Genomic DNA, 56463 nt, shown 5'->3' with positions numbered 1-56463 from the left:
CAGGTCCCCTGCACCGCGCACCCCCTCCGCGGAGCGGAACAGGGAGAGGGTCTGACGCCCGGGCTGTAATGACCCGGGCCGGTCGAAGGAGGGGTTCCCGGGCGGGTGCCCCTCCTTCGACAAAACACCCCGGGACCTCCTCCGTCTGCGACTCTTGGCCGCACACCCCGTTACGCGCGTTGTGCTAACGCAACACTGGCGTCTATGGTTGCACAATAAGCATGCTTATTATTCTGCGAAAGGAAACGGGCATGAGCGCAGGACAGTACACGCCAGGACCGGACCGCACGCCGGAACGCGAGGCCACCACGCCGTCAGCAAACCCGGCCCAGCCGTCCGGGGACCGGGCCGCATCCCTCGGCGGCGCCCCGTCCTACCCAACCCGGGAGCCCGGAACGCCCGCCACGGGAACCTCGGCCACGACCGCCCCGGGCGGCGCCACCCCGGAGCGCAAGGTCACCCGCGCCGGAGTCATCTGGGCAGCGGTAGTGGCTGCCTTGGCGCTCCTGATCCTGCTGATCGTTTTCATCCTGCAGAACCAGGAACAGGCCTTGGTGAAATTCCTGGGCTTCGAGGGCTCAGTCCCGCTTGGCATGGCTCTGTTCATCGCGGCCGTGACGGGCGGCGTGCTGGTGGCCGTTGCGGGCGGCGTGCGTATCCTCCAGCTCCGCTCCAACGCCCACAGGGCACGGGTCCGGCAACGAAAGTAGCGGCCGGTCGCCGAGCCGCCCGGTCGCCGAGCCGCCCGCGTGGCTGCCGCCGTCGAGGTGGGTACCGACGTCCCAGCTTTACGCCGGCTCCCCTAACGGGCGCCCAGCGTCGCGAACTTTCCAGCGCGGGCAGCCACCAGTTCCGGCACGGGAACTCCCGCCACAGTCGCCAGCTCATACTCAATCGCCTGTGCCATCCGGACGCAGAATTCGCGCGGCTCCAGGGAAGCATCACCGCGCTCGTCAACGATGTGGTCCACCAGCCCGTTCGCGTACAGCGCCGCGACGTTCACACCCTGCGCCTGGGCCATGGCGGGCGCGAATTCGGTGGTCCGGTGGACGATGGCGCTGGCACCCTCCGGCGGCAGCGGCGACAGCCAGCTGTGCTGCGCGGCGATGGTCCTGTCCGCAGGCAGCAGCGCCAGCGCCCCTCCCCCGGCCCCCTGGCCAAGCAGCACGGAAACCGACGGTGACTCGAGTCCGATCAGTTCATGCAGCGAGCGCGCAATCTCGCCGGCAAGCCCGCCCTCCTCCGCTTCCTGCGAAAGGGCGGCACCGGCGGTATCGATGACAGTCAGCAGGGGAAGCCGCAGTTCCTCCGCCAGCTTCATCCCCCGCCGTGCTTCCCGCAATGACCCGGGACCCATGCCGGCGGCGTCTTTCCGCAGCGGGCGTGCGTGCCCCAGCACGATGCAGGACTGGGTGCCGAAGCGTGCAAGAGCCAGCAACAACCCGGGGTCCTTCTCGCCCTGCCCGGTTCCGTTCAAGGGAAGGGCATCGCCGGCGCCGAATTTCAGCAACTGGCGCAGGTCGGGCCGCCGCGGCCGCCGGGAGAGCCCGATGGACGTCCAGGCGTCCACGGACGATGGCCGGACGTTCAGGGTGTCGGGAGCCGCGGGGCGCGGCGGCAGCGGGGCCGCGGGAGCGAGGATGTCCAGCGCCCGGCCCACCAGATCGGCGAGGTCGCGGGGTTCCACCACGCCGTCGATCAACCCCTTGTTGAAGAGGTTTTCCGCCACCTGGACGTTCTCCGGGAACGCTTCGCCATACAGCGCCTGGTAGACGCGTGGGCCAAGGAATCCCAGCAGGGCCCCGGGTTCGGCCACGTTGATGTGCCCCAGGGATCCCCAGGACGCCATCACGCCGCCGGTGGTGGGGTGGCGCAGGTAGACCAGGTAGGGAAGCCCGGCCTGTCGGTGCGCGCGGACTGCGCCGGTGATCTTCACCATGGACAGGAACGCGAGCGTCCCTTCCTGCATCCGCGTGCCGCCTGACGCCGGACCGGCCAGCAGCGGGAGCCCTTCGGCAGTGGCGCGTTCGACGGCGGCAACAATCCTTTGCGCTGCCGCGTGGCCGATCGACCCGGCAAGGAACGAAAATTCGCTGACGATGAGTGCGACCCTCCGGCCGCGGATCAGCCCGGCGCCGGTGATCACTGATTCGTCGGCGCCGCTGCGCTCCCGCGCCTTGGCCAGGTCCCGGGCGTACTCTTCGGACAGCCCGGGCTGCTCCGGTTCCGCGTCCCAGGAAACGAACGAACCGGGGTCCACCACGGCTTCGAGCAACTCGGTGGCGTTCATGTGCCGCACCTTCTCTGCCGTCGCCACGCTACTTGGCCGCCGGAGCCGCGGGGGCCATGCCCAGCCATTCCCGGATGGCGGCGCCGTCCTCATTCAGCAGCGGCGGTGCGTCGTGCCCGGTCGGGGTGGTTTCCGCGGCGTCGCCGGGTGCGAAGAACCGCAGCGGCGGCCCCGGCAGGCTCACCTTTCCCAGCAGCGGATGGTCCACCTCCACCACCAGGCCCTGGGACGCCACCTGCTCCCAGGCGTACACCTCATCCAGTGAGCGGACCTTGCCGGCCGGGATCCCGGCGTCGTTCAGCTTCTGCAGCAGTTCCACCGCCCCGTACCCCGAGAAGGCGCGTTCGACGGCGGCAATCACCTCGCCGCGGTTCCGCACCCTTTCGGCGTTGCTGGCGAAACCGGGGGCGGCAGCGTCCAGGCCGAAGGCTGCCGCGAAGGACTGCCACAGTTTCTCACTGCCGACGCTGATCTGGACGCTGCCGTCCTTGCAGTTGAACAGGCCGTAGGGTGCGATGGACGGGTGGTGGTTTCCCTGGGCCTGCGGAACTTCGCCGGCAACAGTGGTCCGGGTTCCCTGGAAGGCGTGGACTCCAATCAGGGAAGCGAGCAGCGACGTGCGCACCACCTGGCCCCGGCCGGTCCGGTTCCGCTCCACCAGTGCCGCCAGGACGCCGAACGCCCCGTTCATGCCGGAGAGCAGGTCGGCGATGGGAACGCCCACGCGCTGCGGATCATCCGGTCCGGAGCCGGTGAGTGACATGAGTCCGGCTTCGCCCTGCAGGATCTGGTCGTAGCCGCTGCGCTGGGATTCGGGGCCGTCGTGGCCAAAGCCGGTGATGGACAGGATCACCAGGCGCGGGTTGAGCTCATGCATCGCAGCCGTTGAGAAGCCCAGCCGGTCCATGACGCCGGGCCGGAAGTTCTCGATCACCACATCGGCCCGCTCCAGCAGTCCGCGCAGCACCGCCTGCCCGTCTTCGCTCTTCAGGTCCAAACTGATGGATTCCTTGTTGCGGTTGCAGGACATGAAGTAGGTGGACTGCAGGTCATCCTCCGGGCCGACGAAGGGCGGGCCCCAGCCCCGGGTGTCGTCCCCCGTGCCGGGGTTCTCCACCTTGATGACGCGGGCACCGAGGTCCGCCAGCATCATGCCGGCGTGCGGTCCGGCAAGTGCCCGGCTGAGGTCGACGACGGTGTGCCCGGCCAGGGGGCCTTGGCGGTTCTCAGTGCTCATGTTCTGGTTTCCTTTCTAAAAACAGGCTGGACGGGGGCGGTGGCAGTTAGAGCCAGCCGGGGACCACCAGTGCCAGCCATGCCAGGACGGGTCCGGCCACGATGACGATTCCGCTGTAGCCGAGGATCCGCTTGTAGAACTGGTCCTTGTCCACGCCCTCCGGGGCGTTGGCCAGCACCAGTGCGCCGTTGGTGGAAAACGGCGAGACGTCAACGATCGTGGCGGAGACCGCCAGGGCGCAGATGACGCCCACGGCCCCGATTTCACCCGTCGACAGGAACGGGACGGCGAGCGGGATGAGCGCTGCCAGGATCGCGGTGGAGGAGGCGAAGGCGGACACCACGGCGCCGATGAAGCAGATGATGAGGGCTGCCAGCAGCGGCATTCCCATTCCGGCGACGCCGCTGGAGACGAATTTGATGGTGCCGGCCTCCTCAAGCACGCCGACGAAGGTCAGCATGCCGCAAATGAGCAGCACGGTGGACCAGCTGATCTTGTTGATGGCGCCCTTCTGCGCGGCCGGCGAGACCAGGGCCAGCACGATGGCGATGGTGATGGAGACGAAGCCGACATCCATCTTGAAGCCGAGGGCCACCACGGCCAGCACGATCAGTCCGGCAATGGTGACAAGCTGGGGGATCCGTTCGGAACGTTCCTTGGTGGCGGCAATGCCGTCGCCTGCTGGGTCGCGGTCGCCGTACATGCCCGAGCCGAAGCCCTTGAAAGGAACGTCGCCCCCGGGCGCCTTGGCGCCGACGCTGACTGCCATGCGCGCCTCGACCGCCTGCTCCACGAAGTGTCCCACCTTGGAGGACAGGAGGTTCTTGCCGCCCAGGACCACGAAGAGGACCAGCGCGATGACCAGGTTGAAGATGAAGCTGGACAGGAACAGGGCGGTGGGGCTGAACGCGAGGTCGGTCTTGGCCAGGATGCCGTTGACGGTGACGCCGTAGACGGCGATGGGCGAGAAGCCGCCGGCCTGTGCGCCGTGGATCACCATCATGCCCATCAGGAGCGGGCTGATCTTGTACTTGCCGGCAAAGCTCAGGGCGATGGGGGCAATGATGGCGACGGCGGCGGGAGACAGGGCGCCCACGGCCGTGATCACCGCGGTGATGGCGAACATGACCCAGGGGATGAGGGCAACGCGGCTGCCCACGAGCTTGACGGCTCCCCGGACCAGGAGGTCGATGGTGCCGTTGTTCTGCGCGATGGCGAAGAGGTAGGTGACGCCCACTATGGTGAGGAAGAGGCCGCCGGGGAAGTTGGCCAGGATCTCATTGGTGGACATGCCCAGCACCACGGCGCCGAGCAGGAAGGCGCCGACGAAGGCGAGCGCACCCATGTTGAGGGGCAGGACGGTGGCGAGCAGGAACATCGCCGCGAGGATGATGATGGATAGGACAGGAGCGGACATCGTTGGTCCTCCATTGAGGGGAAGAATGTGACGTGAGTTACTGGCTCACTGGACTAGCCTCTTAGACAGTGAGTCTATCTGTCAATAGATGAAGGCGGTATTCTGGACCGGTAGACCCAAGGGAGGGCTTTGTGGAGAAGACGGCACGGCTGGGGCTGGAACGCGTTGCGCGGCCACGGCTGTACGAGCAGCTGGTGGAACAGATCCTTGCCTACATCGAGTCCGCCCAGCTGAAGCCCGGCGACCTGCTGCCGGCCGAGCGCGACCTCGCCGAGCGGCTGGGCGTCTCCCGCGCCACTCTCGCCCAGGCACTGGTGGCCCTTGAGGTTCTGGGCGTCATTGACGTGCAGCACGGCACCGGAGCCGTGCTGGCCCGGAGGCCCAGCGTCGCCTCGGTGGTCAAGGGCCTGCGTGAGCACCAGAGCCGGCTGCCGGAAATCGTGGAAGCCCGCAGCACCCTGGAGGTGAAGCTTGCCGCCCTTGCCGCGGAACGCCGGACGGACCAGGACCTCGCCGCGATCGACAACGCCCTGGACGTCATGGCACAGGAAATCAGCGACGGCGACCGCGGCACCCACGGTGACGAACTCTTCCACCAGGCCATCACCGGCGCGGCGCACTCCTCGGTCCTGGCACAGCTGATGGCCTTCATCGCGGAGATGATCCTGGAAACAAGGATGGAGTCGCTGGGCCAGCCCGGCCGGCCGGAACAGTCACTGGCTTCGCACCGGAAAATCGCGGATGCCGTGCGTGCGCAGGACGCTGCGGCAGCGGCCGACGCCATGCTGGCGCACATCGAGCTCGTCTCCGACGTGGAGCTGCTCCGCTAGCAGCCGCACGCACCGGGCAGTACCGCCGTAGAGGCACGATCCATCGACATGATTCCGCCGTGCGAGCGCCACGGCCACCCGAGAGGCCAGTTCACGCTGTGGTTCGGCGCCAACGCGCAGATCACCGCCATCGTGGACGGCGCCCTGGCCGTGGTGTTCGGGGCGGATGCTTTCTGGGCCATCGTGGGCCTGTTGGTGGGGAATGTGCTGGGCGGCGCCGTCATGGCCCTCCACTCTGCCCAGGGCCCCAAGCTGGGGCTGCCCCAGATGATTTCCAGCCGGGCGCAGTTCGGCGTGTACGGGGCCGTGATCCCGCTGGCACTGGTCATCCTGATGTACGTCGGATTCGCCTCCACCGGCACCGTCCTTTCGGGGCAGGCCATCAACCTCATGCTGGGAGTGGAGACGCCCGCCGTCGGAATCCTCATCTTCGGTGCGGCCACCGCCCTGCTGGCCATCCTGGGCTATAAGTACATCCACGCGCTGGGCCGCATCGCCACCGTGCTGGGCCTCGCCGGCTTCCTCTACCTGACGGTCGCCGTCGTCACCAGGTTCGACGTCACCCAGGTGCTGATGGTCAAGGGCTTCGAGTGGCCCACGTTCCTCACCGCCGTCGCCCTCGGCGCAGGCTGGCAGCTGACGTTCGGCCCGTACGTCGCCGACTACTCCCGCTACCTCCCGGCCCACACCTCCGAGCGCAAGACGTTCTGGTACACCTTCGCCGGCTCGGTGGGCGGCGCCCAGTGGGCCATGACCCTGGGCGCCCTGGCCGGAGGGCTGTCGGCCGCCAAGCTGGGCGGGGATTTCCTGAAGAACCAGGTGGGGTACATGGGCGACCTCGCCGGCGGCGGCCTGATCGCCGTCTTCATCTACCTGATGATCGTCACCGGCAAGCTGACAGTGAACTGCCTGAACGCCTACGGGGCCTTCATGTGCGGCGTGACCATCAGCACCGCGGTCAACCGCCGGGACACTGTCTCCAAAACCGTCCGGATCGCTTTCGTCGCGGCGGTCATCGGTGCCAGCGTCCTCATCGCGCTGTTCGCCAGCAAGGACTTCCTGAACGTGTTCAAGAACTTCGTGCTCCTGCTGCTGATGGTGTTCACGCCATGGTCCGTGATCAACCTCGTGGACTACTACAAGATCTCCCGCGACCGGCTGGACATCCCGGCCCTGTACAACCCGGACGGCCGCTACGGCCGCTGGAACGCCGCGGCCCTGGTCTCCTATGGAATCGGCGTCGTCATCCAAATCCCGTTCCTGGCGCAGGCCCTGTATACCGGCCCGGTCACCAAGCTGCTGGGCGGGGCGGACATCTCCTGGCTCGTGGGGATCGTGGCCACCCTCGCCATCTACTACCCGTGGGCCAAGGCCACGAACCGGGCCCCGGCGGAATCGATCTACCCGGCGGGCAGGGTTGGGGAGCCGGCGGTCGTGGCAATGGAGGGGTAGGCAGGCAGCTGGGGACTTTACGACGGCGGCCCGGGCATTAGGTGCCAGGGCCGCCGTTGGCGCCGGGCCGGGGCTGCCGGCACCCGCCGGTTAGAACGTGCCGGTGTTTGACCCGGCAGTGCCGGCGACGGCCACGCCAATAATGAACAAAAGCCAGAGCGCTCCGTAGCCCAGCAGGCAAAGGTAACCCAGCACCAGGCCGGTGATGGACATCCCCTTGCCCGAGGGTTCACGGCGCAGGGCCAAATGGCCGGTGATGATGGCGGCGAACTGGGGCAGCAACAGCCAGCCCATGATCACCGAGGCGATGCCGCAGACCATGCTGGCGATGCTCAGCGTCTTGGGTTCCACCTGCTGGCCGTAGTAGGACGCCTGGCCGAAGTACTGCGGCTGGCTGTACTGCGGCTGGTTGTACTGGGCCTGGTTGTAGGGTCCTTGGCCGTACTGCGGCTGGTTGTACTGGGCCTGGCCATACTGGGACTGGCCATGACCGGCTCCCTGCCCATACTGGCCCGGTGGCTGGTACCCGGACCACGGCGGGCCGCCGGGCTGGTTTTCGGGTCGCTGGTAATCGGGCCCCTGGGATGGCTGGTTGCTCATGGTTTCTCCCCTGCGAATCTGGTTACAGCCTACTTCAGTGCAGGACCAGCCGGACGGCCAGGACCACCATCAGGACGCCGATGGCGGCGTCGATCCACCGCCAGGTCCGGGGGCTGGCGAGCACCCGGGCCAGTGCCCGCGCCCCGTAGCCGAGGGCCGTGAACCACAGGACGCTTCCGGCCACGGCGCCGGCGGCAAAGGTCCAGCGTAGCCCGGGGCCCTGCTGGTTGGCGAGGCTGCCCAGCAGCACCACGGTGTCCAGGTAGACATGTGGGTTGAGGAAGGTCAGGGCGGCCGTGGTGGCGATGACCGAGTTCCTGGACCTGGGCGACTGCTCCGTCAGCGCGGAAGGCCTCGCCGCTGCCAGGAAGGACCGCACCGCGAACCACAGCAAATAGGCGGCTCCGGCCCAGCGCAGGACTTCCAGCACCCCGGGGAATTGGGTGACCAGCGCTCCGATCCCCGCTGTTCCGCCCACGATCAGCAGCGCGTCACCGGCCATGCAGACGAGCACCACAGCGCCAATGTGCTCCCGGCGGATGCCTTGGCGCAGCACAAAGGCGTTCTGGGCGCCGATCGCCACGATCAGCGCCAGCCCGGTCAGCATTCCAGTTATTCCCGCGGTCCACATTCCATGACCATAGGATCGCAACCCACTGTAGACAAATAACAGATTCGTGGTTGTCCTTAGAATATCTTCATGAACCTTGAACACCTGAAGGCCCTTGTCGCGGTTGTCGACGAAGGAACGTTTGAGGCCGCGGCAGACCTGCTCCGCGTCACTCCGTCAGCCGTGAGCCAGCGCATCAAGGCGCTGGAAACCTCCGTGGGGCAGGTCCTGGTACGCCGCCGGGTTCCCTGTACCGCCACGGACGCGGGTGCGCTGCTGCTGCGGATGGCCCGCCAGGTGCAGTTACTCGAGGCCGAGACCGCGGCAGCACTGGGAACGGGTTCGAGCTTGCGGGCCCCTCTGCCAGTGGCCGTGAACGCCGATTCGCTGGCCACGTGGTTCCTTCCGGTCCTGCACCAGGCCGCAGGCTGGGAGGACTCTGCACTGGACCTTCATGTTGAGGACCAGGGCTACAGCAGCCAACTGCTCCGCGACGGCGCAGTGATGGCCGCGGTGACCTCCGACCCAGTCCCGGTGAGCGGATGCCGCGTGGAGTTGCTGGGATCCATGCGCTATATCCCGGTGGCCGCTCCAGGGCTGCGCCGGCGCTTTTCCAGCCCAGGCGGGATGGACTGGGCGGCAATGCCGGTTATGAAATTCAATGCGAAGGACACCCTGCAGCAGCAGCTGCTGGCCGCGAAGAGCGTGCAGCAGGCTCCGCCCACGCATACCGTGCCCTCATCCCAGGGGTTCCTTGCAGCGGTCAGGGCCGGCCTGGGCTGGGGAATGATTCCGGAGCTCCAGCTCTCGGGCGAACTGGCAGACGGCGCCCTGGTCCGGTTGGAGGAGGCCGCCCACCAGGACGTTGCCCTCTACTGGCAGGCCTGGTCCCTCGATTCAAACCGCCTCGCCCGAATCGGCGCGGCGGTCCGCGAGGCCGCCATTGACCAACTGCGGCCCGGGACCCGGCAGGAGCCTAGCGGGCCAAGTAGGGCAGGAAATAGACGGCAAAAATAACGAACGCCGCCAGCAGCGCCAGCTTGCCTGCGCTGGTCCCACCGTGGTGCTGCGCCCTGGTGCTCCGGCCGTGGCGCCAATGCCCGGCCGGCGCGGCCGCATGCTGCCCTGCCTGGACGTCGCGTGGCGGCAGGGCACGGCCTGCGGGGTGGCCGGATGCGCTGCGGGCCCTGGCTGCGTCCTTGGCTCCGGTTTTGCCTCCCGGGCTTGCGGCGGGACCGGCCGGGGGCAGGGCTCCCGCCGGGCGCACCACGGTTCCCGGACGCACGTTGCGCAGGGCAGTGATGCCGGGCTCCTGTTCGTGCGTGAGCTGCCGGCCCAGGTCCTCGTACAGGCCCACCACGGCCTGCTGGTCCAGTACCGCGGGCAGCGACTCGATGGCCGGGACCACCCGCTGCGAACCGGCCACGGCCACGTCCGAGTCGGTGATACCAAAAAGGTCGGGCTGGGCAGCCATGCAGATAAGTGGACGGACCAGCCTGCGGTGCGGCGGAGCCAGCACCGAGGCAACGGCAGCGCATTGGGCCAGGGCACCTTCAACGGCCTGGGTGCGCGCATAGCGGCCCTGCCAGAGCACGCCGGATGCCACCTGCACCTCGCCGGTCCAGTTCTTGGAATCCACCACCACCACGCCGCCCGGTCCCACCAGGACGTGGTCCAGGGTGGCCTTGGGCCTGCCCGGCCAATGGACATCGTGGAGCACGTACCAGCCGCGGGGAACCAGCTCGCTGAGCTTGTCGGCCACTGTCCGCTCCCCCACCGCGCCGGCATCCCATGCCTTGGTGGATTGATCGGCCTCATCCAGCCTGCGCTTCAGCCGCGCCACGCGCTCGGCAGCAAGCCTGGACTGCTCCGCTGCCCCGTCTCCTGCCCCCATTGGACGTCCCCGTTTCCTTGCCGGAACCGACCAAGGCGGCGGCTCGCCGTCGTCCGTTCCTTTCGGTGGAATTTCCTTGAAAGTAGCAGTGGGCGGAAGGGGCGGTATATAGGTACTTTCGCGGCTGTGTACTCAGTTGGACTACTTGGTTGGCGTACGTCACGGCAGGTCACAGCGTCCGGATTTTGGGCGGGTCGTTTTGACTCCTGCCAGCTTCTGGCATGCTGGAGCCATGGCTAGCCGCGCGGGTACAGTTGCCCAACCCCAGGACCTTGTTGACATCACTGCGCTCCTCGACGCGTATTACGACATCGCGCCGGACCTGGGTGATCCCGGCCAGCGCGTGGTGTTCGGAACGTCCGGGCACCGAGGGTCCAGCTTGAAGGCCTCCTTCAACGAGCAGCACATCGTGGCCATCACCCAGGCAATCGTGGAGTACCGGGCGGCCCAGGGCGTCACCGGTCCGCTGTTCCTGGCCAAGGACACCCACGCGCTGAGCGAGCCGGCACAGAACTCTGCCCTCGAGGTCCTCGCCGCCAACGGCGTCCAGGTCCTGGTGGATGCCCGGCACGGCTACACCCCCACCCCGGCCCTGAGCCACGCCATCCTCACCTACAACCGGAAGGCGGCGCCCGGCGCCCCGCAGGCTGACGGCATCGTGGTAACGCCCAGCCACAACCCGCCCGGCGACGGCGGCTTCAAGTACAACCCCCCGCACGGCGGTCCGGCCGACTCAGACGCCACAGGCTGGATCGCCAACCGCGCCAACGAGCTCCTGGAAAACGGCCTGCGGGGCGTGAAGCGGATTCCGCTGGCCGACGCACAATCGGCCGACACTACCGGCAAGTTCGACTTCCTCTCCAGCTACGTGGACGACCTTCCGTCCGTCCTGAACCTGGATGCCATCCGCGAGGCCGGCGTCCGGATCGGTGCCGACCCCATGGGCGGCGCCTCCGTTGACTACTGGGGCGAGATCGCCGAGCGCCACCACCTGGACCTCACCGTGGTGAACCCCACCGTCGACCCGCAGTGGGCGTTCATGACGCTGGACTGGGACGAAAAAATCCGCATGGACTGCTCCTCGCCGTCCGCCATGGCCTCGCTGATCCAGCGGATGTCGGCAGGCGGATCCTCCTTCGATATCGCCACCGGCAACGACGCCGACGCAGACCGCCACGGCATCGTCACCCCTGACGGCGGCCTGATGAATCCCAACCACTACCTCGCAGTGGCCATCGACTACCTGTACCGCAACCGCAGCGGCTGGAACCCGGCCTCGGTAGTGGGCAAGACCCTGGTGTCATCCTCCATCATCGACCGCGTGGCGCAGAGCCTGGGCCGCAAGCTCGTGGAGGTACCGGTGGGCTTCAAATGGTTCGTGCCCGGCCTGCTCTCGGGTGAAGGCGCGTTTGGCGGGGAGGAATCCGCCGGCGCTTCATTCAACAAGCTGGACGGCAGCGTGTGGACCACGGACAAGGACGGTATCCTGCTGGCCCTGCTGGCATCCGAGATCACCGCGGTCACGGGCAAGTCCCCGTCGCAGCTGTACAAGGGCCTGACCGACCAGTTCGGTGCCCCTGTCTACGCCCGGATCGACGCCGCCGCGACGCGTGAGCAGAAGGCAAAGCTGGGCAAGCTGTCCGCCGCTGACGTGACTGCCACGTCGCTGGCGGGCGAGGAGATCACCGCCAAACTCACCGAGGCACCCGGCAACGGCGCACCCATCGGCGGCCTGAAGGTGGTCACCGAGAACGCCTGGTTCGCGGCCCGGCCGTCCGGCACCGAGGACGTCTACAAGATCTACGCCGAGTCCTTCAAGGGCGAGGAGCACCTGAAGCAGGTCCAGGCAGAGGCCAAGGCGCTGGTGGACAGCGTCATCGCCTAGTTTCCACCCTCGCGGCACCACAGCCGGAGGACGCGCCTGGTGGTGTGGTCGCCGTCGGGAGCCATGTCCACCAGGGCGACGCGGTCAAGCACGACGGCGTCGCCGGGGTGGAGGCGCTTGCCACCATGGTGTGAGACGTGGGGGCGGTATCCGGCGAGGGTGTGGGCCGGCGTCAGGATCCTGCCTTCCACGCCCACGACGACGTCAACCAGCTGCCCGTGCAGGGCCTGCAGGTCAGGCTGGGGCTGGATGAGGTTGACGGGAACGGATCCGTTGCGGCCGAAGGCGGCGTCCTCCCCCACGGTGAGCGCGGCGCCCAGCGCTGCGGCTGCCGGTGCGTCAGCGAGCCCGGCGATGCGTTCGGCGACGTCCGCGCTGCCTGTTGCGGCGGCGTCGAACCCCACGTCAAACCGCACCAGCGTGATGTGCAGCGGCCAGTCGGTGCGTGGGAAGACCTGGCCGTCGGCCACGGGCTCCACGAAGGCCACAAAGATCAGGTTCCGCGTCGGCATGGCCCCAGTCTCCCACCACGGCCGCGTCCAGACGCACCATCACCTCCCGCCCTTAAAACCCAAACGCCCCATCACCAGGTGATGGGGCGTTTGGAGAAAACACGCAGGAAGTGATGGGGCGTCAGACGGTGCGGACGGCCTCACCGTAGGAGTACTTGGGCTTTGCGTCGCCCCAGGCTTCCTCACCGGGCTGGCCGATGTTGACCACCATGAAGCTCTTCTGGTCGCCGGCCGGGAAGAAGGCGGCGTCAATCGCGGCGAAGTCGGCGCCGGTCATGGGACCTGCGGCGAAGCCGAGCGAGCGGACGGCCAGGATGAAGTAGCCGGCCTGCAGGTGGGCGTTGTTGTTGCCCGTGGCGGCCGCGAGTGCGGGGTCGGCGTCGTACATGGCCTTGGGGGCGTTGTAGCCGGGGAGGAAGTTGTCCCACTTGCCGGCCCAGTCGGTGTCGTAGCTGAGGATGGCCACGAGCGGTGCGGAGGCGGTCTTGGCCTGGTTGCCGCGGGACAGGGCGTCAACCAGGGTGGCGCGGGCCTCGGCCGAGCGGACGTAGGTGACGCGCAGCGGCTGGGAGTTGAAGGCGGTGGGGCCGAACTTGGTGAGTTCATAGATGGCCTGGGCCTGCTCTTCGGTCACCTCGCCGGTGAAGGAGTTGGCGGTGCGTGCCTGGGCGAAAATGGCGTCCACGGCTGCCGAATCGATAACCGCTTCTTCATGGGCAATGGTCATTGGCGTACCTTTCGCTGCGGGTCACCCGCCTTGCCGCGGTGGCCCCTGGTTGCTCTCCATAGTTGCAACTTCAACTGACCGTTGGCTCTTCCCGCATCAGGGGTGACCTTGGCCACAGCGGGTGCGCGCGGAAACTTGGCGGTATTCTGGACCGAGTTGATCTTCGCCCCCTCGCGGCACCCCCTGAAAGGCATTCCTTCCCATGAGCATGCTCGGAATCAAATGGAAGCTGCACGGCACCGGCAAAACCATCAAGCCCGGCCAGGTGGTGGCCCCCGATGAGCGCCTGGCGTGGCCCCTGACCATAGGGGTGGGCATGCAGCACGTGGTGGCCATGTTCGGCGCCACCTTCCTGGTTCCCATCATCACCGGGATGCCGCCCGCCACCACGCTGTTCTTCTCGGGCATCGGCACGCTGCTGTTCCTGGTGGTCACCAAGGGCCGGGTGCCCAGCTACCTGGGTTCGAGCTTTGCGTTCATCGCGCCCATCACGGCCTCGCAGGCGCAGTTCGGGATTCCCGGCGCGCTGGGCGGCGTCGTGCTGGCGGGAACCACACTGGCCATGGTGGGTGCCGTGGTGCAGAAGTTCGGCGCCGGCTGGATCAACCGGCTGATGCCGCCGATCGTCACCGGCGCCATCGTTGCGTTGATCGGCCTGAACCTTGCCCCCGCAGCTAAGCAGAACTTCGACGCCGCCCCCATCACCGCGCTGGTCACGCTTGTCACCATCATCCTGGTCAGCGTCCTGTTCCGCGGGATCCTGGGCAGGCTCAGCATCCTGGTGGGCGTGGTGGTCGGTTACCTGGTGGCCATGCTCCGAGGCGAGGTGAAGTACGACAAGATGGACGCCGCAGCCTGGGTCGGCCTGCCGCACTTCCAGACTCCCGAGTTCCACCTCGGCGTTTTGGGGCTGTTCGTCCCGGTGGTCCTGGTGCTGGTGGCGGAGAACATTGGCCATGTGAAGTCCGTGGCCGCCATGACGGGGCAGAACCTCGACGGCGTCTCCGGACGGGCGCTGATGGCCGACGGTGCCGCTACCGTCCTGGCCGGCTTTGGCGGCGGTTCGGGCACCACCACCTACGCGGAAAACATCGGCGTCATGGCGGCCACCAAGGTGTATTCGACGGCGGCCTATTGGGTGGCGGGGATGTTCGCCATCCTGCTCAGCTTTTCGCCGAAGTTCGGCGAACTGATCGCCACGGTCCCGGCAGGCGTGCTGGGCGGCGCAGCCACCATGCTGTACGGCATGATCGGCATCCTCGGCGTGAAGATCTGGGTCCAGAACAAGGTCAACTTTTCGAACCCCATCAACCTGACCACCGCCGCCGTCGCCCTGATCATCGGCATCGCTGACTACACCTGGACCATTGGGGACCTGAAGTTCACCGGCATCGCCCTCGGTTCCGCTGCCGCGCTGGTGATCTACCACGGCATGAAGGCCATCGCGAAGGCGCGCGGAACAGTGGCCGAGCCCGAAACGGAGCAAGGCGTCCTGCCTCCCGCCGTGAAGTCGGCGCTGAACGCAGCCTCGAAGCGCGGCCCCAAGAAGCGCTAACCCCCTGTTCAGATTGCCCCTCCCGGCATCCCGTGTAGGTTGAAAAGACGTCAAGCACTACGTCTGGGGGATCAATGCTTGAGAGTTTCATGCGCCTGCCGAAATCGCCGCCGCCTGGAAACCACCGCCACGTCCAGCAGGCCGACCTGCCAGCAGGGCAGATCTACACCCTGGGTCCGGTACCTCGGAGCCGCGTGGCAGGATGCGTCCTCGCGGTCCTGCTCAGCGCCTGGATGCTGGCCGTGCCAATTGCCCTGATTGACCGGCTCAAGGATGCTCCCGGCCCGGGCGCCGGCTTCCTGACCGGGAGCATTATTACCTTCGCCGCGGTCACCGCGGGCCTCGGCGGTTTCCGCTTCTTCAACGCCAGAGACGTCCGAAGGCGTTTGTCCGGCGCCCTCATCGCGGCCCTGGTTGCAGCCGTCACCGCAGCGGCAGCTTCTGCGCTGCTCCCCGAATACGGCCTGTTGCTGGCCGTTCCGGGCCTGTTGGCTGGAGTGCCTGCGCTCGTCGCCCTGGGGGGGGACCACCGCAGGCACCGCGCTGCCGGTACCAGGAACTAGGCGGCCTGCCCCTGAGGCGCCGGTCCACCCGCCATACCGGGGTTCAGGCCGGCCGCGGGGTGGCCCGGCGGGAATGGCCCCGGACGGCCTTGGCCGAAGACCGGGCCGGGCTGCGGCCGCTTCGCCGCCAGCGCGTCGGCCTGATGCGGCCGCAGCTGCTTGAGCACCCACGGCATGAAGTACCGCCGCGCCCACACCAGGTCCTCGGCCCGGGCCTGCGTCCACCCGTGCGCCGGCAGCGGCCTGGGCTGCAACGGCTTGAGCGCATGCTCCACGCCCAGCGCATTGAGGGTTGCCACGGCCACGGCGTGGTGGCCCAGCGGCGAAAGATGCAGCCGGTCCGGGTCCCACATTGACGCGTGCTGAAGCTCCGGCAGGCACCACAGGTCAACCATGATGGCGTGGTGCCGGGCCCCGATGGTGTGCAGGTGCTCGTTGTAGATGGCCACGCGGCCGCGGATTTTGCCGAATACCGGCGTGTTGCCCCAGTCCGGGCCCGCAAACAGGAGCACGGTGGCACCGGTGGCTGCGAGCGTGCCGATGGCCTGGTCCAGCTTCCCGGCAAGCTTGTCGGGATCGCCGTGCCTGAAGATGATGTCGTTGCCACCGGCGGCAATGGCGACAAGGTCCGGCTTCAGGGACAGCGCCGCGGCCAGTTGCCCGTCGAGGATCTGCCGCAGCAGCAGTCCCCGGATGGCCAGGTTGGCGTACGCAAAGTCGGCACGGCCGGACGCCAGCTCCTCGGCCACGCGGTCCGCCCAACCCCGGAGCCCGCCCAGGCTGAGCGGTTCCGGGTCGCCGATTCCTTCGGTGTAGGAGTCTCCCAGGGCAACGAACCGGCGCCAGGGGTGGCTGTCCGGCCCGTCCGCGATGAAACGCAGCTCCTGCTTCTGGATGGTCATGCTGTCCTCCCTTCTGCGGGAGGCGGGGTTTCCGTCTTCGCCGCAGCGTTCCTGCGGGGTTGCTTTCCGGTTGGAAAGCCCCGCCCCGCCGCCGACGGACGCGGAAGCTCCGCGACGCCGTCGTACGCTTCCTGCCGCAACGCGGACGGCGGTGCGCCGTTCCGGTCCCGGCCGGCCCCCGGGGCCACGACATTCAGGGCCGCGTCCCGGAGGTCAAGCTCATGGTGCAGTGCCTGCGTCTGCAGGAAAAGCAGCGCGGCCTCCCTGCTGAGTCCGTATTCGCTGGTGAGGCTGCGCACGGCCAGGTCCACCAGGACCAGGGAGCTTTGGACGACGGCGAGGCCGGCTGTCGCTTCCGCCCTCTCGGCCATGCGGAACACGAGGCGAAGGGCCCTAGCCATCTGGCGCGCATAGCCCCGAACCCTGACCAGGTCGTCGCTGGTAAACGCGTGCGGCACGCCCGCGTAAAAGGTGACGGCGGCGCTCGTCCCGCCTTCGGCCATGATGGGCACGGAAAGCATCGACTTCACCCCGTGGCCCGACGCCGCACTCGCGTAACCGGGCCACCGCCGGTCACGGCTCAGATCCGATACCAGGACGAATGCCTCGGTGCGCATGGCCTCCATGACGGGCCCGTCGGCGAACGAGCACTGTTCCCGGTCCGCCTCCCGCGCCCGCTCCGCGCTGGCCGCAAGCGTGTGTCCCTGGCCCAGGCGGAAGAGCGTGGCGGCCCAGCCAATACCGCGGCGTTCACCCTTGATATCGCTCATGAAGTCATGGGTGACTTCCCGGAGGAAGGTTTCGACATCCTTGCTGTCGAAGACCGGCTCCGGGGTAACTGGAAGCAGCCCCCAGCCAACCTGCCCCGAAGGTTCAGCCGCCATGTTCCAGCCCTGTTCGAAGCGCTTCGGCCTACTACAAAACCTGGTTCCAAGAATACGTCCGAACCGGGGCCTGGCGGGAGTGGCGGCAGAAATAAGCCTAAAGAGGGGGAAATGGTTCGCTGATATGGTCCCCCTGTACGGCAACAGCTGCACCGCAGCACAGGCCCGGCCGGAGAGGAGCCCCGTTTGGACACCCGGAAGCTGAAGTATTTCCTGGCGGTGGTGGACCAAGGCGGGTTCAACCGCGCGGCCGAACACCTGTTGATCGCCCAGCCCTCGCTGTCGCAGACCATTGCAGGCCTGGAAAAGGAGCTGGGAGTTCCGTTGTTCCACCGGATAGGCCGCCGCGCCGTCCTCAGCGACGCAGGCAAGGAGCTGGTAGGGCCGGCGCGGCTGGTGATGCGGGACCTGGACGCCGCGCAATCCGCGGTTCAGGCATTGCGCGGCGTCCGCAGTGGGCAGCTGGACATTGTCACCATGCCCTCGCCCGGAATCGAACCCCTGACCTCGATGATCGCCGCGTTTACCCGGTCCTACCCGTCAGTCAGATTGAACGTGGAGGCAGCCTTCACGCCGGAGGAGGTCATCGAATCGGTGCGTAACGGCAGCACCGAGATCGGACTGGCCGGTGCTGCCACCGCCATCCGGGTGCCCGGGGTGGAAGTGCTTGCGCTGGAGCGCCAGCCGCTGATCCTGATCGTCAATCCGCAGGCAGACACCTTCGGCCCGGGAGAGGCCATCGCGCGGGAGGACCTGAACGGGCACCGGCTCATCGCCAGCCAGCGGGGATCCCTGATGCGCTGGCTGGTGGATGATGCCCTGGCGCGCGGAGTCAATGCCGAGATCGTCGTGGAAGTGGCCCACCGTACCTCGGTCCTGCCCCTCGTGCTGGCAGGGGTGGGGCACGCGGTGATGCCTTCCTCGTGGGCCCCCACCGCCGGGAAGGCCGGGCTGCGCACGCTCCTCATTGAGCCGGTTTCCCACCTGGAGGTGGCCATCCTGAGCCGCAAGGACGATCTCACGCCCGCGGCGCGGGCCTTCCTGCAGGTGGCCAAGGACCACGCCCAGTAAGCACCGGCGGCGATTGATAGGCGCAACCTATCTGGCGGATCGAATCTTGGTCTTGGACGCCCACCCCGCCGCGCCCGTCTACTTGAGGAGGAAGAAAACAGTGTGACCGGGGCGACACCCGCACACTGCCCGCACTCAACGAGGAGGTAGGCAAATGAGCGCCAACCAGACATTCAGCATCGCTTCAATCCCGGCCGACGGCGTGGGCAAGGAAGTGGTATCCGCCGGACGCCGCGTCCTGGACGCCCTGGCTGGAAACTCGAATGGAAAATTTGCGTTCGACTGGACCGAGTTCCCTTGGGGCAGCGAGTATTACGCCAGGACCGGCCAGATGATGGACCCCAAGGGCCTGGACGCCCTGAAGGACTTCGACGCCATCTACTTCGGCGCCGTCGGCTGGGAAAACGTCCCGGACCACATCAGCCTCTGGGGCCTGCGCCTGAACATCACCCAGAACTTCGACCAGTGGGCCAACATCCGCCCGGTGAAGTTCCTCCCCGGCGTGCAGTCCCCGCTCCGCAAGGCCGACACCACCGAACTGGACTGGGTGGTGGTCCGCGAGAACAGCGAGGGTGAATACGCCGGCCTCGGCGGCCGGAACCTCAGCGGGCGCGGCCCCGGCAACGAGGTGGCGCTGCAGACCGCGCTGTTCACCGAGAAGGGCTGCGAGCGCATCATGCGGTTCGCCTTCGACCTGGCCCGGACCCGGACCGTCAAGAAGGTTTCCTCGGTCACCAAGTCCAACGCGCAGCAGTACGGGATGGTCCTGTGGGACGAGGTCTTCCACCGCGTCGCCCTGGACTACCCGGATGTCCGGACCGAAAGCGTCCTGGTGGATGCCATGAGCGCCAAGTTCATCCTCAAGCCCGAGGACCTCTCCGTCGTCGTCGCCTCCAACCTGAACGCCGACATCCTCTCCGACCTCGGCTCGGCGCTGGCCGGCAGCCTGGGCCTGGCGGCCAGCGCCAACCTGAACCCGGAGCGCCGCTTCCCGTCAATGTTCGAACCCGTCCACGGCTCCGCACCGGACATCGCCGGCCAGGGCATCAGCAACCCGATCGGCGCGATCGCCAGCGCCGCCCTGATGCTGGACCACTTCGGCCTGCACGCGGAAGCCCGCCAGGTGGAAGCCGCCATCGAAGCGGCCACCGGCGCTGGCCACCTGACCCGCGATGTGGGGGGCAAGGCAAACACCGAGGACGTCACCGAAGCCATCATCAAGGCCCTGACGCTCACTCCGGCAGCGGTCTAGGCGCGCAGCAACCTCCGGCGCCGCCATCCGGTTGCCGATTCCAGGCACGGGGCGGCCGGTGAAGCAGTACCGCCGGCCGCCCCGTATCAACTTTCTTCAGAACATCCTCCAGCGACATTCCACAATGAGGTAGGAATCATGGACCACACCAGCACCGCCGCGGCTACAACAGCGGCCCCGAAAACCCGGTGGTACCGCCAGCTCTACTTTTGGGTACTGACGGCGATCGTCATCGGCATCCTGGTCGGCTGGCTTGCCCCGGCAACCGGTATCGCCATGGAACCGATCGGCACCACTTTCGTGAACGCGATGAAGATGCTCATCGGGCCCATCGTGTTCCTCACGATCGTCGGCGGCATCGCCAGCGTGGCGGACCTGAAGAAGGTGGGCATGACCGGGCTGAAGGCGCTGACCTACTTCCAGGTCGGCACCATCTGCGCCCTGGCATTCGGCCTGGTGGCCATCAACGTCTTCCGGCTCGGCGAAGGCGTGAACGCCGATCCCGGTGCCATCAAGACCTCGGACTCGGCCGCCAAGCTGATCGATGCGGGGCAGCACCAGGAATGGTGGCAGTTCATCACCAACATCATCCCCACCAGCGTGGTCCAGCCCTTCGTGGTTGGCGACATCCTGCAAATCATCTTCATTGCGGTGGTCTTCGGGATCGCCCTGAACGCCATGGGCAAGGTGGGCGCCCCGGTCCTGGACGGGGTGCAGCGACTGACCGGGGTCATGTTCAAGATCCTCGGCTTCATCATGAAGGCCGCGCCCCTGGGAGCCTTCGGCGCCATGGCCTTTGCCGTGGGCAAGTACGGCGTCTCATCGCTCAGCAGCATGGGCGGCCTGATCGCCCTGTTCTACGCCACATCCATCCTGTTCGTCGTGGTGGTGCTCGGCTCGGTCATGGCGTTCCTGAAGCTGAACATCTTCAGCATGATCCGGCACCTCAAGGAGGAGTACATGCTCATCCTCGGCACCTCCACCGCCGAGCCCGCCCTTCCCGGCCTGATGCGCAAGCTTGAGAATGCCGGTGTCAAGAAGGAAACGGTCGGCCTGGTGGTCCCCACCGGCTACAGCTTCAACCTGGACGGCGCCGCCATCTACCTGTCTTTGGCCGCCCTCTACATTGCCCAGGCCACCAACACCCACCTGAGCATTGGCCAGCAGCTGGGCCTGCTCGCGGTCATGCTGCTCACCTCCAAGGGTGCGGCAGGAGTCGCCGGCGGCGGCTTCATCGCCCTCACCGCCACCCTGGCCACCATCGGCACCATCCCCGCCGCCGGAATCATGCTGATCTTCGGCATTGACAAGTTCATGTCCGAATGCCGGGCCCTGGTCAACTTCACGGGCAACGCCGTGGCCACCCTGTTCATCGCCTGGTGGGACCGCACCCTCGACGCCGACCGTGTGCGCCGCGTCTTCGCCGGCGAAGCCGTGGACCCGCTTCCCGTCACGGCGCCGGGCCACCTCGAGGCCACCGACGGTTCAGGCGCCCAGCCCCACAAGGAGCCTGCCCTCCAGGAAGGCGCGACCGGCGTCGAGCCTTCCCTGCCTGCCCGCCACCCCGCCTACTCCGAAACGGCCTGACATGCCCGTCAACACCACCACGGTCCGTGCCCTGATCGCACCCGACAAATTCAAGGGCAGCCTCACCGCAGGCGAGGTGGCACAAGCCCTGGCGGCCGGGCTCCGGTCCACCGCCGGGGCCGCCGGGGCCATCGAATGCGAGCTGCTGCCGCTGGCCGACGGCGGGGACGGCAGCGTGGACGCCGCTGTCTCAGCCGGCTTCGCCCGGCACACCTGCTCCGTCACGGGCCCCACAGGGCAAAGGGTCCAGTCGTCCATCGCCTTCGACGGCGTCACAGCCGTCGTGGAAGTCGCCAACACCTGCGGGATCGCGCTCCTGGCGGACGGCTCCCTGGATGCCCTCAATGCATCCAGCCGCGGTTTCGGTGAGGCAGTCCGGTTCGCCCTGGGCCTGTCGCCCGCGCGGGTCGTGCTGGCCCTGGGCGGGAGCGCCAGCACGGACGGCGGCATGGGAATGCTGTCCGCCCTGGGATACGCCTTCCTCGCAGCCGACGGCACGGAACTGCCGGGGACCGGCCATGCACTCGGCAGCATCCACGCCGTCCGCGGTTCCCTCCTGCCAGGCCTGGCAGGGACGGAACTGGTGGTCGCCAGCGACGTCTCCAACCCCCTGACCGGGCCAGCCGGGGCAGCGGCCGTCTTCGGGCCGCAAAAAGGCGCCGGCCCGGCGGATGTCGCGGCCCTCGACGCCGGGCTGGAACACTTCGTTGGCAGGATGGCGGACGCAGGGTTTGGGGCCGCGGCCAGCCTGGCACGGCATGACGGAGCCGGCAGCGCCGGGGGAATCGGATTCGCCTGCCTGCTCCTGGGCGCGCGCCAGGTCTCCGGAGCGGACTTCTTCCTGGACCTGCTGGACTTCGATGCCCGCAAGGCCGGCTGCGACGTCGTCATTACGGGCGAAGGCAGCATCGATGCGCAGACCCTCGCCGGCAAACTGCCCGCCGCGGTGGCCCGCCGCTCCGGCACCCGCACCCTCATCGCCGTGGCCGGCCGCTCCCTGCTCCCCCGGGAACGCTGGGCGGACCTGTCCCTGGCGCAGGTCTACGCCCTGGCTGACTACACCAGCCGGGATTCCGCCAAGGACCCTCTACTGTCCGCAGCCCTGCTCACCCGGATCGGCCGCGACATCGGCCAGCAGATCGGGCAAGGCATCCGCCAGCCCGGCACGTTTGTCCCTTCCGCCGGCTCCGCCGGGCAGTAGCATCGGGAGAGGGAACACCGAATACTCCCTGCTCGCTTGGGTACCTGACCTTGGGCAAGGGGTCTTGGAGCATCCATGCCAGCACGGAAACGAGCAACGGAAAGAGGAGCTTATGCGGGAGCCGGGCACCAGCGAGCGTACTTCGGAAGCGGATGATTCCGCGCAGGCCAGCGTGGAAGTGGAAGAGGACGCGGCGGAGCCGTCACCGGACCTTGAGGTCACGTTCGACGAGCAGTTCTTCGCGGCCCGCCCCAAGGCCCTGCGTCCCATCGCGCGCCGGCGGCAGTTCGTGGGCAGCCGGCCATCCTTCGAATTCGACGGGCGTAACGCGGCATACGTGGAGTGGCTGCGGAACCAGGCCATGCTCGGTGACGCGAACACGCTGGCACGGCAGCTGTCCGGCCAGGCCAGCATGTGGCAGAACTCGTACGCGCACCCCAACCCGCGGGCCGCCGTCGAACGCGCCTCCGTATGGTTCACCGCCTACCCGCTGTCCTTCATCACCCGGACCGGCCAGTCATTCCTGTCCGCCCTTGGCGACCCCGAAATGTGGAAGGCGTTCCGCGAGATCGGGATCCGCGGGATCCACACCGGGCCCGTGAAGCTCGCCGGCGGCATCAGCGGCTGGTCCCACACGCCCAGCGTGGACGGGCACTTTGACCGCATCAGCATGGCGATCGACCCCGTCTTCGGCACCGAAGAAGAGTTCCGCAGCATGTGCGAGGTGGCCGCGGAGCACGACGGCACCGTCATTGACGACATCGTCCCCGGCCACACCGGAAAGGGCGCGGACTTCCGCCTGGCCGAGATGAACTTCCGCGATTACCCGGGGATCTACCACATGGTGGACATTCTCGAGGAGGACTGGAACCTGCTCCCGGACGTCCCGGAAGGCGCAGACTCGGTCAACCTCAGCCCCGACTCGGAGCAGGCGCTGCAGAAGGCCGGCTACATCATCGGCCGGCTGCAGCGGGTCATCTTCTACGAGCCCGGCGTCAAGGAAACCAACTGGAGTGCCACGCGGCCCATCGTGGACACCACCGGCAAGACCCGCCGCTGGGTCTACCTGCACTACTTCAAGGCCGGCCAGCCCTCCATTAACTGGCTTGACCCAACGTTCGCCGGGATGCGCCTGGTGGTGGGCGACGCCCTGCACTCGCTGGTGGACCTTGGCACGGGGGCGCTGCGCCTCGACGCCAACGGCTTCCTGGGCGTGGAGAAGAGCGCCGAAGAGCAGCCCGGCTGGTCCGAAGGCCACCCGTTGTCCGAGGCCGCCAACCAGCTCATCGGCTCCATGATCCGCAAGGTGGGCGGATTCTCCTTCCAGGAGCTGAACCTGACCATCGATGACATCAAGGCAACCTCGGAGGCGGGCCCGGACCTCTCCTACGACTTCATCACCCGGCCGGCGTACCACTACGCGCTGGTCACCGCCGATACCGAGTTCCTGCGGCTGACCCTCCGCCTGTCAATGGAAATCGGGGTGGACCAGGCCTCACTGGTGCACGCTTTGCAGAACCATGACGAACTCACCTACGAGCTGCTGCACTTCGCCGCCGGCCACCGGGAGGAGATGTTCGAGCTTAACGGCGAGGAACTCACGGGCGCCCAGCTGGCCGAGAATGTGCAGCAGACCCTGCGGGACCGGCTCACCGGCGAGAATGCGCCCTACAACGCCGTGTTCACCACCAACGGCATCGCCTGCACCACGGTCAGCTTCATCATGGCCGCCCTGGGGATCAAGGACCCGGCCGCCGTCACCCCGGAGCAGGAGGCGCAGATCCGGGATGTGCACCTGCTCCTGGCCATGTACAACGCCCTGCAGCCCGGCGTCTTTGCCCTGTCCGGCTGGGACCTCACCGGCATCCTGGCACTGGACCGCAGCAGCGTGGACGAGCTCACTTCACAGGGTGACACGCGCTGGATCAACCGCGGCGCCCACGACCTCATGGGAACCAGCCCGGACGCTACCAACTCATCGGCGGGAATGCCGAGGGCCCGCAGCCTGTACGGTTCACTGCCGGACCAGCTGCGGGACCAGGACTCATTCGCACGGCGGCTGCAGCGGATCCTCGCCGTGCGCGAGGAAAACGGGATCGCCACCGGCACCCTCCTGGACGTGCCCGACGTCTCCAACCGCGCCGCGCTGGTGCTGGTCAACCGGCTGAAGGACGGGGACCTGCAGGTCACCGCCCTGAACTTCTCCGGCCAGGACATCACCGGCAGCATCCAGTCCAACGAACTGCCGTCCGGCGCCAACGTCCAGGACCTGTTCAGTGGGGAGACCGTGGCGCAGGTGGACGACCTGCACAGCTTCTTCCTCGAGCTGCCTGCCTACGGCGGAACGGCCCTGCTGTTGACCGAGGCGCCCGAACCGGAGGCGGAGGCGTAAGAAGCCGCCGGATGGCGCCGGGCACCGCCCCGGCGCTACCCGGCGCTACCCGGCGATGGCGCCTGACAGCGTGGCTTCAATGATGGCAGGCGAGAGCACGTACTGGGTGACCAGCTGGCTTGCCCCGAGCACGGCGGCCTGGCTTCCGGCGCGGGAGACATTGATGCGCAGGTGGGAGGTGGCCAGTGGCGGCGAGCGCCGGTACACCACCTCGCGGATGCCGGCCACCAGGTGCTCTCCTGTTTCGCCCACGCTGCCGCCCACCACGATGACGGACGGATTGAGCAGGTTGACCACCGTGGCCAGTACCTCGCCGATGTCCCGGCCGGCCTGGCGCAGGGCCTGGATGGCCTGCAGGTTGCCGTCTGCGGCGAGCCGGAGCACGTCCGCGCCCCTGGCCACGTCCAGTCCCTGCTCCTTCAGGGAACGCACGACGGCGGGACCGGACGCCAGCGCCTCCAGGCACCCATAGTTTCCACAGGCGCAGAGGACATCCGCGCCCCGTCCCACCTGGACGTGGCCAAGGTCCCCCGCCGTGCCATTGGCCCCGCGCTGGAGTTGGCCGTTGCTGATAATGCCGGAACCGATGCCGGTGGCAACCTTCACGAAGAAGAAGTTGCTGTGTTCGGGCCAGTGCGCGGACTGCTCCCCGAGCGCCATGATGTTCACGTCGTTGTCCACCAGAACGTGGACGGGCAGGGACTGCTGGACGTAGCTGACCACGTCGAACCCGTCCCAGCCCGGCATGATGGGCGGCTTGACGGGCTTGCCGGTGTCATGTTCCACCGGCCCGGGCAGCCCGATGCCGATCCCGGCCAGTTCCGAAACGGTCCGTCCGGTGGACGCCAGCAGCTCCTTGCCCTGCGCCACCACCTGGTCCAGCACGGCTTCCGGCCCGTCGGCCACCTGCTGCGCCAGCCGGTGTTCGGCCAGGATGTTTCCGCCAAGATCCGTCAGGGCAACGATGACGTGCGTAGCGCCCACGTCCACGGCCAGCACCAGGCGGGCAGACGGGTTGAAGGCAAAGCGCGACGGCGGCCTGCCGCCGCTGGAGAGGGCTTCCCCTGCCGGGCCAACCAGGCCGGACAGCATAAGCGCATCGATCCGGGAGGCCACCGTGGAGCGGGCCAGCCCTGTGCTCAGGGCAAGCTCGGCGCGGGTGCGGGCCCTGCCGTCGCGGAGCAGTTGGAACAGGTCCCCGGCACGCGACAGGCTGCCGACGTCGGAGTCTTTTCCGGCCTGCCTGCCCGTCGTTGAAGTCATGTCTAAGTCATAACACTGTTACTTAGTGCTGTCACCACAGCAGAAGAATGACGCGAAACAAACAACTTTTGCTTGACGCGCGTCAAAAGTACATCTACGTTGTGATTCAGGGCACATTCGCGGTTTCGATGGCAACCATCCGCCGCGCCGATCCCTCCGGTACTCCAGAGTCCGCCTTACAAAGAGGTAATAGAACTTGTCCCACATCGAAGCGCCAGCAGAACGGCCCCTGGGCGTCGGCATCCTCGGCGCCGGGCCGGTCACCCAGGCCATCCACCTTCCGGCGCTGGCCCGGCTCCAGGACATCCTGGAAGTACGGCACATCATGGACGTGGACCCTGCGGTTGCCTCCTCGGTGGCAGCGCGCGTCGGTGCGGTCTCCAGCTCCGGCATGGACGAACTGCTGGGCGACCCCGGCGTGGACATCGTCGCCATCTGCAGCCCCCACCAGTTCCACGCGGACCAGGTCATCGCGGCGTGCCGCGCCGGCAAGAAGGCGGTCCTCTGCGAGAAGCCCTTCGCCATGAACGGCGAGGAGGCAGCCAGGATCGCGGACGCCAGCGCCGCGACGGGCGTGCCGATCGTGGTGGGAGCCATGCACACCTTCGATCCCGGCTGGCTGGCGGCGGAACAGAACTGGGGTGACCTCCCGGAGCGCGTCCACACCCTTCGCTCCTCGATCGTCCTGCCGCCGAATGCCCGCTTCGAAGACTTTGCCACCGAAATCATCACCCGCCCCGCCGCGGGCAACCCCGATTACTCGGACATCGGGGTCATCAAGGCCTTGATGCAGGGCGGGATCATGGGCCTGGCCATCCACGACCTCCCCCTGGTGCGCCGGTTCACCCCGGACTTCGGCGACATCGAGGTGCTCCAGGCGCGGCACGTGCGGCCCTCCGGCTACGCGGTTTCGCTCCGGACCCCCACCCGCGTGATTGAACTGCGCGCAGTCATGAACAGCACCTGGAAGCCGGAGTGGACCTTCGAGGCCATCGCCGACGACTCTGCGCTCCACATCGACTTCACGCCGTCCTACGTCCAGGCCGGGTCCGCTGTGGCCACCTTCTCCCGCGACGGCCAGGCCACCAGCTACGGCCCCTACGGCCACAACGGCTACGAAGGCGAGTGGCGCCGCCTTGCCGAACTGGCCCGCGGAACCCGCCAGGCCCCCTCCGCCCAAACTTTGATCGATGACCTCACGTTTGCGCTTGCCATCTCCGAGGCCACCGTGCAGAACGTTGCCGCGGGACAAGCGGCCGCCGACAAGGCAGGAGCCAACGCATGAGCGCCTACACAGTGGCAGCAACGCCCCGGGCCGGGGAAGCAGGGGCAGTAGCTTCGGCGGTTGCGTCCCTGCCGGCAACCTTCGGCCCCGCGGCGCAGGACCGCGCGGCTGACGTTGCAGTAATCGCCGGCGAAGCGGGCTGGACCACCGAGGCCGTCCGGGCCATCAGGTCCGGGTCGCGCGGCATCCTTGTGGTGGATCCCGTCCCGGAGGGAACCACGCAGCTGGCGGACGCCGCCCGGGCCGCCGGTGCCGCCGTCGTCCTCGATCTCCACTGGGCCTCCAACCCTGCGCTGATCAACGAAAGCGGCAATCCCGACGCCCGTGATGCCGTACGCGGCGGCCTGGGCACGGCGTCCCTGATGGACAGCGTGGCGACGGCGGCTCCGGGCACGGACATCCAGCGCCTCCTGGCGCGGCACTTTGCCGCCGTGCTGGCCGTCAGCGGACCGCTGTACGGCGCCGAAGTCCTCCGCAGCGATGCCAGCGGCTACACGGTCAGCGCACGCCTGGCCAACGGCGCACCGTTCACCGCGCAGGGCGTACTCACCGGCGCCCGCCCGGCCGGCGTCGACATCCACCTCTACACGGCCGACGGCGGGGTGGCCGTCCGGGTGCCGGAACCGGACGCCGCGTGGCCCGCCGAAGTCAGGGCCACCGGGGCCCACGGCGAACTTTTGCTTCCAACCCTGTACGAATCCGCCCACCGTGCGGCGTGGCGGCGGCTGAAGACCCATCTCAGCGCCGGCACCCTCCCGGCCGACCTGCCCGGGTTCGCCCGGCTGACCGACCTCTACGCAACCCTCGCTGCCACGTAACCAGCCCACCGATACGCAACCGAACAGCAGTCCAGTCCCACCTCCACTCTCAACGATGAGCAGGACCGCACCAACGGCGCACAGCGCAAGACGGTCCCGAAAGGACACACATCATGAACGCAACTCCCGAACAGCGCCGCTCCTTCTCACGGCGCGGCTTCCTGGGCCTGACGGCTGCCGCAGCCTCCGTACCCCTGCTCGCTGCCTGCGGCGGCGGCTCGGCATCGCAGGGAGGCGGCGGGGGCGGGGCCGGCGGCACCGTGAAGTTCTGGGACATGCCCTGGGCAACACCGGCCTACAACGATGCCGCCAAGGGCATCGCGGAAGGTTTCTCCGGTGCCAATGGCGCCAAGGCGAGCTACCAGATCATCCAGTGGAACAACTTCTACCAGACCTTCTCCTCCGCGATTGCCTCCAAGACGGGCCCGGCTGTGTCCACAGGCGGCGGCTTCCAGGCATTCCAGTTCGAGCAGCAGGGCCAGATCGCCTACGCGGACAAGGTGATCGAGAAGCTGAAGGCCAACGGCCAGTTCGATGACTTCCTGCCCGGCGTGCTGGACCCCTTCAAGTCGGACAAGGGCTACGTGGCGGTCCCGTGGCAGCTGGACATGCGCGTCTTCTGGTACCGCAAGTCCCTGTTCGAGAAAGCCAATGTTGCGCTCCCCACCGACTGGCCGTCGCTGCTGGAAGCGGGCAAGGCCCTAAAGAAGGTGGGCGCGTTCGGCTTCACCACCGGCGCAGGCGCGGGCAACAACTATGCCAACCACTCCATGATCATGATGATGGTCAACAACGGCGGCGGCGTCTGGAACAAGGACGGCGAGCTGGACCTGATGAATGACCGCAACGTCGAGGCCATGGAATTCGTCCTGGAGCTCGTCTCCAATGGCATCGTCGACCCGGCCGCGGTCAGCTACACCACGGACAACATGTCCGCCCAGTGGAAGGACGGCAAGGCCGGCTACGGCCTGTTCCAGGTGAACGTCCCGCAGCGCGTGGGCGACACCTCCGGCGACCTGCTGGTGGCTGACCCCATCAAGGGCCCGCACGGCGACAAGGCCACCATCGTCTTCCCGAACAACATCATGATGTACACCAACACACCGTCGCAGGACGCCTCGGAGGAGTTCCTGGTGTACTACCTGGGCCAGCTCAAGCAGCTGTGGCAGAAGAAGCTGATGTCCGCCCTCCCGGTCTTCAAGTCCATCACCGAGATTCCGGAATTCGCCAACGACCCCAACAACGTCAAGATCGTCAAGGACTGGCAGCCCATCGCCAAGACCTTCGCCGCCCAGGGCAGCAGGCTCAACGCCAACCTCGCCGCACTCGACGGCGGCCAGGCCCTGAACCAGTTCAGCCAGACCATCATCACCGGCAAGGCCGACGCCAAGACCGCCCTGCAGACCTTCCAGTCCGGCCTCGAGTCCGTCCTGAAGAAGTAAGCGCCCGTCATGTCCTCCACCACTGCACAATCCGGCCTCGCCCGGGCCCGCCGCGGGCTTGCCCCCGGCGGGTCCGGGGCCGCCCCCGGCAAACGCAAGAGCAAACTCTCGGCCCAGGCCACCAGGACCTTCTTCTGGCTCCTGCTCCCCTCCGTGGTCCTCCTTGTCCTGATCCACGGCTACCCGCTGATCTATGCCGCGGTCCAGGCGACGCACGACGGCGACCTGCTCCAGACCGGCAACTTCGTCGGCGTCCAGAACTTCACCACCGTCCTGACCTCGCCGGCGTTCTGGAAAGCCGCCCAGTTCACCCTCTGGTTCACCATCGTCGGCGTGTTCGGATCCTGGCTCGTGGGCCTGGGCCTCGCCCTGCTCCTGCGCACCAAGATCCCCGCCGGCAATACGTTCAAGGTCCTGCTGCTCCTGCCCTGGGTGGTGCCGATCGTGGTGTCCTCCACCGCCTGGAACTGGCTGGTGGCCACCCCGGACAGCCTGATCCCGTCGCTGTTCCGGAACCTCGGCCTGGGCACCCCGCTCTTCCTGGCCGACCCCACCCTGGCCTCCATCACCGTGATGGTCTTCAAAGTCTGGGTCAGCTTCCCGTTCATGATGATGATGATCTCGGCCGCCCTGGCGTCCGTGGACACCACCGTCTACGAGGCCGCCAGCATGGACGGCGCCAGCCGCTGGCAGCAATTCACCCAGATCACCCTGCCGCTGATCGCCCGCTCCACCTACATCAGCTGGATCCTGATGACCATCTTCTGCGTCAACGACTTCCCCACCATCTACCTGCTCACCGGCGGCGGCCCGGTCAACGCCACCACCTCCCTGGTGGTCCTGGCCTACCGCACCGTGTTCCAGGACTTCGCCACCGGCCCCGGCGTGGCCATCGCCTTCCTCATGACCATGACCCTGGTGGTCATCTCGGTCATCCTGTACCGCCAGATCCGAAAGTCGAGTGTCGAATAATGAGCGCAGCAGTCCACGCCCATCCCCAGTCCGGCCCGGCCCTCGGCGTCGGCCAGGCAGGCAACACCCGCCGGGTACTCTCCGAAGCCGGCCAACGCGGCCGCTGGTGGCGGTTCATCGCCATCCTCATCATCACCGCGATCGTGCTGGTGCCCATCATGGTCACCATCGTGCTCGCCTTCACCCCTGGCCCCAACAGCACCGCCACCGGCCTGACCTTCGAGAACCTCAGCAACGTCTTCTCCAAGACCCTTGCCGCCACGTGGCTGAAGAACAGCCTGGTCACCACCCTCTCCACCGTGGTGGTGTCGGTGGCGGTGGCCGCACCCGCCGGCTACGTCCTCTCCCGCGGCCGGTCCAAGGCCGTCTCCGGCTACTCCCTGCTCCTGTTCGTCATGCAGTCACTGCCCATCATCACCTCGGTGGTGCCGCTGTTCATCCTGTTCGCCGGGATGGGCCTGGTGGACAACCTCCTGGGCCTGACCATCATCTACGTCGGTTCCACCATGACGGTGGCCACCTGGATGATGGCCGCGTACTTCGACTCCATCCCCATCAGCCTCGAGGAAGCGTCCTGGATCGACGGTTGCTCCGTCTTCGGATCCTTCACCAAAGTGGTCCTCCGGAACTCCCTCCCCGGCGTCCTCTCCACCGCCATCTTCGCCTTCCTCCTGGCCTGGAACGACTACCTCGTGGCCATCGTCTTCCTCCGCTCCAACGAAATCTTCACCCTTCCCATGGGCGTGCAGTCGTTCTTCCAGCAAAACGCGACAGACTGGACGTCAGTCATGGCCTTGGCCGTGGTCATGATGCTCCCGCCCGTCATCGTGTTCGCCGCCCTGAACAAATACTTCAGCGTCGGTGGCATCGGCGGCTCCCTCGCGGGCCGCTGACCCCAACCCCAACGACCTCTACAAAACCGCTAAGGAAACCCATGTCCTACTCACTGCAGCTTTATACGCTCCGCAACGCCATCTCCGAGGACCTGCCCGGCACGATCAAGAAGGTTGCCGATATTGGCTACACCCAGGTTGAGCCCTACAACTTCGTGGCCACGGCCAAGGAACTCGGCGCAGCCCTGAAAGAGAACGGCCTCACCGCGCCGTCCGGCCACGCCCCGCTGATGAGCCAGGACCAGGACGAGATCTTCACCGCGGCCAAGGAACTGGGCATCAGCACGGTCATTGACCCGTTCCTGCCCGCCGAGCACTGGCAGAAGGCCGAAGACATCCAAGCCACCGCCGAAAAGCTCAACCAGGCTGCCAGGAAGGGGGCCGGGTACGGCATCCGGGTGGGCTACCACAACCACGCCTGGGAGCTGGAGTCCATCATAGACGGCCGCACCGCGCTGGAATACTTCGAATCCCTGCTGGACCCGGAACTCGTCCTCGAAGTGGACACGTACTGGGTAGCCGTTGGCGGCCAGGACCCGGTGGACATCCTGGCAAAGTTGGGTGACCGGGTGAAGTTCATCCACATCAAGGACGGCCCCCTCACCAGGGACAACAAGGCCCAGCAGCCGGCAGGCCAGGGCAAAGTGCCGGTCATGGACGTGATCGCCGCGGCCACGTCGCTGGAAGTGGGAGTCGTGGAATTCGACGACTACGCCGGTGACATCTTCGATGGCATCGCCCAGAGCCTTGCTTTCCTGAACAGCAACACCGCAGCCGAGGGGGCCAACGCATGAGCACCCCCGCAGCAAAATCTCCCCGCAAGGGCCCGGTGGGCGTCGGCGTGATCGGCGCCGGCGTGATCAGCAAGCAGTACCTGGACAACCTCACGGCGTTCCCGGACCTGAAGGTCCACGTCATCGCAGACCTCTTCGAGGAAGCCGCCGAGGCGCGGGCCAAGGAGTACGGCGTCCCCGAGTGGGGCGGGGTGGAGAAGGCCCTGAACCATCCCGACGTCGAAATCATCGTCAACCTCACCATCCCGGCAGCACACGTGGAGGTGGCCACCGCCGCCGTCAACGCAGGAAAGCACGTCTGGACCGAGAAGCCCTTCTCCCTGGACCGCGAGTCCGGGCTCGGCCTGCTCAAGACGGCGGACACCGCCGGTATCCGCCTGGGCTGTGCCCCGGACACCTTCCTCGGCGCCGGCATCCAGACCGCCCTGCGCCTGATCCAGCGCGGCGACATCGGCACCCCGCTGACGGCGATGACCACCTTCCAGACCCCCGGCCCGGAGTCCTGGCACCCCAACCCGGCCTTCCTCTTCCAGCACGGCGCCGGCCCGCTGTTCGACATGGGCCCGTACTACCTCACCAACCTGGTCCAGGCCTTCGGCTCCATCCGCAAGGTGGCCGCCGTCGGGTCCAAGGCCAAGGATGTCCGCGTGATCGGTTCCGGCCCCAAGGCGGGCGAGGAATTCACGGTCGAGGTGCCCACCCACGTCTCGGCCATGGCGCAGTTCGAGTCCGGCGCCTCCTCGCACAGCGTCTTCTCCTTCGAGTCCCCCCGGACCCGGATGGGCTTCGTGGAGATCACGGGCACCGAAGCGACCCTGTCGCTGCCGGATCCCAACTACTTCACCGGCGACATCAAGCTCTGGCGTGCCGGCGACGAGGACTGGACCACCGTTCCGGCCACCGGGCCCGCCAACGGCCGCGGCATGGGCGTCCTGGACATGGCACGGTCCATCCGCGCCGGCGTCCCGCACCGCGCCACCGGCGACCTGGCGTACCACGTGCTGGACACCATGGTTTCCATCAGTGAGTCCATCGACTCCGGCACGTTCATCGACGTCGAAAGCTCCGCCCCGGCATCCTCCGCCATCCCGGAGGACTGGGCTCCGGAAACCGCCACCCTCTGACAGGCAGCAGGAACGCATCATGAGCACACCCGCATACCCTTCCGATTCCACGCCCTCCCGTCCCCTGGGGGTGGCCGCGATCGGTTACGCCTTCATGGGCAAGGCGCATTCCAACGCGTGGCGGAATGTGGCCAGCTTCTTCGACGTCCCGGCCTTCGAGCAGAAGGTCCTCGTGGGCCGGGACGCGGACGCCGTGGCCGAGGCCGCTGCCAGGTACGGGTGGGCCGAATCGGCAACGGACTGGCGCACCGTGATCGAACGGGACGACATCGACATCGTAGACATCTGCGCCCCCGGCTGGATGCACGCGGAAATCGCGGTCGCCGCCCTGGCGGCGGGCAAGCACGTCCTGGTGGAAAAGCCCCTGGCCAACACCCTGGCCGAGGCCGAACTCATGACCGCCGCGGCGGCCAAGGCCCGGGCCAGGGGCGTGCAGTCGATGATCGGCTTTAACTACCGCCGGGTCCCGGCGCTGGCCCTGGCCAGGGAGCTGATCGCGGAAGGCCGGCTGGGCACGGTCCGGCACGTCCGCGCGGCGTACCTGCAGGACTGGCTCGCCGATGCCCAGGCGCCCATGACGTGGCGGCTGCGGAAGGAAACCGCCGGGTCAGGCGCGCTCGGGGACATCGCCTCCCACGCCATCGACCAGGTTCTGTTCCTCCTGGGCGGCGAGGTCAACGAGGTCACCGGCCGGCTCAACACCTTCGTGGACCGCCGCCCCGGCGAGAACGGCCTGGAGGACGTCACGGTCGACGACGCCGCCTGGGCCACGCTGTCCCTCGCCTCGGGGGCCATCGCCTCTGTCGAGGTTTCCCGGGTGGCCACAGGACGGAAGAACAGCCTCCAGATCGAGGTCTACGGCGACAAAGGCAGCCTGCTGTTCGACCTCGAAAACCTCAACGAACTGGGCTTCCTGGACGCCACCCTCCCCGTCCGTGAGCAGGGCTTCCGCCGCATCCTGGTCAACGAACCCGAGCACCCGTACATCGAAGCCTGGTGGCCCCAGGGCCACATCATCGGCTGGGAACACACCTTCACCCACCAGGTCCGCGACTTCCTGCTGGCGGTCCGGGACGGAACCCAGCCGTCGCCGTCGTTCGAGGAAGGCCTCAACGTCCAGCACATCCTCAGTGCCGTGGAGGAATCCGCAGCCAACAAGAGCACGCTCACCGTAGTCCGCCGCTAGGGCGCCACCGCGCGCCAGCCAGCCACCAGCCAAGGAGATCCATGTCCCGCCCGTTCACCCTGTTTACCGGCCAGTGGGCCGACCTGCCCTTCGAAGAAGTCGCGAAACTGGCTTCCGGCTGGGGCTACGACGGCCTGGAAATCGCCGTCTCCGGAGACCACCTGGACGCCTGGCGCTGGGATGAACCCGGCTACGTGGACTCCAAGCTGGAAATCCTTGACAAGTACAACCTCAAGGTCTGGGCCATCTCCAACCACCTCAAAGGCCAGGCCGTCTGCGATGACCCCATCGACTTCCGCCACCAGGCCATCGTCGGATCCAAAGTCTGGGGCGACGGCGACCCCGAAGGCGTCCGCCAACGCGCCGCCGAGGAAATGAAACACACCGCCCGGCTCGCCAAAGCACTCGGCGTGGACACCGTAGTCGGGTTCACCGGCTCCGCCATCTGGCAGTACGTCGCCATGTTCCCGCCCGTCCCGGAAAAAGTCATCGACGCCGGCTACCAGGACTTCGCGGACCGCTGGAACCCCATCCTGGACGTCTTCGACGAACAAGGCGTCCGGTTCGCCCACGAAGTCCACCCCTCCGAGATCGCCTACGACTACTGGACCACCGTCCGCACCCTCGAGGCGATCGGCCACCGCGAAGCATTCGGCCTGAACTGGGACCCCTCGCACATGATGTGGCAGGGCATCGACCCCGTCTCCTTCATCTGGGACTTCAAAGACCGGATCTACCACGTGGACTGCAAGGACACCAAGATCCGCCAGACCGGCCGCAACACCGTCCTTGGCTCCCACCTGCCCTGGGGCGACCCGCGCCGCGGCTGGGACTTCGTCTCCGCCGGACGCGGCGACGTCCCCTGGGAAGCCTCCTTCCGGGCGCTGGCCGCCATCGGCTACGACGGCCCCATCAGCATCGAATGGGAAGACGCCGGGATGGACCGCCTCCACGGCGCCCCCGAAGCCCTCGCCGCCCTGAAGAAGTACGACTTCCCGGCCTCCCAGACCAGCTTCGACGCGGCCTTCAGCAGCAAGGACTGACCCGGTGCGCGGGCTGTGGCCGGGGCAGCAGTGCGAGGTGTGGATCGCCTCCGCCACGGGAGCATTGGACCTTGCATACTCCACGGGGAATATGCTTCTCGAGGCGCCCAACTGGTCCCTCGACGGATCATCGCTGATCCTCAACGGGGACGGCAAACTGTGGCGCCTGGGCCTGGCGGACGGGTCCCTCGCCGAGGTCCCGGTGACCGGCGTTCCTGCCCTGAACAACGACCACGTCCTGGCCCCGGACGGGAAAACAATCTACGTGTCCGCGGATGACGGGCACATCTACCGGGCGCCCCTTGCGGGCGGACCGGCCACCAGGGTGACCAGCGACGACGGGTCCTTCCACTTCCTGCACGGCGTCAGCCCGGACGGCAGTGAGCTCGCTTATGTCGGAATCGAGGCGGGAGACTTTACCCGGGCCGGCCGGCTGGTGACCATGCCGTCCGACGGCGGTGCGGCTGCCGCCGTCGACGTCGGGCCGGGCCACTGCGACGGTCCCGAGTACTCGCCCGACGGGAAATGGCTGTACCTGAACACGGAATCCTTCAGCACCGTTCCCGGCCACGCCCAGCTGGCCCGCGTCCGACCGGACGGCAGCCAATTCGAACAGCTCCTGGCGAGCGGCACGGTGGACTGGTTCCCGCATCTCTCCCCGGACGGCAGCCTGGCCAGCTACGTTCGCTTTCCCGCCGGAACGCAAGGCCACCCCGCGGACCTGCCGGTCGACGTCGTCCTTGTCGCCACGGACGACTGGGCCACCCCGCTGCAGACCTGGCCGGTCTCCGGCGGCCAGGGCACCCTCAACGTCAACAGCTGGTCGCCTGCCTCCGACCGCTTCGCCTGCGTGGCATACCCGGGTCGGGAGCAGCCGGCAGCGGAGCCTGAAGCCCGCCGCCACCCGGGCCACTAAGGCGCCTGGGCGGACCCGCGGTCCAGGACAACGTCGTACGCTTCCACCCGGCGGTCCGTTACCGTCGTAGGCGATTCCAGATGCACTGCCCCGGAGGGCAGGATGCCCGCGCCGCCATACCGCTCCATCACCTGCCATTGCGCCACCACGTCCTCCCCGGCGTGCCCGGCCGGAAGGCTGCTCCAAAAACGGAACCCACCGGCGTCGACCAGCAACTGCCTGCGGTAGAGCACGCAGCCACCCAGCCACGCCACGTGGTACGGCACCCACTCGCCCGGTTCCAGGGAAAGGTCAGCGCCGAGGTGGCTGAGGTTCGCCGCGTTGTGCAGCGGCCAGCGATCGAACCCCGGACCTTCCGGGCGGATCCGTTCGGGAGTCACCGGCCCGTCCCATGCCTCGAAGGGTGCCGTCTGATCGGGCCTGCGGTCAGCCAGGAAGGATAGACCCTGCGGCGCCATGCCCACGAAACCGCAGCCAAGCTCTTCCAGGGCCCGGCTCAGCACGTCCAGTGCGCCGGGTTCAAGCCAGACGTCGTCGTCCAGGAACAGGCACTGGCCGGCGGTGGACTGCTCCAGCAGGTACTGCCGGTGTTCGGCGAGCCCACGCCGCGGAAGGTGGCGCAGCAGCGTGACGGGGCGGCCCTGCGCCTCGAGTACCCGCACCATGGCTGCGGCGGCCGGGTGTTCCCAGGCGGGTTGGCCCGCTGACTGGTCGCTCACCACGACGGCGAACGCCGGGTCCTCCTGGCCGGCAAGTCCGGCGAGGGTGACGGCGAGCTCGGCCGGCCGGTTGCAGGTAGGCACCAGGACATCCACTGCCGCCCCATCCCGCTGGTCCGTGGGCCGCGCCCACTGCCCTGAAGATCTCCTGCCCACGGTCCACCTTCCTGGCATCGATATCGGGTCCGGCACGGGGCGCCCCCCGCTCCTGCCGGCGTGGTTTCGCGTGTTCCGTACCCAGCCGGACCCGATGTATGCGGGCACGGAAAGGCCCCGGTTACGGCTGCCGGCGGGGCAGCAGGAACCGGGGCCTGCGTGGAAAGCTGGCTTATCCGGCGTCGAAGCTTTCGTCGTCGTCATTGGGCGATTCTTCTTGCGGAAGGTCGTTGCCGCTGCCGTCCGGGATGCCCGTGGCTTCCTGGCCGGACTCCGAGGAGTTCGGCGCCGACCCCTGGGAATCGTCGTTGGACTCATCGATCTCCGCGGCACTGGACGGGAGGTCCATGTCGTGCGGGACCGGGTCCTGGCCCGTCCCGGACTGCGGTTCGTTGGTGTCCGCGCCCGCCGGCGAAGCACCGCCGGACTGCCTGGCGCCGCTGCTGGACTGCTGGCCGCCCTGAGTGCCCGCCGCTTCCTGCTCGGCGGTGGGGGTGCCGTAGCCGCCCGGGGCCGACTCGGGTTCAGCCTGCTGGTTTTCCTGCGTCATGCTTCCTCCTGTTGTGCGTTGCCGATGGTGCACGGGTAATAATCAGTAAACTTATCAAATGTGGGCACAGGCGCAACGGGCAGCCGCCTTTCTGGGTACGGGAGGAGTAGAAAGAAGACGTGGGTCCCCGCCGCAGAGGAAGGAGCGCCGATGTCCGATGTTGAGGACTACACCGGCCGCACGGGCCGGAACGAGACCCGCGAGGAGCAGCTGGACCGCAACTGGGCCGAACTCCTCCAGGAGTTGCGCGTACTCCAGACCGGCGTGCAGATCCTTGCCGGCTTCCTGCTGACACTGCCATTCCAGCAGCGGTTCGAAAAGCTGGACGACTGGGAGGTTGGCCTCTACCTCGCCAACGTGGTGATTGCCGCCCTGACCACGGCCTTCATCCTCCTCCCGGTCAGCGTGCACCGGCGGCTCTTCCGGAAGCGGCTCAAGGAGACGCTGGTTTCCAGCGCCGACACCATCACCAAGATCGCACTCGGCGGCATTGCCCTGTTGAGCGCCGGAACCGCCGCCCTGGTCTTCGATGTCGCGGCAGGAAGGTCTGCCGGCGTCACGGCCGGCGGTGCACTGCTGGGCGTCATGGTAGTGATGCTGGTGTTCGTTCCCCTTCGCCTGAACAAGCGGGCCACCGGGAGGATCCTTCCGCCGGCAGGAAGCAAGGAGTGATGAATGCGCAAGTGGGCTAAAGAGCATGGACTGCTGATGGCCAACCTTGGCCTGTTCCTCGTGTTTTTCGTGGGAATGGTCCTCTCCGGCGCGGCGTCCTACAGCGAAGACCAGCAGGCCCACGGCGAGCCCGCCGTGTCCGTGCTCCAGTTCCTGGGCACGGGCGCGTTCGTCGAGGCCACCTTCGAGAACTGGGAATCGGAGTTCCTGCAGATGGGCATGTACGTGGTCCTCACGGTGTTCCTGTTCCAGAAGGGCTCATCCGAGTCCAAGCCCATGGGCAAGCGGGCACCGCAGGACCAGGACCCGCGGGACGCGCAGATCAGCAGTGCCACGCCGTGGCCGATCCGGCGCGGCGGGGTGGTGCTCAAGCTGTATGAGCACTCCTTGTCGATCCTGTTTTTCGTTCTGTTCCTTGCCTCATTCCTCCTGCACGCCGGCGGCGGCGTGGACGAGTACAACCAGGACCAGCAAAGCCACGGCCAGCCCGCCATCACCTTCCTGCAGTATCTGGGAACCAGCCGGTTCTGGTTCGAATCCTTCCAGAACTGGCAAAGCGAGTTCCTGGCCGTCGGGGTCCTGGTGGGGGCGTCGGTGTACCTCCGGGAAAGAGGGTCCCCGGAATCAAAGCCGGTTGCCGAACCAAATTCTGAAACCGGCGCCTGAGGCGCCCCTCCATGCCGCCGGTCAGGCGCCCTCGAGCACCTGGCTTGTTGCCCAGGCCAGGTACTTGCCGGCGTTTGCCACGGCGTCTTCGGGGCTGGATGCCACGTCCAGCAGCTGCGCCGCGGCGACCACTCCGTGCCCGGCCAGGTCCTCGAACGTCACCAGGATCCTGCCGGCCACCACAATGACGGGAATGCCACGCTCCCGGGCCGCGTCCGCGAGCGCGATCGGCGCCTTGCCGGTCAGGGACTGGGAGTCCATGGACCCCTCGCCGGTAATCACCAGGTCCGCCTGGTCCAACTGGCCGGCCAGGCCGGTCAGCCCGGCCACCAGCGCAAAACCGCCTTCCAGCGAGGCATCAGTGAAGGCAAGGAACGACGCCGGGAAGCCGCCGGCGGCGCCCGCGCCGGGGACGTTCACGTCCCGGCCCGTAGCTTCGCGCAGCACCGACGCCCAGTTGCGCAGCCCGGCGTCGAGCATTTCCACTGCATCCTGGTCCGCACCCTTTTGCGGGGCGAAGACGTGCGCAGCCCCGGACGGCCCATACAGCGGATTGCGGACGTCGACGGCGATGCGAAAGGTGGTGGCGGTCAGGCGCGGGTCCAGTCCCGTCGTGTCCAGGGTTGCGACGTCGCCCAGCGAACCGCCGCCCAGGGGCACCACATTGCCGGCCGCGTCCAGGGGTTTCAGGCCCAGGGCGCGGAGGGCGCCGCTGCCGCCGTCCGTCATGGCGGATCCGCCCAGGCCCAGGACGATCTCGGTGGCACCGGCGTCGAGGGCCGCGGCAATGAGCTGTCCGCAACCGTAGCTGTGGGCACGCAACGCATTCGCCGGGATTGGTTCCATCTCTGCCAAGCCGGATGCCTGGGCGGTCTCGATCACGGCGGTGACCGTGCCGTCACCGCCCTTATGGATGGCCCACGCAGCCCCGAGCGGAGCGAGGATGGGGCCCACCACGGCCTTCAGCCGCTCCTCGTAGCCAGCCGCCACCGCAGCCTCCAGGGTGCCCTCGCCGCCGTCGGCAATGGGGAACTGGGTGGCGACGGCGTCCGGGTACACCCGGAGAGCTCCCTCGGCGATAAATGCGGCCGCCTCGGCTGCCGTCAGGGACCCCTTGAACTTATCCGGAGCAATGAGAATGCGCATGCGCTCCATCATGCCAGCAAGCGCTGGGAAAGCGCTTGCCTGATCCGGGATGCGGACTTCCAGTGTGCCGGGGCCGCCTACCCCTCACGCCATTCGTTGCCCCTGAGGTGCGAACCCGCCTGCGGACCCATCTGCAGCATTCCGCCATCGACCACCCAGGCAGCACCCGTTACATAGCTTGAGGCCGGCGAGGCGAGGAAGGCGATGACGTCGGCGATCTCCCTCGCGTGGCCCGGCCGGCCGAGTGGCACCCCCGGGCGCTCCGTCGTCGTCGGATCCTGGTCCTCCTGCCCCGTCATGGGGGTGGCGATCTCGCCCGGGGCCACCGTGTTGGCAGTAATGCCATACTGCCCCAGCTCCAGGGCCAGGGTCTTCATGAGGCCGCCCAGGCCATGCTTGGACGCGTCGTAGGCGGAGGAGCCAACGCGGGGCTGGAACTCATGGACGCTGGACACGGCCACCAGCCGCCCTCCCTTTCCCGCCGTGACCATTCGGCGCGCCGCGGACTGCAGGCAGGCAAAGGCCCCGTTGAGGTTCGTGTCCAGGATCCGCATCCACTCGTCGATTCCCATGTCCAGGAACCTGGTGTTCGCACCCGTGCCCGCGTTGTTCACGAAGACGTCCAGGCCCCCCAGTTCCCCGGCGAGATCATCAACGACGGCCGCCGCGGCACGGAATTCCCTTGTGTCCAGTTGCCGCACCACGGCCTTGCGCCCCAGGCCGCGGATTTCCCCGGCGGTTTCCTCGGCACCCGCCTTGTCCGTATGCCAGGTGACGCCCACGTCCATCCCGTCCCGGGCCAGCGCCACGGCTGTGGCCTTGCCGATGCCAGAGTCGGAAGCGGTGACGATTGCGGTGGTGGGTGTGAAGTTGCTGGTATCCGGCATGGCGGGGCCTTTCGGTGGGTCAGGCAGGGCGGCGGAGGTCGGGCTGGTAGGACTCGTCGTCACCGTCGGTGGAGGCTTCGGCCTCCCGGGGTGGGGGCGCCAGGTCCGGCCGTTCTTCCCGCACGGCCATGAGGGGCACCGCGAAGGTCACCACGGGCCGGCTGTCGGCGTCGTCAGCCGCCCTGATGGTCAGGCTCCTGGTGCCGGGCGGCACGGAGGGGGCGAAAACCTGCAGGTTGCGCGTGCCGACCGTGACGGAGTCCTGCAGCGCGTATTTGGTACCGAAGTGGTCCTGGAGCATCAGCCGGGGTTCCGGCGAGTCCCCTGAGGGAAGGTGGATGTTTACCACCAGGCCCGAGGCCCAGACTTCCACGGACAGGACGGTGAATTCGGTGGCTGACGTGACGTGCCGCCCGTAGGTGGGAGGCAGCAGCATCCGGCGAAGGTCTCCGGATGGGATGAGGTTGCTCATGATCGTTCCTGTGGGTCTTGCGCCGGCGGCCGGCCGGGGCGCCGGGGGGGTGTCCGGCGCCGCCCGAACGCTGGGGCGCGGTTGCGGCTCGGGCGCTTTTCCGGCTGGGGTCTTCCAGCCCGGAAGAAGTTGAAGGGGCGCCGTCGCTGCGCTGTTCCTGGTTGATGAAATTCAGTTCCGGGAGCCGAAGGTGTCCACCCATTCCTCCCAGCCGGCGTGGCCATCCTTTCCCCCGGACAACTAGTAAGTCTACTTACCAGCAAGCCTCCGGTTCGCGTCCCTGTCAAGGGGAGGGGAGGGATCTTTGCGTGCCGGCTGCGGGCATTGCGGCATTTCCGTGCCCGACGGCCCGGGGACGTGGGTGGCCGGGCTACCGGCGGGGGCGGACCACTGCGTAGTACCCCGGCACCCGGTCCTGGCCGGGTACGCCGGTCACGGGGTTGGTTTCGATCGCCGTATGGCCGTCTTCCAGGAGTTCCCAGGCCGACGCCGGGAACGCACGTTCCCGCTCTTCGGGACCAAAGTGCCCTGGCATGGGCAGTCCCCGGATGGCCAGTTCCAGCGGCGCCGGGATGCCCCGGGTGGTTGCCCCAAGGTGGGACACATACTCCACCGGGTTCCCCTGGAAGTTGGTCTCCGCCATGAAGACGGTGCCGCGGCGGCCCGCCAGGAGCCGGAGGTTCTCGACGAGGGCCACCTGATGGGCCGGGGCCAGGACGTGCAGGACGCCGCGGATGAAGGCGTTGGCGCCGTCACCGCCCGCGTTGATGGACTCCGCCAGGGCCGCCCCGGCCCCTTCCGCCGTCATGTCGCGTGCTTCAAAGGCCGTGTTGCCGTGTCCGGCGGACTCCGCCCGGGCCCTGGCGACGGCATGCGGGGAGACATCCACCCCCACCACGCGCGGAAAGACCTCCGCGAGCGCACGGGTGAAGCTGCCATGGCCGCAGCCGGTGTCCACAACGGGAAGGGCGGGGTCCAGGTACTGCAGGAGACTGTCCTTGTAGCCCAGGAACTCGTGGTCGCTCCCCGAATCCCACAGGACCTCCCCGCCCGGGCCGGTGGCCGTGATGCGTGCCCAATATGCGTCCCACGCTTTATGCCTGTCCTTCGGCGCGCCCCTGGACAACCTGACCAGCTTGGGGATCATCAGGTACTTCTGCAGGACGGACCGCGGCGACTTCGTTGGGGAGGACACGGCTCAAATATATGTTCCCTGCCCGGGAGACGGCGTTGCTTCAGCCACATTACGGCGCGCCTTTCCCGACGCGGCACGGTATGCGGAGTGCAACGCCGGGGCCGCGCGCTCTGGACCGGCGCGGCCCGCGTCCCCCTAGAATGTACTCAACTGGGAGGAAGGGATCACTGTGACGGCTGTGCCGAGTGGCGTGCGCCTGGCCCGTACCGCCGTCGTCGCCGATCCCAACGCCCGCCGGCTGGCCCGCAATGCCCAGGCGCTGCGGGATGCCGGGTACGGCGTCCTGGAGGCCTCCGACGCCGCCGGACTGGCCGCCCTGCTGGACGCGGGCCAGCCCTCCGTCGTCGTGGCCGATGCGCTCCTGGCCTCTGTCCAGTCCGCGGCGCCCGTCCTGGTCATGGTGGATCTGGACAATCCGCAGGAGATCGCGGCGGCCACCCGGGCCGGCATCCACGACTGCATCACCAAACCGCCGGAGCCCAAAGAGCTGGTCCACCGCGCCTCCGTCCTCATCGAGCAGGTCACCCGGCGGCGTTCCTCCCGGCAGGTGGCCGAGGGCCTCCGCGAGCAGCTGCGCGAGGTTTCTGCCGCAGTACGCGCCACCAACGATCCGCAGGAGATCGCCAACCACGTGGTCTCCGGCTTCGGCCGGACCTTCAAGGCCGACCATGTGGTCCTTTCCACCTTCGAGGACCCCCGCGTCCCGGTAATCACTGCCAAGTGGCACCGGCAGGGACTGGTGGAGCTGCCCGAGGGCGCACTTCCCGGCGAGGACGAGGCGCGGGCCGCGGCAGATGCCCTGTGGGCCGGCGCAGAAACACTCTCCGCGGATGGAACGGAACCCGAGTCCCGTGCCGCGGAAAAGCCCGCCCGGGCCATCGCCGGAGCAGCCTCGACGCTGGCGGTGCCCATCGGAGAAGGCAACTCTTCCCTGGGCATCATCTGGATCGCCATGATGGACCGGCCCCGGACCTGGTCCAGCGCCGAGCTGGGGCTGATCCAGCACGTGGCCGGCAACGCCGCCTACGGGCTCATCCAAAGCCACCTGATCAGCAGCCAGCAGCAGGTGGTCAAGCAGCTGCGGGACCTCGACAAAGCGAAGACGGATTTCCTGGCCACGGTGAACCACGAGCTGCGCACCCCGCTGACCTCGATCATGGCGTACCTGGACATGATCCAGGAGAGCACCGAGCACCCGGTGTCCAGGGAAGTCCACCAAATGCTGGACATCGTGGTCCGCAACACCGAACGGCTCCGGACACTCATCGAGGACATGCTCAGCGTCTCCCGCGGCGGCCTGGACACCACCGAAATGCACCTGGCGCCGGTGCGCCTGGGACGCACCCTGGACCTGGTGGCCGCGGCGCTCCGGCCGCTGGCGACACTCCAGAACGTCACCATCGACGTGGACCCGGTTCCGGAGGACCCGGAGATCCTGGCCGACGAGGTGCAGCTGCAGCAGGTATTCACCAACCTCGTGTCCAATGCCATCAAATTCACGCCCAGCGGCGGCCGGATCGAGGTGGGCAGCGAATCCCTCGCCGCGGCGGACGGCTCCAAGTGGGCCACCGTGCGGATTGCCGATACCGGCATAGGCATCTCGGGTGACGAAATCGACCATGTGTTCACCAGGTTCTACCGGGCTTCGAACGCGATGAACGGCGCCATCCCTGGAACAGGGCTGGGCCTTGCAATCTCCAAGGACATCGTGGACCGCCACGGCGGCCGGATCGACGTCGCCTCCACGCTGGGCATCGGGACCACCGTCACCGTCAGCCTCCCCCTCGGCACTGACCGCGCCCAGGCCAATTAGGCGTCAAAGGAGGACTGGCCATGTTTGCCAATGACGACCCCCGGCTCTCCCAGCTGCTCGAAGGCATCGTCAAGCTTGCCTCCGGCGACCTCACGTCCCGGATAGAGGTCTCACCGGCCCGGGACGAACTCGATGCGATCATCATGGGCACCAACCTGCTGGCCGAGGACCTGCAGGTCATCTACGAGGAACTCGAGCAGCGGGTCCAGGTCCGGACCCAGCTCCTGCACGAGGCGCACCTCGAGATGCAGAAGATGGCCATGCAGGACCCGCTGACCGGGCTGGCCAACAGGTCTGCCCTCCTTGAGTCCCTCCGCACCGCACTGGAAACTCCGGCCACGGCGGACGCCGAGCGCGTGCCGGAGGGGCCGGCCATCCTGCTGATGGACCTGGACGCGTTTAAGTCCATCAACGACAGCCTGGGGCACACCGCCGGCGACCAGGTCCTGATGACCGTGGGCGAAAGGCTGCGGAACGCGGTGCGGGCGTCCGACGTCGTCGCCCGCCTGGGCGGTGACGAATTCGCCATTGTCATGCCGTCGGCGTCGGCAGACCAGGCAGCCATCGTGGCGCACCGCATCCTGGCGTCCCTGAACGATCCCATTGAGCTCCCCGGCCGGAGCGTGCGCTGCGGTGCCAGCATCGGCCTCAGCGTCGGCAGCGAGGGCCAAAGCCCGGAGGACATGCTGATGGAGGCGGACGTCGCCATGTACGCCTCCAAAGCCGAAGGCCAAAACAAGCTGCACCGGTTCGAGCCGGCGCTGCTGCTGATGCGCAGGCTCCGCAGCCAGCTGGTGGATGACCTGCGGGCCGCCATCAAGAACGATGCCCTGACGCTCCACTACCAGCCTGTGGTGGAGCTTGGCACCGGCCGGATCGAGGGCGTGGAGGCGCTGGTCCGGTGGAACCACCCCACCCGGGGCTTCATCATGCCGGACGAATTCATCCCCCTCGCCGAGGAGGCAGGCCTGATCTCGGAACTGGGCCTCTGGGTCCTCAAGGCCGCCGTCAGGCAGCTGCGGGCCTGGATTGATGCCTCCCTGGTGGACAGCAGGTTCTCCGTTCGCATCAACATCTCCGCCACCGACCTGCAGAGCCTTCAGTTCATCGAGGACGTGCGCAACACCCTCAAGGAGACCGGCGTCAGGCCCGAACAGGTTGTCCTGGAGCTGACCGAAGTGGCAATCGTCAAAGGCAATGAGCTGGACCGGTATTCGCTGGGAGGGCTCCGCGGCCTGGGCGTGGGCATCGAAATCGACGACTTCGGGACCGGCTACTCTTCCATCAGCTACCTTCGCCGGCTGCCGGTGGACCGGGTCAAGGTGGACCGGTCGCTGATCACCGGGCTCGAGAGCGATCCCAACCAGCCCGCCCTGGTGGCGGCCGTCCTCCAACTGGTGCGGGCATGCGGGCTCGAAGCTGTGTGGGAGGGCGTGGAAACGGCGGAGCAGGCCGAGATACTGCGCGGCCTGGGCTGCCGCAGCGCCCAGGGTTACTACTTCAGCCGCCCCGTTCCCCCGGAACAGATTCCGGAACTGCTGGCTGACCAGCAGGAAAGCGCTAACCAGTAACGCAAAAACTACTGCGCTTTTCCGGCCGCCGTTATACGATCAGCGTGCGGTGTCTGCTTTTTCGCCGCCTCGAAAATCAGGTTGGCAGCACCGTTCTTTTATAAGGCGTTTGGACATTTGAAAATTTTTGGGCCATCGGGTCATTACTTCGTCAACTGGGGGCGTTGCTAATGTCGGTTCGGGTACAGGCATGGGGAATTATCGCCGCCGTGCTGGCGGATACGGATCCTGCGGGAGCCGCGGTCCGGCAGCGGCTGAGCAACAGCCTCGATGAGAATCCCGGCGTGCCCGAGCGGGCCCTGCTGGAGTATCTCCTCGAGACCCGGCGCAGCGACGCCAACATGGTGGAAACCCTGGATACTGCAAGGGAGATGCGCCTCACGCCGCCGGCGCTTCCGCCTCATTTCGCGGAACAGCTTGACGCGATCCGCAGTACCTCCCGGATCAGCGCGCTGCTCGAAAACCAGATGCTGATGACCGCCTTCCAGCCGATCTACGGGCTGGCAGGAAAAGCGGTGGTGGGCGCCGAAGCGCTCTCCCGGTTCGTCAGCGATGACGGCGCGGCCGCCGAATTGTGGTTTGCCGAGGCCGCCGCCGTGGGCCTGGGTGCCAACCTGGAGTTCTCGGCCCTGGGATCCGCTGCGGCGGCCGCCCGGGACCTGCCCGGGAACCTGTACGTGTCCCTCAACATTTCGCCCACGTCCTGCATGGATCCGCGGCTGCCGGAACTGTTCGACCACATCGATCTTCCCATCCACCGGGTGGTCCTGGAACTGACCGAGGACATTCCGGAAGAGGAGTACCTGCAGTTCCTGTCCGCCATCAATCCGCTGCGGGAAAAAGGGCTGCGCATCGCGGTCGATGACACCCACACGGGAGCTGGCGCGCTAAGCCGCATGATCCACCTGAAGCCCGACTTCCTCAAGGTGGGCCGGAACGTGATCGGCGACGTCGACAAGGATGGACTGCAGCGGGCACTGGCTGCCTGCCTGGTGGACTTCACCGACCAGATCGGCATCACCCTGGTGGCCGAGGGCATCGAAACCGTGGGTGAGCTCAAGGTCCTCACCGAGCTGGGCATCAGTGCCGGGCAGGGGTACCTGCTGGGCCGGCCGTCGGTGCGGCCCAAGGACTGGGCCAGCTGGAATACGCGCCTCGACGTGGACGGACTGGAGCGCCAGCTGGCGGGCCAGTCGGAACCACGGGCCGTTCCCCGGCGCGCTGAGTCTTCCTGAAACCACTTCAGGGCAGGTGGGGCAGCGGGCGTTAGGCCCACCGCCCCACTGACGGTCCGGGCCTTATTCGGAGTGGCCCTGGTCCCTGCTCATCTGGCCCTCCGCCGGCGGCGTCTCTCCCGGCGGCACTCCCCCGCCGGGCTCCAGGCCGGTGACGTTGCCGTCCAGCGGATCCGGGTTGGGTGAGCCGGCAGATTCCCTGCTGCGTTGCTCCGCCAGGCGGGGCTGCGCGGCTCCCACCTCGCCCTTCCCCGGACGGTCGGGGTTGGCGGGGTCATTTTCCGGATGGTAAGTGCTCATTGCTGTCCTTCCTCTCCGGCTGCGGTTCGTTTCCCCAGCACTGGACTAATTGTAAGCATGCTGACAATTCTGGGGGACTAGGGCCGGAACGCCGCAAATGCGATGGAGGCCGGGCAGCAGAAGGCACCCACCGAACAGGACCGGGCCTAGCCGGCGGACGCCGGCGGCCCATCATCCCCGGTGGGCCACTGGCCGCGGGCGCGCAGCACGTCGCGGAGCAGGTCCGCCCGGTCCGTCACAATGCCGTCCACGCCCAGCTGGAGAAGGCGGTGCATTTCGCCCGCATCGTTGATGGTCCACACGTGCACCACCAGGTCCAGGTCATGCGCGCGCCGGATGAAGCCCGGGGTGACAACGGGAACCCGCCCGTAGCGGACGGGCACCTGCAAGGCGTGCACGTCCCGGAGGACCCTGCGCATCAGCCGGTGGAATACCGGCCGGGGAAGTATGGGACCCAGCAGTGTGAACAAGGCATTCGAGGCCACCCCGGCGGAGGAGGCTACCGGCTGGCTGAGCAGCTTGAGTACCGCCCGCCTCCGCCGGTCCGAGAAGCTTGTGACCAGCACGCGGTGGTGTACCTGGTGCCGCTCGATCGCGGCAGCAGTGCTCCGGACTGAACTCCAGTCCTTCACGTCCAGGTTCAGCCGCGCGTCCGGAAGCTGGGAAACCAGTTCCTCGAATGTGGGGATGGGTTCCCGGCCGTTGATCCGGGCCTTGGCCACGTCCGCAGCGGGGAGTTCAGCCACCCTGCCCTTGCCGTCGGTGACGCGGTCCAGGGTTTCATCATGGAACAGCAGCAGCACGCCGTCCGCGGTGGTGTGCACGTCTGTTTCGAGGTACCGGAAACCGAGTTCGACGCCGGCGCGGAACGCGGCCATCGAGTTTTCCAGGCCCTCAGCCGAGAATCCCCGGTGTGCCATCCCGATGGGAAGCTGCCGCCCGGCGTCGTCAGGGTGCTCAAAGAAAGGCAGGCTCACACTGCGAGCCTACCTCCAGCGTTCACGGCTGGAACCCGCCGTCAGTCCAGGCAGCCCGTCTCGCCGCAGGGAACGATGTCCACGCCATCGCCGCAGTGCAGCAGGGTCCGCCCTCGGCCGGCGTCCAGGTGGACCCAGACCGCGGTGTGGTCCGCCGTGATGGTGTCCACCACGCCGCCCGCCTCAAACCCGGGCGCGAACTGGACCCGGACCCGGTCCCCCTGGCGCAGCTGCTTCCAGTGCGGAGCGGGCGTTGCTTTGCGCAGCGGCGCGTCGGCTGCGTGCTGACTGACGTTTCTTGCCATGGTTGCCCCCTTATCGAGCCGGCGGGAGGGTGCCTGCTCTCCACGCTTCACGCTACGGCGGGAAGGTAAACGCCAGGTGAGCGCGAGCTGTGAAGTTGGGGGTGCGGGGCCCGCCCGGCGGGGTCAGGAAAACTGGACGCCCAGGGCGGCGAGCCGCGCCTCCAGAACCTGGGCCACGCCGTCGTCGTCAAAATGCGGCGCCTGCTGCCCCGCCGCGCGGATGGCCTCCGGATGGCCGCTGGCCATCGCGTAGCCGTGGCCGGCCCAGCGGAGCATCTCAATGTCGTTGGGCATGTCGCCGAAGGCCACGACGTCGGCGGCGCCGATGCCCAGTGCGGCGGCGTATTCAGCAAGGGTGACGGCCTTGTTAACGCCCGGCAGGGACAGTTCCAGCATGGCAACGCCCGGTGAGGAGTGGGTGGTGGCGGCCAGGTGTCCGACGGCGGGCGCCACCTCGGCGAGGAAGTCGTCCGGGGTGCCTTCGCGGACGATGGCGAGGAATTTGACCACGGCGTCCTTGTCGGTGAGTGTGTCCCGCAGCGGGGCGGGGGTGAACTCGGCGAGGAGTTCGCTGGATTCGTTTTCGATGAAGCCCGGCTCCAGGTGGAAGCCGGCGAGTGTTTCCGCGGCAAACAGCGCGGCCGGGCGGAGCGCCTTGATGATGCGCCGGGCTTCCATGACGGTGTCGATCGCGAGGGTGCGCGCGGAGACCAGGCGGTCCGCTTCAAGGTCCCAGACCACGGCACCGTTGGAGCAGATCACGCGGCCGGTGTGGCCCAGCTGCTCTTCGAGCGGGTGCAGCCAGCGGGGCGGGCGGCCGGTGACAAACACCAGTTCGACGCCGGCGTCACGGCAGGCGTGGAAGGCCCGGACGGTGCGGTCGCTGATTTTTCCGTCGTGTCCGAGGATCGTTCCGTCAATATCGCTTGCAACCAACCGCATCCTGCAAGTCTACGTGGGGTTTGGCCGGCGTCGTCCGGCCGGTTGCCCCAGGCTGGAAGCGCCCCTGGTTCAGACGACTCCGCCGGGTGCCCGATGTCAGTCGCCGGGGCTACACTGAAACTATCGAACATATATTCCCATTAGCTCTCGGTGCGTCTTTTCTTATAGGACAGGGATTCGAGGAGGAAGACACCTGTCCTTGACGGGCCTCCGTTGAGGCTGTTGGAGTAGGGCCAGCGCTCGGTCAATGCCGGTGCTGTTCTCAAGATGCTTCGGTCTAGCCTTGGCGGCCCCAAGACCGTGCAGCTTTGCGGGCGGTCTTACGGGAACCGAAGAGACTTTGGAACGTGACTCACCGCGGTCAGACATGAAGTGGCTCGACAGGACGCCAATCGGTGACGCGGTTCTCCTGTCTTGGAAAACTGTTGTTTTTCGAGACGACATCAGCTCCGCCCTTTGCAATCACATGGCCACAGTCGCAATGAATGAGAGTCCTGACAAAATGTGCGGAGCCAGGCATTGGAACCACGCCCGGCCCCGCCAGCGGACAGCACGATCTGCCATTTGGCCTAGGCTTGGCTCATGAATAACTCCAAGAGAGCTATGCTCATTTGGTCGCTGGGGGCAGTTATTTTTTCTCTCCTAGGCGTCTATACCGCACTGGCTTCCGCCGGCACCTGGTATCTCGTGCTTTCGGCCGTCATTCTTCTTCTGGCAGGCGTTGTCTTTGCTTCAAAAGCAATCCTGACCATTCGCGCGGATGAAAAGCCCAGCCCTTCATAGTCAGGTATGTCTTCACGGTCGCTGCCGATCGTTGCCGTCTGTTCCCCTTCGCGGCCTTGGGCGTACCAGCTTCGGTTGTCGTTGCGGCAGGCATCGAGATTGTTCAACCACTCCGAGAAGGAGAACTGTGCTTGCCAGCGACACCTGGAAGAAGATCCGAACGACGACCGCCTATAAAGGCTTTGTGACGATCAACCGTCAAACCTATGAAGAACCAAGTGGAGCCGTGACCGACTGGGACGTCATTGCCGGCCGTGACTCTGCAGCGACCCTTGCATTCACACCCGCAGCAAGCCATGTCGTCCTCTTCGAACAGTTCGGCGTTGGACCCGAGAAGACACTCCTCGAACTCCCCGGGGGTACCTCAATAGCGACGAGCAGCCCATGGATGCAGCGCTTCGAGAGCTAAGAGAAGAAACCGGCTACCACCCAGAATCAGCCTTCTACGCTGGTTCAGAATGGTTTGCTGCAAACTCGTCACGACGTAAGCACCTTGTCATCGCGGCCAACGCATCCGAAGAATTTGCAACGACCTGGGATGAGTCTGAATCCGGCCACGTGCACCTTCTTCCTATCTCGGAACTCATGGATCTTCTTGTCAGCGGAGAACTCACCGACGCTGGTCTTGCTTGCCGCGGCCTTGCCGCTCTCGCACGCAGCAATCCCGAAACGGAAGTTCTTGCAGATCTACGTGATCGCATCCGCCAACTTCTAGTGGCCCCTTAGTAGCTGCGGCGTATCAGTCCTAGTCACAATTTTGGACCGGTGGGAAATTTCGATGAACGCTTCCTAGGACGGAATATCTGTCGGTTGTGGACCGGCTTGCGGGGCGGTTAGAGGTCAGCAGCTTGGCGCCGTCTGTTTTTCATTAGTAGGTGGGCCTTCCGGTTTGTGAGGGCTATGCTTCGCCAATGGGGAACATCAAGGAATGGAAAGTGCAGCCGAGATTGCTGACTAATCGCCGAGCCCTCTTTGGGCTGTTGGTGGCGCTGGTGGCATTCCTGCTGTTGTCCGTAGTGGTGCAGGTGTGGGTGTTGCCGGGGGCGGTGGAGCGAGCGGTCTCACTTTTCCCTGAAGTCAGTACTCTTGCTGGCCCGGCCATCCTGTGGGGCGTCTGCGCGGTCCTCTGCTGGCAGGTCATCGCCGTGATTGGGCTGCAGCAGGTCCGACGCGTCCTCGAAAGTCGACCAGGTTCATCCTCTACCAGGTGGATAGGTGCGATGATCGGCTGCCTGCTCGTATTCACCGCGCTTGTTGTGCTCGCTTTCATCGAGCTGAACGACGCAGGTTACACGTCTCCTGGAGTGATGCTCGGGCTTATCGCGGGAGGGCTCTTGGCTCTGATCTCAGCGGGAGCTCTAGCCCTTTTTCTTGGAACCAGCCGGGCACTGAACCTGCCCGCGCACACTTAGGTGGACGACAGCCCGGCGGTAACCGGGGCGTCTGGTAACGGATCGCCTACCGGACACTGACTCTCTAGCCACTGCCAGCCGAAAGGGTCACCGTCGGGTTTCGCGGAGGGCGCCGTGTGCTCGTGCCAGCCGCTCTTCCAGGCGTTTGTTTTTGTCGGTCAGTTGTCGGATTCTTTGGTGGGCGAGCTCGAGGCGCCTGTGGATTGATGCCTCGGATGCGCGAACATCTGGTCCCGTGGGGGTGCTTTTGACGGGCATTTTCCTTTGTTGGAGCTGCTCCAGCAGATCCGGTTGTGTGTAGAGCCACGAGCGTGAAACGCCTGATCTTCTCGCCAGTTCACTGATGGTCACGGGTTGTGTGGTTTGTCCCAGTTGCTTGAGTGCTTCCTGCACTTGTTGACGGGCCCGGGCGGATCGACGTCGTGTGGCTGCCAGGAGGTGCTGGCTGTTGTCAGTGTGCATCGATGTTGTTTCGCTCCCCGGTGCTTTGGATGGTGTCGATGATGTTTTGCAGGTTGGTAGCGACTTGGCTGTTCATCTCGACGACGCGGGTTTGTCCGGCCGATTCGGCTTGGGCGATGAGTCTTTTCGTGGAGCGTAGATGGTCGAGGTGCTCAGTGAGGAAATCGGGGGTGGTGACGAAGACCGGGCACGTTAGACAGGCATTGGCATGGGGGCAGGCCTGTTGCAGTGGCAGACCGCAGTAGCCGTTTGGCAGGGCCATAGTGACTCGGCCAAGGTTTTCCTTCATCCATGCTGCGTCGTTGATTGCGGCGTCCTGCGCCGGGTTCACGATCTCGCCGTGAATCGTGATTTTCCTTGCTTGTTCCCAGTGACGGCGGACTGTTTCGTCCTTTAGCCGGGCGTATCGGGCGGTCATTTCGTGTGATTCGTGGTCGAGGAGTCGGCGGACCACTTCTTGCGGGACGTCGGCGTTGATGAGCCGGGTCGCATATGTGTGTCGGAGTTGATGAGCGGTGAAGCGGAACGGACGGCCTTGCTCATCGTGGAGTCCGATTGTCTTCTGCCAGGTCTGGATGTGGCCGGCGGCAGTGCCGGGGTTCCATGGCCGATCGCCGGTTGTGGAGGTCGGGCCCGGGGCGAGGTAGCGGGCGTCCGGCAGGACTGCTTGGACTGCGTTTATCTGCTCGGTGATCGCGGCGGCGAGTTCGTCGTCGATTGGCAGGGTCGCTTCGCGGGACATTTTGTGGTTGAAGTAGCGCAGGTAGGGGGCGTTCTGGTGGTCGCTGAGGAGGCAGTCGATTTCCAGGCGGTATGTGTCGGAAAGGCGTAGACCGGTGCGGGTGAGTATCTGCATCATTAGCCGGTGCGGCTGCTCCAGTTGCGCGAGAGCCTTGGTGTCTTCAATCTGGGCCATGATGAATTCCGGGAGTGCCCGGGGAAGAGCTGCAGTGCGGCGGGGGTGGTCGCTGGAACGGATTACGGCAGACGCCGGCAGGTCTGGTTGCCAGTTGTTTTCGCGGATAGCGCGCAGGAACAGGGCTGTTGAGCTGAGCGAGTAGCTGCGGCTGGCCGGGCTCAGGCGGAGCCGAAGCAGCAGGTTGAGGTAGACCTCGATGCTTTCTCTGGTGAAGTCCTGCACCCTTCCCTTTGCGCCGGCATGTTCGGTGAAAGCATCAGCCAGGCGGTGAAGGGCCGTCATGTCCCGGTTGAGTTGGGAGTAACTCGTGCTTGTTGAGATCCGCCACCGGATGAAACGCTTTGCGAGCAGCCTTAGCCATGGCTGCGGGATGGCGCCGAAGCGCAATGTGCCTCGCTGCCCGGTCCGGCCTCGGAAGCCCATGACTTCAAGCCGCCAGGCATCGCGTTCGAACTCGGAGGACGCATCCGGGGGTTTCAGGAAGTGTTCCAGTGCCGCGTGCAGGGCAGCGTGCGCCCGCCGCATTTCCTTGGAACCCTTTTGGATTTCTGCGCTTTCTAAGGGCAGCTCCGTGAGCAATGACCCTGTCTCCTGTTGTCTCAGAAATTTGATCAGGTCGCGTAGGTCTTGTAACCGGAAGCGTCGACGGCTCCGCGGGCTGGATGCCAACAGTTGAAGAGATAGGGCCAGCTCGACGCGGAGCTTTTCCTGCAGGCCGGTGAGGTCGATTTTTTCAGGATTGGTTTTGGGGCCTGACATGGTCCGGAATTCATCGAGCGTGGGTTGGCCGAGTTTGTTCCACCGGCCGAGGTGTGTCTGGCACAGCTGTCTGGTGCTGAGGAACCGGGTGCACCCGTCGATGCTGCAGATCGGGTACAAATTTGCCGTCAGATCCGGGTCATCGAGGACTATCACTGCGGCGTCGAAGCGTGGTGATAAGGCAACGCGCATGCGTGGCAGGACGTCACTGGGGCCGGCAGAGACTCCCCTCGTTTTAGTCCGGTTCATCTTGTGCCGCGTTCCAGGAACGGGGATTCATTGCTGGTCTCCGGGCGCTGAGGAATCCAGCCTGCCGCAGCCAGCGCCTTCCGCAGGTGCTGGACGTCGATATGGGAGTACGTGTCGATCGTGGTTGCGACGGATGAGTGGCCCAGAAGCTTTTGAACGACCTCCGATGGGACGTTCCTGCGAAGCAGGTCTGTGGCATAGGTGTGGCGGAACTGGTGTGGCGTGAAGTGGAATCCTGTGCGGGCACGCAGGCGGGCGACCAGGTCAAGGACAGCCTGGTAGGTCATTGGGCGGCCGACGGGCTCGGCCCAAAGATTTACGAAAACATAGTCGCAATCCAATGTCCCGTACTCCTCGAACAGGTAGTCCGCGAACAGCCGCACCAGGCCAGGCTGGATGGGAATGTCGCGGTCACCAGTTTTTGCCCTGACGTTGTTGGCGTTTTGGCGGAAGCGCACCTTCACGAGGCACTCTGCAGAATCCAGGTCACTGTGACGGAGCCCAAGCGCTTCGCCTATCCGCATTCCCGTCCCAGCCAACAGGGCGAAAAGCAACCGGTCCCGCAGGTGGTCGCAGGCGTCCAAGACCGCCGATACCTGTTCGGGGGTGAGAATCCGTGGCATTCGAACCGGCACCCGCCGCTTCAATTCCTTCCCCGGCCGCCCCTGGCCGCCAAGATGTGCCAGCAACGGTTTCCATGATCTTCCGCCGCCACGACGGCCCGTCAGCGCCGGGAACTCCAAGACCTCCCCATGCTGATGATGGAACCGATAGAACGACCCGACAGCGGAAAGCTTGCGATTGATCGTCGCGGCCGAACAGTGCTGCGCCCCAACTTCCAGCCGCCGCAGTTGTCCCCCTCTCTCATCGGGAGCGAGTTGCAGCCAGTTAGCGAAGCGGCCAAGGTCCTCCAGCTGCACGTCTCGCCACTGGACCTGGGATCGCTCAAGGAAGGTGAAAAAGTCCCGCAGGTCGAAGGCATAAGACCTAACAGTCCCAGGTGACGCGTCCAGATGAGCCAGGAAACGATCGACCGGAGCCACGACATCGTACGAGGGATCGGTGACGGTCCACGACTCCCCTCCATTGCGCTGAAGCACTCGCTGAACGGACCAGGGCATCGCGGCTCCTTGGAGGCAGGTTCCTGTAATGGCATCCGGTCTAACAGGCGCAATTGACTGAACCGTGAACTCGTGGACAACACTCCAGATAACACTTCGCGAAGCCTGGCGTGACTGTCGTAGGCCACTCCTAAGCTACGTCAAAGACATCCAGCCGAAGGCTGAAGGAAACATATTTTCGAATAAAGGTGTGTTGTGGGCGTTATTGTCGGTCCCCGCGTGGTAGATGCGGGTGCCTCGTTGTTCTCGGTGCTGATCTCGCCAGTGGCGGTCGCAGCCGGTTTTCCGTCGCCCGCCCAAGACTATTTCGACGGGCGGATCGACCTGAATGCCCACCTGATCATTCTTTAGAGGGTTCAGGGGTGTTGTGAACTCGGGAGTGGGCGCAAAGGAATTACGGGGGCAGATCCAGATTCCTCCTTCACGTTGTCCAACCTCCGAGTCAGCCTGTCGGTTTTGAATTGTTCTTGTCGTAGTTTGTTAGCGGCCATGAAAAACTGCCCATAGGCGGCCACGAAAGTGCCCACTGACGGCCAGTAAAACTGCCCGATGGTG

The 56463-nt window shown here is 66.7% G+C and carries 54 protein-coding genes and 1 pseudogene (1 of these 55 only partly in view); 32 read left to right on the top strand and 23 right to left on the bottom strand.

Translation table 11 applies throughout. The features are described 5' to 3' along the window. Together PV772_RS10860 and PV772_RS10855 are read left to right on the top strand one after the other, a co-directional pair. Positions 1 to 55, top strand: the end of a protein-coding gene (locus PV772_RS10860) for a hypothetical protein (RefSeq protein WP_347886134.1). 155 nt of this gene lie to the left of the window's left edge; 55 of the gene's 210 nt are visible here — the last part of the coding sequence; its start codon lies off the left edge, out of view; it ends in the stop codon at positions 53 to 55. A gap of 196 nt (positions 56 to 251) precedes the next feature. Beyond that, the gene (locus PV772_RS10855) at positions 252 to 710 is read left to right on the top strand and encodes a LapA family protein (protein WP_347886133.1); all 459 of its coding nucleotides are present in this window, start codon (positions 252 to 254) and stop codon (positions 708 to 710) included. A gap of 92 nt (positions 711 to 802) precedes the next feature. Here the strand turns inward: PV772_RS10855 and PV772_RS10850 are convergent, their stop codons facing one another. From PV772_RS10850 to PV772_RS10840, 3 genes are read right to left on the bottom strand one after another with little or no spacing between them, the layout of a single operon-like run. Further along, positions 803 to 2317 carry a carboxyl transferase domain-containing protein gene (locus tag PV772_RS10850; protein ID WP_141182986.1) on the bottom strand — a complete coding sequence of 505 codons (1515 nt, stop codon included), beginning with the start codon at positions 2315 to 2317 and terminating at the stop codon, positions 803 to 805. Position 2318: 1 nt separating this feature from the next. After that, positions 2319 to 3527 carry a CoA transferase gene (locus tag PV772_RS10845; protein ID WP_141182985.1) on the bottom strand — a complete coding sequence of 403 codons (1209 nt, stop codon included), beginning with the start codon at positions 3525 to 3527 and terminating at the stop codon, positions 2319 to 2321. Between the two features lie 46 nt (positions 3528 to 3573). After that, the gene (locus PV772_RS10840) at positions 3574 to 4944 is read right to left on the bottom strand and encodes an SLC13 family permease (protein ID WP_347886132.1); all 1371 of its coding nucleotides are present in this window, start codon (positions 4942 to 4944) and stop codon (positions 3574 to 3576) included. 131 nt (positions 4945 to 5075) lie between these two features. Between PV772_RS10840 and PV772_RS10835 the strand changes: the two genes are divergently transcribed. Both PV772_RS10835 and PV772_RS10830 read left to right on the top strand, forming a co-directional pair. Beyond that, positions 5076 to 5774 (top strand): FCD domain-containing protein, encoded by a 699-nt coding sequence (locus PV772_RS10835; RefSeq protein ID WP_141182983.1) that lies wholly within the window; start codon positions 5076 to 5078, stop codon positions 5772 to 5774. Between the two features lie 48 nt (positions 5775 to 5822). Next, positions 5823 to 7226 carry a cytosine permease gene (locus PV772_RS10830; protein WP_347886131.1) on the top strand — a complete coding sequence of 468 codons (1404 nt, stop codon included), beginning with the start codon at positions 5823 to 5825 and terminating at the stop codon, positions 7224 to 7226. Between the two features lie 90 nt (positions 7227 to 7316). Here the strand turns inward: PV772_RS10830 and PV772_RS10825 are convergent, their stop codons facing one another. Further along, positions 7317 to 7826, bottom strand: a complete 510-nt coding sequence (locus PV772_RS10825) for a DUF4190 domain-containing protein (protein WP_347886130.1) — start codon at positions 7824 to 7826, stop codon at positions 7317 to 7319. 34 nt (positions 7827 to 7860) lie between these two features. Continuing rightward, positions 7861 to 8457, bottom strand: coding sequence for a LysE/ArgO family amino acid transporter (locus PV772_RS10820; protein ID WP_347886129.1), 597 nt, complete (start codon positions 8455 to 8457; stop codon positions 7861 to 7863). Positions 8458 to 8526: 69 nt separating this feature from the next. Between PV772_RS10820 and PV772_RS10815 the strand changes: the two genes are divergently transcribed. Then, positions 8527 to 9453 (top strand): LysR family transcriptional regulator ArgP, encoded by a 927-nt coding sequence (locus PV772_RS10815; RefSeq protein WP_347886128.1) that lies wholly within the window; start codon positions 8527 to 8529, stop codon positions 9451 to 9453. Here PV772_RS10815 and PV772_RS10810 read toward each other — a convergent pair. Continuing rightward, complete coding sequence (locus PV772_RS10810) at positions 9413 to 10330, bottom strand: nuclease-related domain-containing protein (protein ID WP_347886127.1); 918 nt, start codon at positions 10328 to 10330, stop codon at positions 9413 to 9415. The genes PV772_RS10815 and PV772_RS10810 overlap by 41 nt on opposite strands. 232 nt (positions 10331 to 10562) lie before the next feature. On the opposite strand from PV772_RS10810, the gene pgm reads away from it, so the two are divergent. Then, the gene (pgm, locus tag PV772_RS10805) at positions 10563 to 12215 is read left to right on the top strand and encodes a phosphoglucomutase (alpha-D-glucose-1,6-bisphosphate-dependent) (protein ID WP_141158620.1); all 1653 of its coding nucleotides are present in this window, start codon (positions 10563 to 10565) and stop codon (positions 12213 to 12215) included. On the opposite strand, the gene PV772_RS10800 is transcribed toward pgm, so the two are convergent. Both PV772_RS10800 and PV772_RS10795 read right to left on the bottom strand, forming a co-directional pair. After that, on the bottom strand, positions 12212 to 12727 hold the full coding sequence (locus PV772_RS10800) for a 2'-5' RNA ligase family protein (RefSeq protein ID WP_347886126.1): 516 nt from the start codon (positions 12725 to 12727) through the stop codon (positions 12212 to 12214). The two genes, pgm and PV772_RS10800, sit on opposite strands and share 4 nt — an antisense overlap. A gap of 121 nt (positions 12728 to 12848) precedes the next feature. After that, complete coding sequence (locus tag PV772_RS10795) at positions 12849 to 13454, bottom strand: malonic semialdehyde reductase (protein ID WP_347886125.1); 606 nt, start codon at positions 13452 to 13454, stop codon at positions 12849 to 12851. A 202-nt stretch (positions 13455 to 13656) separates the two neighbouring features. Here PV772_RS10795 and PV772_RS10790 point away from each other — a divergent pair, with 202 nt between their 5' ends. Together PV772_RS10790 and PV772_RS10785 are read left to right on the top strand one after the other, a co-directional pair. Continuing rightward, a complete protein-coding gene (locus PV772_RS10790) occupies positions 13657 to 15009 on the top strand; it encodes a solute carrier family 23 protein (RefSeq protein WP_347886124.1) in 1353 nt (450 codons plus the stop codon). 74 nt (positions 15010 to 15083) lie between these two features. Next, positions 15084 to 15572, top strand: coding sequence for a hypothetical protein (locus PV772_RS10785; protein WP_347886123.1), 489 nt, complete (start codon positions 15084 to 15086; stop codon positions 15570 to 15572). Here PV772_RS10785 and PV772_RS10780 read toward each other — a convergent pair. Further along, positions 15569 to 16474 carry an SGNH/GDSL hydrolase family protein gene (locus PV772_RS10780; RefSeq protein WP_347886122.1) on the bottom strand — a complete coding sequence of 302 codons (906 nt, stop codon included), beginning with the start codon at positions 16472 to 16474 and terminating at the stop codon, positions 15569 to 15571. The genes PV772_RS10785 and PV772_RS10780 overlap by 4 nt on opposite strands. Beyond that, positions 16471 to 17358, bottom strand: coding sequence for a GAF domain-containing protein (locus tag PV772_RS10775; RefSeq protein ID WP_347886121.1), 888 nt, complete (start codon positions 17356 to 17358; stop codon positions 16471 to 16473). The genes PV772_RS10780 and PV772_RS10775 overlap by 4 nt, the downstream gene beginning before the upstream one ends. A gap of 186 nt (positions 17359 to 17544) precedes the next feature. On the opposite strand from PV772_RS10775, the gene PV772_RS10770 reads away from it, so the two are divergent. The 5 genes from PV772_RS10770 to treS all read left to right on the top strand — a co-directional run bounded on the left by PV772_RS10770 (position 17545) and on the right by treS (position 24861). Next, complete coding sequence (locus PV772_RS10770; protein WP_141182973.1) at positions 17545 to 18429, top strand: LysR family transcriptional regulator; 885 nt, start codon at positions 17545 to 17547, stop codon at positions 18427 to 18429. A gap of 154 nt (positions 18430 to 18583) precedes the next feature. Then, the gene (locus PV772_RS10765) at positions 18584 to 19681 is read left to right on the top strand and encodes a tartrate dehydrogenase (RefSeq protein ID WP_141158627.1); all 1098 of its coding nucleotides are present in this window, start codon (positions 18584 to 18586) and stop codon (positions 19679 to 19681) included. A 138-nt stretch (positions 19682 to 19819) separates the two neighbouring features. After that, entirely contained in the window at positions 19820 to 21268 is a 1449-nt protein-coding gene (dctA, locus tag PV772_RS10760; protein ID WP_347886120.1) for a C4-dicarboxylate transporter DctA, read from the top strand. A 1-nt stretch (position 21269) separates the two neighbouring features. Further along, on the top strand, positions 21270 to 22469 hold the full coding sequence (locus PV772_RS10755; RefSeq protein ID WP_347886119.1) for a glycerate kinase: 1200 nt from the start codon (positions 21270 to 21272) through the stop codon (positions 22467 to 22469). Between the two features lie 112 nt (positions 22470 to 22581). Beyond that, entirely contained in the window at positions 22582 to 24861 is a 2280-nt protein-coding gene (gene treS, locus PV772_RS10750; protein WP_347886118.1) for a maltose alpha-D-glucosyltransferase, read from the top strand. 45 nt (positions 24862 to 24906) lie between these two features. Here treS and PV772_RS10745 read toward each other — a convergent pair whose 3' ends face one another. After that, entirely contained in the window at positions 24907 to 26124 is a 1218-nt protein-coding gene (locus tag PV772_RS10745; RefSeq protein WP_141158630.1) for an ROK family transcriptional regulator, read from the bottom strand. A 205-nt stretch (positions 26125 to 26329) separates the two neighbouring features. Here PV772_RS10745 and PV772_RS10740 point away from each other — a divergent pair, with 205 nt between their 5' ends. From PV772_RS10740 to PV772_RS10695, 10 genes are all read left to right on the top strand, one after another. Beyond that, on the top strand, positions 26330 to 27409 hold the full coding sequence (locus PV772_RS10740; protein WP_347886158.1) for a Gfo/Idh/MocA family oxidoreductase: 1080 nt from the start codon (positions 26330 to 26332) through the stop codon (positions 27407 to 27409). Further along, complete coding sequence (locus PV772_RS10735) at positions 27406 to 28227, top strand: hypothetical protein (protein ID WP_141182972.1); 822 nt, start codon at positions 27406 to 27408, stop codon at positions 28225 to 28227. The genes PV772_RS10740 and PV772_RS10735 overlap by 4 nt, the downstream gene beginning before the upstream one ends. A gap of 113 nt (positions 28228 to 28340) precedes the next feature. After that, positions 28341 to 29669 carry an extracellular solute-binding protein gene (locus tag PV772_RS10730; protein ID WP_141182971.1) on the top strand — a complete coding sequence of 443 codons (1329 nt, stop codon included), beginning with the start codon at positions 28341 to 28343 and terminating at the stop codon, positions 29667 to 29669. 9 nt (positions 29670 to 29678) lie between these two features. Further along, positions 29679 to 30641 carry a sugar ABC transporter permease gene (locus PV772_RS10725; protein WP_141158633.1) on the top strand — a complete coding sequence of 321 codons (963 nt, stop codon included), beginning with the start codon at positions 29679 to 29681 and terminating at the stop codon, positions 30639 to 30641. Continuing rightward, entirely contained in the window at positions 30641 to 31534 is an 894-nt protein-coding gene (locus tag PV772_RS10720; RefSeq protein WP_018762699.1) for a carbohydrate ABC transporter permease, read from the top strand. Before PV772_RS10725 ends, PV772_RS10720 begins: the two co-directional genes overlap by 1 nt. A 41-nt stretch (positions 31535 to 31575) precedes the next feature. Next, the gene (locus tag PV772_RS10715; protein WP_141182970.1) at positions 31576 to 32328 is read left to right on the top strand and encodes a sugar phosphate isomerase/epimerase; all 753 of its coding nucleotides are present in this window, start codon (positions 31576 to 31578) and stop codon (positions 32326 to 32328) included. Then, on the top strand, positions 32325 to 33452 hold the full coding sequence (locus PV772_RS10710; RefSeq protein WP_347886117.1) for a Gfo/Idh/MocA family oxidoreductase: 1128 nt from the start codon (positions 32325 to 32327) through the stop codon (positions 33450 to 33452). Before PV772_RS10715 ends, PV772_RS10710 begins: the two co-directional genes overlap by 4 nt. A 19-nt stretch (positions 33453 to 33471) precedes the next feature. Then, complete coding sequence (locus PV772_RS10705) at positions 33472 to 34638, top strand: Gfo/Idh/MocA family oxidoreductase (protein WP_347886116.1); 1167 nt, start codon at positions 33472 to 33474, stop codon at positions 34636 to 34638. A 41-nt stretch (positions 34639 to 34679) separates the two neighbouring features. Beyond that, positions 34680 to 35681 (top strand): sugar phosphate isomerase/epimerase, encoded by a 1002-nt coding sequence (locus tag PV772_RS10700; protein WP_141182967.1) that lies wholly within the window; start codon positions 34680 to 34682, stop codon positions 35679 to 35681. Between the two features lie 4 nt (positions 35682 to 35685). Beyond that, positions 35686 to 36597: a biopolymer transporter Tol gene (locus PV772_RS10695; RefSeq protein WP_347886115.1), complete on the top strand. Its 912-nt coding sequence runs from the start codon at positions 35686 to 35688 to the stop codon at positions 36595 to 36597. On the opposite strand, the gene PV772_RS10690 is transcribed toward PV772_RS10695, so the two are convergent. After that, entirely contained in the window at positions 36594 to 37472 is an 879-nt protein-coding gene (locus PV772_RS10690; RefSeq protein WP_347886114.1) for a glycosyltransferase family A protein, read from the bottom strand. The two genes, PV772_RS10695 and PV772_RS10690, sit on opposite strands and share 4 nt — an antisense overlap. A gap of 172 nt (positions 37473 to 37644) precedes the next feature. Next, positions 37645 to 38022 (bottom strand): hypothetical protein, encoded by a 378-nt coding sequence (locus PV772_RS10685; protein WP_307358602.1) that lies wholly within the window; start codon positions 38020 to 38022, stop codon positions 37645 to 37647. Positions 38023 to 38172: 150 nt separating this feature from the next. Between PV772_RS10685 and PV772_RS10680 the strand changes: the two genes are divergently transcribed. After that, entirely contained in the window at positions 38173 to 38694 is a 522-nt protein-coding gene (locus tag PV772_RS10680) for a DUF6328 family protein (RefSeq protein WP_141158641.1), read from the top strand. A gap of 3 nt (positions 38695 to 38697) precedes the next feature. After that, positions 38698 to 39360 (top strand): DUF6766 family protein, encoded by a 663-nt coding sequence (locus PV772_RS10675; protein WP_141158642.1) that lies wholly within the window; start codon positions 38698 to 38700, stop codon positions 39358 to 39360. A gap of 21 nt (positions 39361 to 39381) precedes the next feature. Here the strand turns inward: PV772_RS10675 and PV772_RS10670 are convergent, their stop codons facing one another. From PV772_RS10670 to PV772_RS10655, 4 genes are all read right to left on the bottom strand, one after another. Next, the gene (locus tag PV772_RS10670; RefSeq protein WP_347886113.1) at positions 39382 to 40506 is read right to left on the bottom strand and encodes a glycerate kinase; all 1125 of its coding nucleotides are present in this window, start codon (positions 40504 to 40506) and stop codon (positions 39382 to 39384) included. Positions 40507 to 40583: 77 nt separating this feature from the next. Then, positions 40584 to 41393, bottom strand: coding sequence for an SDR family oxidoreductase (locus PV772_RS10665; RefSeq protein ID WP_347886112.1), 810 nt, complete (start codon positions 41391 to 41393; stop codon positions 40584 to 40586). 19 nt (positions 41394 to 41412) lie between these two features. After that, the gene (locus PV772_RS10660; protein ID WP_347886111.1) at positions 41413 to 41865 is read right to left on the bottom strand and encodes a hypothetical protein; all 453 of its coding nucleotides are present in this window, start codon (positions 41863 to 41865) and stop codon (positions 41413 to 41415) included. A 370-nt stretch (positions 41866 to 42235) separates the two neighbouring features. After that, positions 42236 to 43012, bottom strand: a complete 777-nt coding sequence (locus tag PV772_RS10655; protein ID WP_347886157.1) for a class I SAM-dependent methyltransferase — start codon at positions 43010 to 43012, stop codon at positions 42236 to 42238. A gap of 217 nt (positions 43013 to 43229) precedes the next feature. On the opposite strand from PV772_RS10655, the gene PV772_RS10650 reads away from it, so the two are divergent. From PV772_RS10650 to PV772_RS10640, 3 genes are all read left to right on the top strand, one after another. Beyond that, positions 43230 to 44873, top strand: coding sequence for an ATP-binding protein (locus PV772_RS10650; RefSeq protein WP_347886110.1), 1644 nt, complete (start codon positions 43230 to 43232; stop codon positions 44871 to 44873). A 20-nt stretch (positions 44874 to 44893) separates the two neighbouring features. Then, positions 44894 to 46444, top strand: a complete 1551-nt coding sequence (locus tag PV772_RS10645) for an EAL domain-containing protein (RefSeq protein WP_347886109.1) — start codon at positions 44894 to 44896, stop codon at positions 46442 to 46444. A gap of 170 nt (positions 46445 to 46614) precedes the next feature. Continuing rightward, positions 46615 to 47679: an EAL domain-containing protein gene (locus tag PV772_RS10640; protein WP_246839809.1), complete on the top strand. Its 1065-nt coding sequence runs from the start codon at positions 46615 to 46617 to the stop codon at positions 47677 to 47679. Positions 47680 to 47742: 63 nt separating this feature from the next. On the opposite strand, the gene PV772_RS10635 is transcribed toward PV772_RS10640, so the two are convergent. From PV772_RS10635 to PV772_RS10620, 4 genes are all read right to left on the bottom strand, one after another. Further along, on the bottom strand, positions 47743 to 47979 hold the full coding sequence (locus PV772_RS10635; RefSeq protein WP_141158648.1) for a DUF6480 family protein: 237 nt from the start codon (positions 47977 to 47979) through the stop codon (positions 47743 to 47745). Between the two features lie 146 nt (positions 47980 to 48125). Next, the gene (locus tag PV772_RS10630; protein WP_141183504.1) at positions 48126 to 48899 is read right to left on the bottom strand and encodes a glycerophosphodiester phosphodiesterase; all 774 of its coding nucleotides are present in this window, start codon (positions 48897 to 48899) and stop codon (positions 48126 to 48128) included. A gap of 98 nt (positions 48900 to 48997) precedes the next feature. Continuing rightward, positions 48998 to 49261 (bottom strand): hypothetical protein, encoded by a 264-nt coding sequence (locus PV772_RS10625; RefSeq protein WP_347886108.1) that lies wholly within the window; start codon positions 49259 to 49261, stop codon positions 48998 to 49000. A 123-nt stretch (positions 49262 to 49384) separates the two neighbouring features. Continuing rightward, positions 49385 to 50203, bottom strand: coding sequence for an HAD family hydrolase (locus tag PV772_RS10620; RefSeq protein WP_141158650.1), 819 nt, complete (start codon positions 50201 to 50203; stop codon positions 49385 to 49387). Between the two features lie 582 nt (positions 50204 to 50785). On the opposite strand from PV772_RS10620, the gene PV772_RS10615 reads away from it, so the two are divergent. The 3 genes from PV772_RS10615 to PV772_RS10605 all read left to right on the top strand — a co-directional run bounded on the left by PV772_RS10615 (position 50786) and on the right by PV772_RS10605 (position 52398). Next, positions 50786 to 50986, top strand: a complete 201-nt coding sequence (locus PV772_RS10615) for a hypothetical protein (RefSeq protein ID WP_347886107.1) — start codon at positions 50786 to 50788, stop codon at positions 50984 to 50986. A 276-nt stretch (positions 50987 to 51262) separates the two neighbouring features. Beyond that, positions 51263 to 51712, top strand: coding sequence for an NUDIX domain-containing protein (locus PV772_RS10610; protein ID WP_347886156.1), 450 nt, complete (start codon positions 51263 to 51265; stop codon positions 51710 to 51712). A gap of 185 nt (positions 51713 to 51897) precedes the next feature. After that, complete coding sequence (locus tag PV772_RS10605; RefSeq protein ID WP_347886106.1) at positions 51898 to 52398, top strand: DUF2975 domain-containing protein; 501 nt, start codon at positions 51898 to 51900, stop codon at positions 52396 to 52398. A gap of 451 nt (positions 52399 to 52849) precedes the next feature. Here the strand turns inward: PV772_RS10605 and PV772_RS10600 are convergent, their stop codons facing one another. Next, a complete protein-coding gene (locus PV772_RS10600) occupies positions 52850 to 54358 on the bottom strand; it encodes a tyrosine-type recombinase/integrase (protein ID WP_347886105.1) in 1509 nt (502 codons plus the stop codon). Positions 54359 to 54783: 425 nt separating this feature from the next. Continuing rightward, a complete protein-coding gene (locus tag PV772_RS10595; protein WP_347886104.1) occupies positions 54784 to 55908 on the bottom strand; it encodes a tyrosine-type recombinase/integrase in 1125 nt (374 codons plus the stop codon). A 195-nt stretch (positions 55909 to 56103) separates the two neighbouring features. On the opposite strand from PV772_RS10595, the pseudogene PV772_RS10590 reads away from it, so the two are divergent. Next, positions 56104 to 56250: pseudogene (locus PV772_RS10590) on the top strand (LexA family transcriptional regulator); the annotation flags it as partial. Positions 56251 to 56463: the final 213 nt, after the last annotated feature.

The organism is Pseudarthrobacter sp. CC12, from assembly GCF_039907755.1.
In the GTDB taxonomy this organism is placed as follows: domain Bacteria; phylum Actinomycetota; class Actinomycetes; order Actinomycetales; family Micrococcaceae; genus Arthrobacter; species Arthrobacter niigatensis.
The sequence above is the reverse complement of the archived record's forward strand: the minus strand, read 5'-3'. Positions and strand labels throughout refer to the sequence as shown.

Coding starts and splice junctions, on each gene's coding strand:
- PV772_RS10685 (WP_307358602.1), bottom strand. CDS start 38,022: ATGACGCAGGAAAACCAGCAGGCTGAACCCGAGTCGGCCCCGGGCGGC.
- PV772_RS10790 (WP_347886124.1), top strand. CDS start 13,657: ATGAGCATGCTCGGAATCAAATGGAAGCTGCACGGCACCGGCAAAACC.
- PV772_RS10795 (WP_347886125.1), bottom strand. CDS start 13,454: ATGACCATTGCCCATGAAGAAGCGGTTATCGATTCGGCAGCCGTGGAC.
- PV772_RS10725 (WP_141158633.1), top strand. CDS start 29,679: ATGTCCTCCACCACTGCACAATCCGGCCTCGCCCGGGCCCGCCGCGGG.
- PV772_RS10825 (WP_347886130.1), bottom strand. CDS start 7,826: ATGAGCAACCAGCCATCCCAGGGGCCCGATTACCAGCGACCCGAAAAC.
- pgm (WP_141158620.1), top strand. CDS start 10,563: ATGGCTAGCCGCGCGGGTACAGTTGCCCAACCCCAGGACCTTGTTGAC.
- PV772_RS10755 (WP_347886119.1), top strand. CDS start 21,270: ATGCCCGTCAACACCACCACGGTCCGTGCCCTGATCGCACCCGACAAA.
- PV772_RS10845 (WP_141182985.1), bottom strand. CDS start 3,527: ATGAGCACTGAGAACCGCCAAGGCCCCCTGGCCGGGCACACCGTCGTC.
- PV772_RS10655 (WP_347886157.1), bottom strand. CDS start 43,012: ATGATCCCCAAGCTGGTCAGGTTGTCCAGGGGCGCGCCGAAGGACAGG.
- PV772_RS10745 (WP_141158630.1), bottom strand. CDS start 26,124: ATGACTTCAACGACGGGCAGGCAGGCCGGAAAAGACTCCGACGTCGGC.
- PV772_RS10595 (WP_347886104.1), bottom strand. CDS start 55,908: ATGCCCTGGTCCGTTCAGCGAGTGCTTCAGCGCAATGGAGGGGAGTCG.
- PV772_RS10680 (WP_141158641.1), top strand. CDS start 38,173: ATGTCCGATGTTGAGGACTACACCGGCCGCACGGGCCGGAACGAGACC.
- PV772_RS10660 (WP_347886111.1), bottom strand. CDS start 41,865: ATGAGCAACCTCATCCCATCCGGAGACCTTCGCCGGATGCTGCTGCCT.
- PV772_RS10855 (WP_347886133.1), top strand. CDS start 252: ATGAGCGCAGGACAGTACACGCCAGGACCGGACCGCACGCCGGAACGC.
- PV772_RS10645 (WP_347886109.1), top strand. CDS start 44,894: ATGTTTGCCAATGACGACCCCCGGCTCTCCCAGCTGCTCGAAGGCATC.
- PV772_RS10640 (WP_246839809.1), top strand. CDS start 46,615: ATGTCGGTTCGGGTACAGGCATGGGGAATTATCGCCGCCGTGCTGGCG.
- dctA (WP_347886120.1), top strand. CDS start 19,820: ATGGACCACACCAGCACCGCCGCGGCTACAACAGCGGCCCCGAAAACC.
- PV772_RS10670 (WP_347886113.1), bottom strand. CDS start 40,506: ATGCGCATTCTCATTGCTCCGGATAAGTTCAAGGGGTCCCTGACGGCA.
- PV772_RS10700 (WP_141182967.1), top strand. CDS start 34,680: ATGTCCCGCCCGTTCACCCTGTTTACCGGCCAGTGGGCCGACCTGCCC.
- PV772_RS10785 (WP_347886123.1), top strand. CDS start 15,084: ATGCTTGAGAGTTTCATGCGCCTGCCGAAATCGCCGCCGCCTGGAAAC.
- PV772_RS10815 (WP_347886128.1), top strand. CDS start 8,527: ATGAACCTTGAACACCTGAAGGCCCTTGTCGCGGTTGTCGACGAAGGA.
- PV772_RS10620 (WP_141158650.1), bottom strand. CDS start 50,203: ATGCGGTTGGTTGCAAGCGATATTGACGGAACGATCCTCGGACACGAC.
- PV772_RS10705 (WP_347886116.1), top strand. CDS start 33,472: ATGAGCACACCCGCATACCCTTCCGATTCCACGCCCTCCCGTCCCCTG.
- PV772_RS10820 (WP_347886129.1), bottom strand. CDS start 8,457: ATGTGGACCGCGGGAATAACTGGAATGCTGACCGGGCTGGCGCTGATC.
- PV772_RS10710 (WP_347886117.1), top strand. CDS start 32,325: ATGAGCACCCCCGCAGCAAAATCTCCCCGCAAGGGCCCGGTGGGCGTC.
- PV772_RS10625 (WP_347886108.1), bottom strand. CDS start 49,261: ATGGCAAGAAACGTCAGTCAGCACGCAGCCGACGCGCCGCTGCGCAAA.
- PV772_RS10780 (WP_347886122.1), bottom strand. CDS start 16,474: ATGACCATCCAGAAGCAGGAGCTGCGTTTCATCGCGGACGGGCCGGAC.
- PV772_RS10735 (WP_141182972.1), top strand. CDS start 27,406: ATGAGCGCCTACACAGTGGCAGCAACGCCCCGGGCCGGGGAAGCAGGG.
- PV772_RS10675 (WP_141158642.1), top strand. CDS start 38,698: ATGCGCAAGTGGGCTAAAGAGCATGGACTGCTGATGGCCAACCTTGGC.
- PV772_RS10800 (WP_347886126.1), bottom strand. CDS start 12,727: ATGCCGACGCGGAACCTGATCTTTGTGGCCTTCGTGGAGCCCGTGGCC.
- PV772_RS10765 (WP_141158627.1), top strand. CDS start 18,584: ATGAGCGCCAACCAGACATTCAGCATCGCTTCAATCCCGGCCGACGGC.
- PV772_RS10665 (WP_347886112.1), bottom strand. CDS start 41,393: ATGCCGGATACCAGCAACTTCACACCCACCACCGCAATCGTCACCGCT.
- PV772_RS10830 (WP_347886131.1), top strand. CDS start 5,823: ATGATTCCGCCGTGCGAGCGCCACGGCCACCCGAGAGGCCAGTTCACG.
- PV772_RS10775 (WP_347886121.1), bottom strand. CDS start 17,358: ATGGCGGCTGAACCTTCGGGGCAGGTTGGCTGGGGGCTGCTTCCAGTT.
- PV772_RS10715 (WP_141182970.1), top strand. CDS start 31,576: ATGTCCTACTCACTGCAGCTTTATACGCTCCGCAACGCCATCTCCGAG.
- PV772_RS10720 (WP_018762699.1), top strand. CDS start 30,641: ATGAGCGCAGCAGTCCACGCCCATCCCCAGTCCGGCCCGGCCCTCGGC.
- PV772_RS10630 (WP_141183504.1), bottom strand. CDS start 48,899: ATGGCACACCGGGGATTCTCGGCTGAGGGCCTGGAAAACTCGATGGCC.
- PV772_RS10840 (WP_347886132.1), bottom strand. CDS start 4,944: ATGTCCGCTCCTGTCCTATCCATCATCATCCTCGCGGCGATGTTCCTG.
- treS (WP_347886118.1), top strand. CDS start 22,582: ATGCGGGAGCCGGGCACCAGCGAGCGTACTTCGGAAGCGGATGATTCC.
- PV772_RS10605 (WP_347886106.1), top strand. CDS start 51,898: ATGGGGAACATCAAGGAATGGAAAGTGCAGCCGAGATTGCTGACTAAT.
- PV772_RS10635 (WP_141158648.1), bottom strand. CDS start 47,979: ATGAGCACTTACCATCCGGAAAATGACCCCGCCAACCCCGACCGTCCG.
- PV772_RS10810 (WP_347886127.1), bottom strand. CDS start 10,330: ATGGGGGCAGGAGACGGGGCAGCGGAGCAGTCCAGGCTTGCTGCCGAG.
- PV772_RS10615 (WP_347886107.1), top strand. CDS start 50,786: ATGAATAACTCCAAGAGAGCTATGCTCATTTGGTCGCTGGGGGCAGTT.
- PV772_RS10730 (WP_141182971.1), top strand. CDS start 28,341: ATGAACGCAACTCCCGAACAGCGCCGCTCCTTCTCACGGCGCGGCTTC.